Annotated in this window: 28 protein-coding genes, 1 tRNA gene and 2 pseudogenes; 13 read left to right on the top strand and 18 right to left on the bottom strand. The window is 38.1% G+C overall.

Features of this window, described 5'->3' with window-relative positions; translation table 11 throughout:
- The first annotated feature begins 274 nt into the window (after positions 1–274).
- The 6 genes from BUC12_RS18960 (at position 275) to BUC12_RS18935 (ending at position 9,268) form a co-directional block, all read left to right on the top strand.
- Positions 275–1,384 (top strand): hypothetical protein, encoded by a 1,110-nt coding sequence (locus BUC12_RS18960; RefSeq protein WP_062184502.1) that lies wholly within the window; start codon positions 275–277, stop codon positions 1,382–1,384.
- Positions 1,385–1,513: 129 nt separating this feature from the next.
- Complete coding sequence (locus BUC12_RS18955) at positions 1,514–1,885, top strand: hypothetical protein (RefSeq protein WP_062184504.1); 372 nt, start codon at positions 1,514–1,516, stop codon at positions 1,883–1,885.
- 431 nt (positions 1,886–2,316) lie between these two features.
- Complete coding sequence (locus tag BUC12_RS18950) at positions 2,317–5,286, top strand: type I restriction endonuclease subunit R (RefSeq protein WP_062184508.1); 2,970 nt, start codon at positions 2,317–2,319, stop codon at positions 5,284–5,286.
- Between the two features lie 9 nt (positions 5,287–5,295).
- Positions 5,296–6,441: an AAA family ATPase gene (locus BUC12_RS18945; RefSeq protein ID WP_062184511.1), complete on the top strand. Its 1,146-nt coding sequence runs from the start codon at positions 5,296–5,298 to the stop codon at positions 6,439–6,441.
- Entirely contained in the window at positions 6,438–8,063 is a 1,626-nt protein-coding gene (locus tag BUC12_RS18940; RefSeq protein WP_062184514.1) for a type I restriction-modification system subunit M, read from the top strand. The genes BUC12_RS18945 and BUC12_RS18940 overlap by 4 nt, the downstream gene beginning before the upstream one ends.
- Positions 8,064–8,119: 56 nt before the next feature.
- Positions 8,120–9,268: a restriction endonuclease subunit S gene (locus BUC12_RS18935; RefSeq protein ID WP_062184518.1), complete on the top strand. Its 1,149-nt coding sequence runs from the start codon at positions 8,120–8,122 to the stop codon at positions 9,266–9,268.
- Here BUC12_RS18935 and BUC12_RS18930 read toward each other — a convergent pair.
- The gene (locus BUC12_RS18930; protein WP_262485554.1) at positions 9,261–9,680 is read right to left on the bottom strand and encodes a restriction endonuclease subunit S; all 420 of its coding nucleotides are present in this window, start codon (positions 9,678–9,680) and stop codon (positions 9,261–9,263) included. The two genes, BUC12_RS18935 and BUC12_RS18930, sit on opposite strands and share 8 nt — an antisense overlap.
- Positions 9,681–9,819: 139 nt before the next feature.
- On the opposite strand from BUC12_RS18930, the gene BUC12_RS18925 reads away from it, so the two are divergent.
- Entirely contained in the window at positions 9,820–10,446 is a 627-nt protein-coding gene (locus tag BUC12_RS18925; protein WP_062184524.1) for a restriction endonuclease subunit S, read from the top strand.
- 2 nt (positions 10,447–10,448) lie between these two features.
- On the opposite strand, the pseudogene BUC12_RS18920 reads toward BUC12_RS18925, so the two are convergent.
- Positions 10,449–11,549, bottom strand: a pseudogene (locus BUC12_RS18920) (restriction endonuclease subunit S); the annotation flags it as partial.
- A gap of 112 nt (positions 11,550–11,661) precedes the next feature.
- Between BUC12_RS18920 and BUC12_RS18915 the strand changes: the two are divergent.
- Entirely contained in the window at positions 11,662–12,588 is a 927-nt protein-coding gene (locus tag BUC12_RS18915) for a tyrosine-type recombinase/integrase (RefSeq protein WP_062184530.1), read from the top strand.
- Positions 12,589–13,013: 425 nt separating this feature from the next.
- On the opposite strand, the gene BUC12_RS20495 is transcribed toward BUC12_RS18915, so the two are convergent.
- From BUC12_RS20495 to BUC12_RS18900, 3 genes are all read right to left on the bottom strand, one after another.
- Complete coding sequence (locus tag BUC12_RS20495) at positions 13,014–13,316, bottom strand: tyrosine-type recombinase/integrase (protein ID WP_394333938.1); 303 nt, start codon at positions 13,314–13,316, stop codon at positions 13,014–13,016.
- Between the two features lie 313 nt (positions 13,317–13,629).
- Complete coding sequence (locus BUC12_RS18905) at positions 13,630–14,871, bottom strand: site-specific integrase (protein ID WP_062184532.1); 1,242 nt, start codon at positions 14,869–14,871, stop codon at positions 13,630–13,632.
- A gap of 271 nt (positions 14,872–15,142) precedes the next feature.
- Positions 15,143–15,229 (bottom strand) — tRNA-Ser (locus BUC12_RS18900).
- 131 nt (positions 15,230–15,360) lie between these two features.
- Between BUC12_RS18900 and mltG the strand changes: the two genes are divergently transcribed.
- Positions 15,361–16,392: an endolytic transglycosylase MltG gene (mltG, locus tag BUC12_RS18895; RefSeq protein WP_062184535.1), complete on the top strand. Its 1,032-nt coding sequence runs from the start codon at positions 15,361–15,363 to the stop codon at positions 16,390–16,392.
- A 3-nt stretch (positions 16,393–16,395) separates the two neighbouring features.
- Here the strand turns inward: mltG and BUC12_RS18890 are convergent, their stop codons facing one another.
- From BUC12_RS18890 to BUC12_RS18845, 10 genes and pseudogenes are all read right to left on the bottom strand, one after another.
- Positions 16,396–17,793, bottom strand: a complete 1,398-nt coding sequence (locus BUC12_RS18890) for an undecaprenyl-phosphate glucose phosphotransferase (RefSeq protein ID WP_062184538.1) — start codon at positions 17,791–17,793, stop codon at positions 16,396–16,398.
- A gap of 49 nt (positions 17,794–17,842) precedes the next feature.
- Positions 17,843–18,733, bottom strand: a complete 891-nt coding sequence (locus BUC12_RS18885) for a CPBP family intramembrane glutamic endopeptidase (RefSeq protein ID WP_062184541.1) — start codon at positions 18,731–18,733, stop codon at positions 17,843–17,845.
- Entirely contained in the window at positions 18,733–19,593 is an 861-nt protein-coding gene (locus BUC12_RS18880) for an N-acetylmuramoyl-L-alanine amidase-like domain-containing protein (RefSeq protein WP_062184544.1), read from the bottom strand. The genes BUC12_RS18885 and BUC12_RS18880 overlap by 1 nt, the downstream gene beginning before the upstream one ends.
- Before the next feature lie 23 nt (positions 19,594–19,616).
- Entirely contained in the window at positions 19,617–21,284 is a 1,668-nt protein-coding gene (locus tag BUC12_RS18875; RefSeq protein WP_062184547.1) for a formate--tetrahydrofolate ligase, read from the bottom strand.
- Positions 21,285–21,707: 423 nt separating this feature from the next.
- The gene (locus BUC12_RS18870) at positions 21,708–22,541 is read right to left on the bottom strand and encodes an MBL fold metallo-hydrolase (protein ID WP_062184551.1); all 834 of its coding nucleotides are present in this window, start codon (positions 22,539–22,541) and stop codon (positions 21,708–21,710) included.
- Between the two features lie 100 nt (positions 22,542–22,641).
- A complete protein-coding gene (locus BUC12_RS18865; protein WP_062184554.1) occupies positions 22,642–23,517 on the bottom strand; it encodes a helix-turn-helix domain-containing protein in 876 nt (291 codons plus the stop codon).
- A gap of 445 nt (positions 23,518–23,962) precedes the next feature.
- Entirely contained in the window at positions 23,963–25,588 is a 1,626-nt protein-coding gene (locus tag BUC12_RS18860; RefSeq protein ID WP_062184558.1) for a glycoside hydrolase, read from the bottom strand.
- Between the two features lie 97 nt (positions 25,589–25,685).
- Positions 25,686–27,264: pseudogene (locus BUC12_RS18855) on the bottom strand (RagB/SusD family nutrient uptake outer membrane protein).
- 13 nt (positions 27,265–27,277) lie between these two features.
- Positions 27,278–30,349 carry a SusC/RagA family TonB-linked outer membrane protein gene (locus BUC12_RS18850; RefSeq protein WP_062184560.1) on the bottom strand — a complete coding sequence of 1,024 codons (3,072 nt, stop codon included), beginning with the start codon at positions 30,347–30,349 and terminating at the stop codon, positions 27,278–27,280.
- A gap of 102 nt (positions 30,350–30,451) precedes the next feature.
- Positions 30,452–31,921 (bottom strand): hypothetical protein, encoded by a 1,470-nt coding sequence (locus BUC12_RS18845; protein ID WP_062184563.1) that lies wholly within the window; start codon positions 31,919–31,921, stop codon positions 30,452–30,454.
- 469 nt (positions 31,922–32,390) lie between these two features.
- On the opposite strand from BUC12_RS18845, the gene BUC12_RS18840 reads away from it, so the two are divergent.
- The 4 genes from BUC12_RS18840 (at position 32,391) to BUC12_RS18825 (ending at position 41,565) form a co-directional block, all read left to right on the top strand.
- Entirely contained in the window at positions 32,391–36,446 is a 4,056-nt protein-coding gene (locus tag BUC12_RS18840; protein WP_062184566.1) for a hybrid sensor histidine kinase/response regulator transcription factor, read from the top strand.
- 108 nt (positions 36,447–36,554) lie between these two features.
- The gene (locus BUC12_RS18835) at positions 36,555–39,053 is read left to right on the top strand and encodes a sugar-binding domain-containing protein (RefSeq protein ID WP_062184570.1); all 2,499 of its coding nucleotides are present in this window, start codon (positions 36,555–36,557) and stop codon (positions 39,051–39,053) included.
- A 349-nt stretch (positions 39,054–39,402) separates the two neighbouring features.
- Positions 39,403–39,972: a DNA-3-methyladenine glycosylase I gene (locus BUC12_RS18830; RefSeq protein ID WP_062184573.1), complete on the top strand. Its 570-nt coding sequence runs from the start codon at positions 39,403–39,405 to the stop codon at positions 39,970–39,972.
- Between the two features lie 120 nt (positions 39,973–40,092).
- A complete protein-coding gene (locus BUC12_RS18825) occupies positions 40,093–41,565 on the top strand; it encodes a glycoside hydrolase family 10 protein (RefSeq protein ID WP_062184576.1) in 1,473 nt (490 codons plus the stop codon).
- A gap of 73 nt (positions 41,566–41,638) precedes the next feature.
- Here the strand turns inward: BUC12_RS18825 and trpS are convergent, their stop codons facing one another.
- The 3 genes from trpS to BUC12_RS18810 all read right to left on the bottom strand — a co-directional run bounded on the left by trpS (position 41,639) and on the right by BUC12_RS18810 (position 45,496).
- On the bottom strand, positions 41,639–42,718 hold the full coding sequence (trpS, locus tag BUC12_RS18820; protein WP_062184579.1) for a tryptophan--tRNA ligase: 1,080 nt from the start codon (positions 42,716–42,718) through the stop codon (positions 41,639–41,641).
- 61 nt (positions 42,719–42,779) lie between these two features.
- The gene (locus BUC12_RS18815) at positions 42,780–43,904 is read right to left on the bottom strand and encodes a CapA family protein (protein ID WP_062184582.1); all 1,125 of its coding nucleotides are present in this window, start codon (positions 43,902–43,904) and stop codon (positions 42,780–42,782) included.
- A gap of 137 nt (positions 43,905–44,041) precedes the next feature.
- The gene (locus tag BUC12_RS18810; protein ID WP_062184585.1) at positions 44,042–45,496 is read right to left on the bottom strand and encodes a TrkH family potassium uptake protein; all 1,455 of its coding nucleotides are present in this window, start codon (positions 45,494–45,496) and stop codon (positions 44,042–44,044) included.
- Positions 45,497–45,810 lie beyond the last annotated feature (314 nt).

The raw sequence follows: 45,810 nt of genomic DNA, 5'->3' as shown, positions 1-45,810 counted from the left end.
AGTATGTCATTTTCGATTACAAATATAGGAGTAAATTTGATATAACAAAAAAGGACTGATAAAAAAGTTTCTTTTTTCTTCTCGTAAAATGTTAAAATATAGTTGTAGCTTGTTTGTAATAAGGCTTTTATCTGTTTATGTATTAAGGATAAAAACATAGAAAGGGCACAGTGAAAACGATAGACCGGAGGTAAACCGAAAAAAAAACATTCACATTTTAAACAATATTGTATTTTCCGTTGTTGAAAAATGGAATTAATTCAATACTCAAACTATGATACGGAAATATTTCTTCATTGGAGCCCTTTTTCTAATGATAACCAACACTCTAAAGGCCCAAGTCGGAGTTAACACAACAAACCCTGTGGCAACGCTTGATGTAACAGCATGGAAAACAGATGGATCGACAGCCGAGGGTATTATTGCCCCACGTCTGGACCGGAAAGCATTGAACGATAAAGAATCCATGTATGGAGCAGTTCAGACCGGAGCTATTGTATACGTAAGTAATGTATCAACAGGAGCAGCTACCGGGCAGTCAGTCAATGTATCAACAGTGGGATATTATTACTTTGACGGGCAATTATGGCAAATATTCAAAGATGAGCCATGGAACCTTAGCGGAACAACTGTACAGGCCACCTCAAATACCCAAAACATTTATCAAATGGCTAAAGTTGGCATAGGGATAAACGCACCTACTACAGCTTTAGACATTGTAAGTAATAATCAGGATGACTATTATGATGATATTAATATCAGAACTTTTACAAATAATACTTATACTCCTTCCATATTTTTAAAGAAAAGCAGAGGGACACTCGCTTCTCCTCAAAATTTACAATCAGGGGATATTATCGGGGGATTATCCTTTAGTGGAATGCATAACAATTCGATAAGTGATTTTTCCACAGCCATTACCGCCACATACAGGGGGGATGGTACTACCAACTTGTCCAATGTCTATTTTTACACTTCCGGTATCAATAGAATGGAAATTGACGAAAACGGAAATGTTGGTATAGGAAATTTTCCGGACAACCCCAGTAGTAAGTTGGAAGTGGACGGAGCATATACCAATAGAACCGCATATAATGCAGGTGCAACAAGCGCACCTTATCTGATTGACTTTACAGTAAGCAATTTAGCCTATACATCGGGAAATGCTTCCGGTAACTTTTACCTTCAAGGATTGAAAGATGGCGGTAAATATGTTCTTGCCGTACAAGGAGCTCCAAGTGGAACAGCAGCTTTTACAGTAGTTTCTCCTTTAACGGTAAGAATCGCCAATAACCAGGCAACCGTGGCAAATACCCATACACTATATAATATTATCGTAATGGGGACCATAGTGTATATTTATCCTGTAGTAGGTTTTGATTAAGACGAATACATTTTCAATATAATAACAGAACAACATTAATTATAACATTCATACCTTAATGCAAATAATCGATATCTATAATGATCTGTTTTCTATTCTTTTGACTCTGCAACTTTACATTATGTGATTATGGATAAAATATTCTTGACCGAAACAGAGAAACACATTATCCTTATACTGATAGAACAGGATGATTATGAAACTGAAAGAAAAACATTCTGTATTAAAAGAAAGGATTTCAACGAAAGCTTGGAAACTTTACAGTTCAAAGGCTTGGTGAAAGGGCTATGCGAAACAAAAGATTCAGGGTATTTAGCCTGCCAACTGACAAGTAGGGGTCTTTTTTATTATCAATTCAACCCGAATCTGGAAAATCCCAAAAGAATGAAGATATTACAACCTGAAGGACGATCTGAAAAGCGGAAAGGTTATGTCCGTCAGATAATTAGATGCTATCGGTGTTATTATCTCCTTTTTATCAGGTCATTTTATAAGCGATAAAGCTCGTATTAAGGCTATATATGTTTTATATTTGGAGACGATATCCCAGTTAAATGAAGAATATGTTTTCTTCAGAAAAAGATGTAAATGATTGGAACACTCTATTTAAAATGAACGGATACAGGATATCAGCGGTGTCTTCTATGAGAAAAAACTATAAAGGACTACAGCTAACATCTGGCTGGCAAAATAGCTGATCAAGTACAATACTTAACTTTGATATATTTCCTCCGATGAGTGTGTTCCACGTTATCTTTTTATTTTGTAAATTAGCAATATAAGGAAGTAATTGAGTTGACAAGATAATAGGTAGAAGTCAATAACCTGAAAATTTGTTGATTTCAATATGAGAACTTATTTTTACTGATTATTTAGGATTATTCGCTAACTTTGGAATTCCAAACTAATTCATTTTAGGAATATTAGCATCTATGATAAGGGAAGCACAAATAGAAGAATTGTTTATAAAAAAGTTACAAGAACTAAAATATACATACCGCGATGATATTCGCGATAAGAATTCTCTTGAGAGTAATTTCCGAGAGAAATTTGAGACTCTGAATAGAGTGAGATTGACAGAGAGCGAATTTGAGCGCTTAAAAGCGGAAATTATAACTCCTGATGTATTTGCTGCTTCAAAATTATTGCGAGACAGGAACTATTTTCAGCGTGAAGATGGGACTCCTCTTCATTATACATTGGTAAATATAAAAGACTGGTGCAAAAATGAGTATGAGGTTATTAATCAATTGAGAATAAATACAGAAAATAGCAATCAGAGATATGATGTAATTATTCTTATCAATGGTATCCCAGTGGTTCAGATTGAATTGAAAACTCTAGAGATTTCTCCTCGAAAAGCGATGCAACAAATCGTTGATTATAAAAATGATCAGGGAAATGGTTACAATAATACGTTGCTTTGCTTTATGCAACTGTTTATTGTTAGTAATAGGAGTAACACCTATTATTTTTCAAATAATAAGAATCAACATTTTAGCTTTAATGCCGATGAGCAGTTCTTGCCTGTTTACCAGTTTGCTGATGAGCAGAATAAAAAGATTACTCATTTAGATTCTTTTGCTGAAAAGTTTTTACCCAAATGTACATTGGGTGAAATGATCAGTAAATATATGGTTTTGGTGGAAAGTGAACAGAAGCTATTGGTAATGCGTCCGTATCAAATTTATGCAGTAAAAGCTATTGTAAACTGTATTCATCAGAATCGAGGCAATGGCTATATCTGGCATACAACAGGAAGTGGAAAAACACTTACCTCTTTTAAAACCTCAACATTATTGAAAGACAATCCGGATGTAGAAAAATGTCTTTTTGTCGTGGATCGTAAAGACTTGGATAGACAAACTCGCGAAGAATTCAATAAGTTTCAAGAGGGAAGTGTTGAAGAAAATACTAATACAGAAACTTTAGTAAGACGCTTATTATCTACTGATTATACAGACAAAGTAATTGTAACGACCATTCAGAAATTAGGGTTGGCCTTGGATGGAAATAACAAAAGGAATTACAAAGAGCGACTAGAACCGCTGAGTAAAAAGCGAATTGTTTTTATTTTTGATGAATGTCATCGTTCGCAATTTGGTGAAAATCATAAGGCGATTAAAGAATTCTTTCCTAATGCTCAACTCTTTGGTTTCACAGGAACACCTATTTTCGATGAAAATTCAACTCAAAGTATAAGGGAAGGAGAATATGCCTCCAACAAAACAACCAAAGATATTTTTGAAAAGGAACTTCATGCCTATACTATTACGAATGCGATAGATGACAGAAATGTACTTCGGTTTCATATAGATTATTTTGAAGGGCAAGGTAATATAAAACCTAAAGTTGGAGAAATAATTACCCAACAAGCTATTGTGGAAACTATTATAGAAAAACATAATGCTGCAACTAACTCTAAGCGTTTTAATGCTGTTTTAGCAACAGCCTCTATCAATAATGCGATAGAATACTACAATCTCTTTAAAGAGATTCAGAGACAAAAACAAAAAACAGACAAAGATTTCATCCCACTAAACGTGGCTTGTGTTTTCTCTCCTCCTGCAGAAGGCAATAAAGACATTCAGCAAATTCAGGAAGATTTGGAACAAGAAAAAGAAGATAATAAGCAAAATCCTGATGAAAAAAAAGCAGCTTTAAAAAGTATAATTAAAGATTATAACAAGCAATATGGTACGAATCATAGTATTTATGAATTTGATTTGTATTATCAAGATATACAAAAGCGTATAAAAGATCATAAATATAGCAATTCGGATTATTATCATAAAAATAAGATTGATATTGTAATTGTGGTAGATATGCTACTCACTGGATTTGATTCTAAATATCTAAATGCACTTTATGTAGATAAGAATCTAAAATATCATGGACTGATACAAGCTTTTTCGAGAACTAATCGTGTGCTCAACGATACTAAGCCGTATGGAAATATTTTAGATTTTCGACATCAAGAAACATCCGTAAATGAAGCCATTGCATTATTTTCCGGAGAAAAATCAGATGAAGAGGCTAAGAAAATTTGGCTAGTAGATCCTGCACCGGTAGTAATTGCAAAATACAAAGAAGCTGTGATTGCTTTGGGGGATTTTATGGCGCAAAATAATTTAGTCTGTGAACCGCAAGCGGTATATAATCTAAAAGGGGATGCAGCCCGAATAGCTTTTGTTAAGAACTTCAAGGAAGTCCAACGTTTAAAAACTCAACTTGATCAATACACAGATTTGGACGAGGACCAAAAAACTGTAATTGAATCAATATTACCAGAAGAAAACCTTCGATCATTCAGAAGTTCATATATAGAAACGGCTAAGCAGTTTAGGGAGATACAGCAAAAACAAGGGGATCAAACTCCTGTCGAAGTGCAACAACTTGACTTTGAGTTCGTGCTCTTTGCATCTGCAGTGATTGACTATGATTATATCATGGAATTAATTGCTGATAGTACCCAAAAGAAACCAACCAAGCAAAAAATGACTAAAGGTCAAATTATAAGTTTGCTTAGTTCTAATTCTAATCTGATGGATGAGCAGGAAGATTTGACGGAATATATCAATAGTTTAGATTGGAATAGTGGACAAGATGTAAATTCATTACGAGAAGGTTACGACACGTTCAAAATAGAAAAAAATGAGAAGGAGATAGCAGAGATTGCAAATAGGCACGGGTTGCCGCCATCAATCTTAAAAGATTTTATAGATAAAATTCTGCGTCGGATGATTTTTGACGGAGAGAAACTGACTGATTTATTGGAACCTTTAGATTTAAGTTGGAAAGAACGTCGAACAAAAGAACTCGCATTGATGATAGACTTAGTTCCTCATTTGAGAAAACAAGCTCAGGGACGTGAAATATCTGGGTTAGCAGCATACGAATAAGAAAGACAAATGAATCAATCCTGTAAAATATATGAATACAAAACACTTCCTAATCTTGTTACAAGGTTACGAGATGACTTAAATAATTCAGATTTTGTATTACTTTATGCTTACAATGGAACTGGTAAAACTCGGCTATCTATGGACTTCAAAGAAAAAGGGAAAGTAAAAAAGAAAGGACAGTCTGATACACTATATTTTAACGCTTTTACGGAAGACCTTTTTTCATGGGATAATGATTTGGAAAACGATACAAATCGTGTTCTCAAAATAAATGCAAGATCAAACTTTTTTAGCGGATTTAGAGAGTTAGCACTGGAAGAGAAAATATTTGCTTATTTGGAGAGATATGCTGAATTTGATTTCAAAATTGACTATGAAAAATGGGAGGTCTCTTTTAGCAAAGTAATTAAAAATCCCATACATAAATCGAATTCAGAAGTACCTGAGTATATCGTTCAGAATAATATAAAAATTTCTCGTGGTGAAGAGAATATATTTATATGGTGTGTTTTTCTTGCTATTTGCGAACTGACTATTGATGGGCAAGAATCTTATAATTGGGTTAAATATATTTATATTGATGATCCAATTTCTTCATTAGATGATAACAATGCGATTGCTGTAGCAAGTGATTTGTCAAAGTTAGTAAGAAGTGGAATTAACAAAGTTAAAACAGTTATTGCTTCTCATCACAACCTCTTTTTTAACGTGATGTGTAATGAGTTAAAGAAAAATAGATGTAAACGTTATTTTCTGCATAAAAATGGAACTGATGGACATACTTTGCGAGCAACGGATGATGCTCCATTCTTCCACCATGTTGCACTGTTAAGCGAGTTGAAAGGTGCGGTTGATTCAGATAAGATCAATACTTATCATTTCAATATGTTACGCAGTATTATGGAAAAAACATCTACATTCTTTGGTTATGATGATTTTTCGAAATGTATCTATGGAGTGGATGATGAAACTCTGTATGCACGTTCATTAAACTTGTTAAGTCATGGAAAATATTCCATTTACGAACCAATAGAAATGGGTACAGACAACAAAGAACTTTTTAAAAACATACTACAAGCATTTCTCGAAAAATATGAATTTTATCTTCCTGAAATACTTGTTGAAGAAACAAAACAATCCAGTCTATTATGACATTACAAGATCAAAAGCAATTGGGTAAAACCCTTTGGGATATAGCAGATCAGCTGCGGGGAGCGATGAATGCGGATGATTTCCGTGATTATATGTTGTCATTTCTATTTCTCCGATACTTGTCTGATAACTACGAAGAAGCAGCCAAGAAAGAATTGGGTAGAGATTATCCACAAGTAGGTGAAGAGGATAAACATACTGCTTTAGGAATATGGTATAAAAATAATGACGCAGACATACTAGATTTTGAAAGACAGATGCGTCGGAAAGTTCATTATGTTATAAAACCAGAATTTTTATGGAGTAATATTGCGGAAATGGCTCGGACTCAAAATGGAGAGTTGTTAGAGACGCTTGAAAATGGTTTTAGATATATTGAAAATGAATCATTTGAAAGTGCTTTTCAAGGTTTATTTTCAGAAATCAATTTGAACTCAGAAAAGCTAGGCAAAATACCTTCTGAAAGAAATAAAAAGCTTTGTAGCATTATTCAGAAAATAGCAGAAGGAATAGCTAAGTTTTCTACCGATACAGATATTTTAGGTGACGCATATGAATATCTTATTGGACAATTTGCTGCTGGTTCAGGAAAAAAAGCAGGAGAATTTTATACGCCTCAACAGTTATCTACTATTTTATCTAAAATTGTCATTTTGGATAGCCAAAATCCGGCATTAGGCGAAAAGAATAAATTAGATAAGGTGTTAGATTTTGCCTGTGGATCAGGTTCTTTATTACTGAACGTCCGCAGACAGATGAGCGACAGTAATGGAAGCATAGGCAAAATATATGGACAAGAGAAAAATATCACGACATATAATCTTGCCCGAATGAATATGCTCCTACATGGACTTAAGGATACTGAGTTTGAAATTCATCATGGAGACACGTTATTAAATGACTGGGATATTCTGAATGAGATGAACCCCGCAAAGAAAATGGAATTTGATGCAATTGTTGCTAATCCTCCATTTAGCTTAAAATGGGAGCCTAATGATACATTGGCAGAAGATTTTCGATTTAAAAGTTATGGCATTGCACCAAAATCTGCAGCTGACTTTGCATTTTTATTACACGGTTTTCATTTTCTCTCAGGAGAGGGTACAATGGCGATAATATTGCCACATGGAGTTTTATTCCGCAGTGGAGCTGAAGAACGTATTCGTACAAAATTACTGAAAGATAATAACATAGATACAGTTATCGGTTTACCTTCTAATTTATTTTTTTCAACAGGTATTCCGGTTTGTATCTTGATATTGAAAAAGTGTAAAAAGTTTGAAGATGTCCTTTTCATTAACGCCAGTGAGCATTTTGAGAAGGAGAAAAGACAGAATCGTTTACGAGAAGGTGAAGATGGAAAACCTAATGATATTCAGAAAATAATTGAAACCTACCAATTCAGGAAAGAGGAGGATCGCTACTCTCGAAGAGTTTCATTAGATGAGATTGAGGAGAATGGTTATAATCTAAATATCTCTCGGTATGTGAGTACCTTTGTGGAAGAAGAACCAGTTGATATTCATGCTGTAATGGCTGAGATCAAAGACCTTGAAGCTAAACGTGCAGAACTTGATAAAGAAATTGAACTTTATCTCAAAGAATTGGGATTAGTTCCTTAATTTTTTTGCTTTTCTGAAATCCTTAATGCTACAGATTAAGAAAATAAATGTCAACAATGAAAGAAGAAAATAAAAAAAAAGGCAATGTTCCAAATTTGAGATTCCCTCAGTTTACTGGGGAATGGGAAGAGAAAATGCTAGGAGATATTTCAGTCGTTTCCTCAGGAGGCACACCTAATCGATCTAAATTAGAATATTGGGGAGGAAATATACCTTGGGTTTCCACTTCTTTGATTGATTTTAATACAATCTATCAGACTGAAGAAAAAATAACAGAAGAAGGATTACAATATTCGTCTGCCAAAATTTGTCCAAAGGGTACTTTGTTGATGGCTATGTATGGTCAAGGTAAAACTAGAGGGAAAGTCGCAATGTTAGGAATAGATGCATCAATCAATCAAGCGTGTGCGTCAATACAGACTGATAAACGCATTTTAAACTCATCATTTCTATTCCAAAACTTGTCAAAGAGGTACTTGGAAATTAGAAACCTAAGTAACCAAGGAGGACAAGAGAATCTAAGTGGAACAATTATTAAAAGTATAAATGTCTCCTATCCCTCTCTTTCAGAACAAGAAAAAATTGTTTCATTTTTTATACTTATTGATCAGCGTATAGAAGCCCAAAACAAAATAATAGAGCAATATAAATCTCTAATTAAAGGAATTTATACCTATCTTTTAGGAAAGTCTGATAAATACAGAAAATTAGGGGAATTTTGTCAAATAAAAAAAGGAGAGCAGATAAACAGGACTGAATTATTGGATGATGATAAATATTATGTAATGAATGGTGGAATTACTCCTTCGGGCTTTTATCATTCATATAATACTAAGGCGAATACAATATCTATCAGTGAAGGAGGTAATTCTTGTGGATATGTACAGTATAATGATGTCCCTTTTTGGAGCGGGGGACATTGTTATACATTAGAAGATATTGACAAAGATATAGATGGAAGGTATCTTTTTCACTATCTGAAAGCTAATGAACCTCAGATAATGGCATTGCGCATCGGTAGCGGACTTCCTAATATACAAAAGAAAGATTTATCTCATTTCTGCATTCTTATGCCATCATTGTTGAATCAAAAAGAAATTTCAGATACGCTCGACAAAATAATGTTAAAGATAGAATTAGAGAAATCCGCAATCTTAGTGTATCAGAAACAAAAAATCTATCTATTACAGAACCTCTTTATATAAGCATATTTTTTAGTAAATACTGTTTCTGCAAGGAATAGGCATCTAACAAAATTTGCTCTAAATCAATCTTTTTTTCCACTTGCCAAAGTATTCGGGCTATTTTATTCTGCTCCTTGATAGATGGGCAGTAGATCAATTCGTTACCATAGTCTTTGAAATAGATGTGAGGTATACCGGAACCTACTTTGTATTTATCAAAATTAAAATAACTTAAAAGATAGTAGATGTATTTGAGCGAAAAACCACTCTTGGTTGTCAAATAATTGAGAGTGCCTATTGCTGAATATTTTCCCGTAACATATTGCACTCTTCCTACGCTGGCCCCATCTTTAATAATCAAAATAGAATTTTCATCCACCGCGTATTGAGACGAATATGCTATAATACCTGTTGCTCCATATACTGGATGCAGCCCATTTATCCCCTCAAATTCACTTTCTGTTAGTGTTGAAGAATTGCAAGCAACACAATCCTTTAATCTGATATTAGCTCGTTTCCCGTTTAATACAAAGTGAGTTAGAAATCCTTTAATTAGAGATTATATTTCACTCTTGAGTACGATAAGCGAGAAGCTATTTAACAGACAATTACGATTTGAAAAACTGGATGGAGACATATCTTCTGATTGGAGAATTCAGAAATTGGGTGATTTTATGACCATTCCAGACAAAATTCTGACACCTAAAATTGATAAGAACAAATTGCTCACAGTCAAATTACATTTAAAAGGGATAATGAAGAATGATAGTACAGAGTCATTATCTACCCAGGGGACTGTTTATTATGTCCGTCGGAAAGGACAATTTATTTATGGTAAACAAAATCTATTTAATGGGGCATTTGGGATAATCCCAGATGAATACGACGGCTTCCTTTCATCAAATGATGTCCCAACATTCAATATAAACTGCGATAAGATAAACCCTTTTTATTTGCTATACTATATTGGACGCAAGAACTATTATGTGCCTTTAGAAAGTTTGGCGATAGGCTCTGGAAGCAAGCGCATACATGAATCTACAGTCTTGAATTTGGAAATAGCTATTCCAACATTGGAAGAACAATCAATTATCGTATCTGCAATTTGTTCTATAGACAAGAAGATAGAGATCGAAACATTTGTATTGAAAGGGCTTAATTCCCAGAAACAATATCTACTCTCCAATCTCCTTGCGTAGTTTTATATGAAAAGCTGAGACAATAGGTATTGCTTTTGTGCAATCAACAAATTGTAATGATGAGATTCTAAAACAATCTTCTCATCCAATACGGAGAATAGGTTTGAAAATATATTCTGCATCTCAACTTCAGGAACATATATTGGCATAGACTCTACTTCAGAAATGTAATGACGTTTATGGTCGTTTGATGTCAGATCAAGAAAAGAGAGGTATTCAAAAATATATTTGAGATTTACGTTGGACTTCGAAGTCAATATTTTTATCGCTGACGACTTAACCTTAAATGGAAAATTAACATACTTCAAATCCATAGTGAAGTCATCAAATATTATGCAATCTCCTTTATCATAAATACTATAGTCCTCAGAGGTATAACCTAATACAAAAGCTTTATTGGCTGTTAATACTGGGATTAAGGATACATCGTTTTGGTAATCTACATTTTCCACTATATACTTAGTTGGTTGCTCATAATCAAGAATATATTTTATTCGTTTTGCTTTATGACTAGACTTGTCAATTTGCGTAAATAGAGTATGTCTTATCGTACTCTTTAACAATTTCAAATCCTCTATTATTTTGTTTTGGGTCTCGATTCGCTCATCAATTAAGGAGAGGAATTTACCTATTTTTTCTTGCTCTTTAAGCTTTGGAACACTGATAATAAAGCTTTCTATATCTTTTGTACTAACATTAGCCTGATTACCAGTCCCTCCTGCAGAAGATTGGAAAAATTGTTCAAGAAAACAGCTTGTCTTTATTAAGTATGAAAGAAAATATGAGTCATATTTTGCTCTAATTAAAGCACAGCGTTGATTTAATAATAAATTATCTTCACTTTTGAATAAATGTGAATAGCCATAGTCTCGTTTGTTGTTAGTTCCCGTTAAAGTTATTGCAATGTCATTTTTCTTTAGTAAAAATGAGCATTGCCTATTATCAATTATATCAATAAATGATGGTGTCCTGTCTAAATTTAATTGATTTTGATATAAATTCCCCATTTTGACTATTTGATATTTTCTTCTTTCAGAAGATAGTGTTTTTGCATCAAAAGCAAACCCACCCTTAATAGTCGCAATATCACCAAACAACAAGGATTTCCACTCTTCTGTAAACTGAGGGAATCTCGAATTTGGAACATTAACCTTATTTTATACTCAAATCCTTTTGTGTATATTATTGTGATTAATAATATAAAATCAGATTAATATGGTAGAAAAAACAAAAATTAGTACAGTTATCAACCTATGGAAAGAAGACAAAAAGCATTATGTAAAAAAATCCAGTTATTCGGCTTATATGCTTCTAATTGAGAATCATTTATTGCCAACTTTTGGACATAAGCATGAAGTGTATGAAGCAGATGTTCAGGAGTTTGTCTTTACTAAGTTAGATGAGGGATTAAGTCAAAAAACGATTAAGGATATCTTGATTGTACTGAAGATGATCCTAAAGTTTGGTATGAAGAATAAAGTCTTCGAGTATCAGCAATTTGATATCCAGTTTCCAACAGAAAGAGAAAATAATGGAATTGAGGTGCTTAGTAAAAGTAACCAAAGGAAAATAATGAATCATGTACAAGAGCATTTTACATTCAAAAACTTAGGAATTTATATTTGTTTGAGTGCAGGAATACGTATTGGCGAAATTTGTGCTTTGACATGGGACGAAATTGATACGGGTATTGGTGTTATCCACATTCGAAAAACAATACAGCGGATCTATATCATCGAGGATTCTGACAGGCATACAGAACTTATTCTCGATAGCCCTAAAACCAAGAACTCTATTCGAGATATTCCAATGAGCCGAGACCTTTTGAAAATGCTAAAACCGATAAAGAGAATAGTGAACAACTCCTTTTACGTTTTAACCAATGATATGAAACCTACCGAACCACGTACTTATAGAAATTATTACAAACGATTGATGAAAGAGTTGGATATGCCAGAACTGAAATTTCATGGATTGCGTCATAGCTTTGCAACAAGGTGCATAGAGAGTAATTGCGATTATAAAACTGTTAGTGTAATTCTAGGGCACTCGAATATTACTACAACGTTGAATTTATACGTTCATCCTAATATGGAACAAAAAAAGAAGTGTATTGACCAAATGTTTAAAGGATTGAGATAATATCATTTACAAAGAGGGTATTAAATATTAAAAATATCCGAATATACCCTCTTTGTTTGTCACATCGGCAATAATTTATTAATTATTTATTTGCCAGTCGAGAAAATACAAGGTCATGTCGTATTTTGACAGGAATTTGCAAATGAACAGAAATATTCTTTTATCTTTGTCATAAGCTATTCAATCTGCTCAATGCGGAGCAAAGCATAGAAGTTATTTCGTTACTTATCTGTTACCTATTCTGAATTAATCCAACTTCAAAATGTTGACTCATAAAGGAATAGCTCAAAGGTATAGGCTTGTCTCCAAATCATTACCTGTGGACGGGAATTATTTTATAATATACTGTATTTTAGTGAACTATAAATTGGGTTTTGTCTTAAGCAATGAAAGGTTATTTTCTTCCTTATCCTAGCTTGTTTGATCTATTTCTTCAAGGGATGTTGAATCATTGACCGTTGTAAATCTTTGAAGATCTTGCCCGTTTTTCTTGTTCCATATAATCCTAAAGATTCATCACTGATGGGGAGAGTAGCTTCCGTTTCAGTCTTTTCTGTTCGTATCTGGATACAATAGCCATCTTTAGAAGCAGGGTGAATATTCTTCCATTTTAGAGCAAGAACATCACTAATGCGAAGCCCTGTTAGGCAAGAGAATAAAGAAGCTGTTTTCAATGCCGGAATTTTACAAGGGGTTGAAGCCAGTTTCAGAAGCTCATCTTGGGTCAGATACCCTTTTCTGACATCTTCATATTTTATTCAAATAGTCATTTATATTTTCACGGATCATTTTCTTTTGTGGACAGTCTTGAGTATTGTCCTAAATGTAGAAAAATATCCTGCTATGGTATTCCTACTTATTTTCTCTGTTGGGTGTTTTAATTACTTAGTGGTTAATAAATAATTCAAAATGAGAGAGAGGTGCTATAGCACCTCTCTCTCATTTTGGATGTTTGCTAAGCGATTCTAGAATTTGCTTTTTCTTCCACGTTAGCTAATTTTGTTAGGCTCAGGTGTATTTCATTTAATTCTGCTCCAATACTTATCTTGTTTTGGGTAATTCTAAGGTGTTTATTCTTAGCTTAGTGGAAAGTGAATTCATTTCGTTACTTATTAGGTTTTCTGTAACCCTAGCATAGATTTGCGTAGTACGGATGTTAGTATGCCCTAACATTTTAGATACAGCTTCTATAGAAACACCTTTTGCTAAGGTTGTTGTAGAAGCGAATGTGTGTCTTGCGAGATGGAAACTGAGACGCTTCTCAATTCTGCACAAATCACCGATCTCCTTCAGATAAGAGTTCATTTTTTGATTGCTTAATGTCGGCAATACTTTATCATTATCTTGCTTCCCTCTATACTTCTCTATTATTGCTAAAGGAACATCGAGTAATGGAACAGTCACGATTGTATCTGTTTTTGCTCGTTTAGTAATAATCCAAAGTTTACCATCCACACCTGTCTGTATATTATCATATGTAAGTTTATAAGTATCCACATACGCCAACCCCGTATAGCAAGCAAACACAAAAATATCCCTTACTTTCTCAAGACGTTCTATCCCAAATTGTTTCTTCTTGATAATTTCGAGTTCCTGATCTGTCAGATAACCTCTATCTACTTTCTTAAAATGTATCTTATAATTAGCAAATGGATTGTGTTGCATCCATCCATTATTCTGAGCAATAAGAATCACCCGTTTGAAGAATTGAATAAACTTTGCTGTTGTGTTAGGACTACAATTTGCTTGTGTTCTCAGATATATTTCAAAATCGGAAATGAACTGATATTTTATCTCCTTCACATTTATATCAGAAATATTATACTTGAATTTCATAAATTCGGATAGCCTCGTGTAGGTAACCTTATATTTTTGTAAGGTTGCTTTTGCCTTAGTGATATTTACCAAAGCTTCTATATCTTTTATCAAGTTTCTAAACAAAAGGAGTAGCATCGTATTGTCAATTGATATGCCCAAATAAGAATTTTTCAATTTTTCGGCAGTCACATAATTGTCTTTCTCAAATATATCTCGGTACATGTTGTGTAAGATAGTATGACAAGCGTCTAAGGTTTGATTCACTTCAATGGATTCCCTTGATTTACCTCGAGCCTTGTGATTCTCCATATCCCAAAGCTCGGCTCTGATATCTTTGTGGATATTAAAACTGACTGCTTCACCTGCAATAGTTATCCTACAAAAGATAGGGGTGAACGAATCTTTCTTCATTTTATCCTTTCTTAAGTAGAAAGTGATAGCAAACGTGCTTTTTGATGTTCTCATAACTCCTTTTTTTTTAAGCGTTAAAATTAATTTTAATCGATTGTTTTCAAGGAAAATAAGCACTACCAATATTGGACAGTAAACTACCAATTTGCGACACATTAAGGGTGAACGAATAAAATTGCAGGGGTGAACACTTTGGCAACAGATTGTTGTCTCTAAGTGGCTTTTTTATGTCTTCCGGAGGAAAGATGAAAATAAAAAAAATCCTACAATTCGTTGATATTGTAGGATTTGTCTAAGCTTTGTCGCTTTTTGTCTTTTCTTAAAGCGGAAGCGGGGGGATTCGAACCCCCGGTACAGTTACCCGTACGTCAGTTTAGCAAACTGGTGGTTTCAGCCACTCACCCACACTTCCTTTACAAATAGGATACTTAAATCCAATTGCGATGCAAATATAGTTGTTTGTTTTGATTTAACAAGGAGGACGGTGATTTTTTCGGAATAATATTTATACTTTTGCCGCATTATTATTAATAAAATAACCCGATGGCTTTGTCAAAGCGTTCAGTCTTAGGAACTATCGTATGTATAGTTATTTTAGCTCTTGTTGGAGCCTTTTTGTATGTGGAATCAATCATTGCTACAAAGTTTAATATTGATAAAACTGTCTATATATATGTAGATGCGAATAAGGATTATCAAAGTATCCTGACCCAACTTGATACAACTGCACATGTCGGTAATATGACTAAGTTGAAGATGGTAGCCGATTATTATAACTATAAGGATAATATCCGGACCGGGCGTTATGCAATAACTCCCGATATGAATGTCAAGGAAGTTATAACTATGCTGAAAGGTGGGCATCAATCTCCGGTACAGCTTAAGTTTAATAATATACGGACGAAGGAAGATCTGGCTGTCCGTCTCTCTAATCAACTGATGCTATCGAAGGATGAACTGATGGTTGCCCTGAATGATTCGGCGAGATGTGCTCAGTTGGGCTTTACTACAGAGACCGTCGATTGTATGTTTATCCCCAATACATACGAAGTATATTGGGATATAAGCTTTGATAATTTATTCAAAAGAATGGATACTGAGTATAACCGCTTTTGGACAGAAGAGAGAAGAGCCAAAGCAAAACAGCAGGGACTCACTCCTGTTGAGGTATCGATCCTTGCGGCAATAGTGGAAGAGGAATGTTATTTCTCGGACGAATATCCTGTTGTTGCCGGATTGTATTTGAATAGATTAAGATCCGGGCAATTGCTGCAAGCCGATCCGACTGTAAAATACGCTGTCGGGGACTTCTCATTGAAGCGTATCCTCTTTGTCCATTTACAAGCAGATTCGCCATACAATACTTATAAATACGAAGGTTTGCCTCCCGGACCTATTCGTGTACCATCTATCAAAGGTATTGATTCGGTTCTGAATGCGGCCCGGCATAATTATTTGTATATGTGTGCGAAAGAAGACTTTTCTGGACGGCACAATTTCGCCGTAACCCATGCCGAGCATGTACGAAATGCGAATCGTTATAGAGCGGCTCTTAATACCAGAGGTATTAAATAAAATTTAGAATACGTTTTCATCTCCTTTTAGTACCTGATATATTGTCACGGCAATTATTTTGATATCCAAAGTAAAAGACCAGTTTTCGATATACCAGACATCCCGTTTGAAGCGGCTTTCCATTTGCTCTACAGTACGTGTTTCCCCTCTGTATCCTGATATTTGTGCCCAGCCAGTTATTCCGGGTTTTATCAGATGACGGATCATGAATTTATCGATCAACTGCTGGTATATGTCGGTCTGCTTCACCATATGCGGACGTGGACCTACTACGGACATATTGCCCATCAGAACATTAAAGAACTGAGGAAGTTCGTCGATGCTGGTTCTTCTCATAAATGCTCCGAGCCTGGTGATTCGCGGATCGGATTTTGAGGTTGTCGAAGTATTATCTCCTTCGTTGATAATCATTGTGCGGAACTTGTAGCAAGTAAAAGCTTTACCTTGTAATCCTGTTCTTTCTTGTTTAAACAATACCGGGCCTTTAGATGTCAGTTTAATCAATAATCCGAATATAAGATATACTATAGGTAAAACCGTCACCATAACGATGGTGGAGAATAGTATATCGAAAGTACGTTTTATTATACGGTTATATCCCTTTTGTAAAGGTTCGGGGCGTATTGCAATTACCGGTATTGACTGTAATGAACTCAGTACTAATTTGCGTTTGATATAGCCGTAAAAGTCAGGAATGAGGAAGAACCGGATCATATTCCGTTCAGAAAAATTGACAAGGCGTATAACTTCTGTTTCCTGATTATTGGGTAAGGTACAATATATCTCATCTATCTGATTTTCGATGCAATATCTCTCGATGTCGTTTATTGTTCCCAGATAATTAAGGCCGTCACAGGCCATTTTAGGATTATTTCCGAATAAGCCCAGAACTTTGTAGCCGTATACACTGGACTTTAGTTCGTGGTATATGCTTATAGCATTGTTGCTATCTCCGACAATAACTACCCGTTTATAGTTATAGCCTTTGCGCCTGTACCATTTGAGGAAGCTGCGGAAGGTTATGTGCCAAATCAAATAAATCAGAGCTAAAACCAGATAACAGGTCAGCCAATTAGAAAGATCGAAATTCTCTATTCGGAAAAGGAGTATCCCCGCAGAGAAAATAATATAATAGAGGGTGATGAAAGCAAGGCTCCGTTGTATAATCTTATCGAAGAATATAATGTTGTTCTCCAGATAAATGGGGGTTAGGGCAGCTGCAACAAAATAGGCAAGGTTTATAAGCAGAAAAGTTTCGAGAGCCTGTTCGTTTCTATAAAGATCAACAGGTATGAGAATATGCAGGATAAAGAAAGCCAGATTGATAGAGATAATATCTCCCAGCCTGATTATCCATTTAATTAGATAGCCTAAACCTCCTTTATTTTTCCCTAATTCCATACTCAGAGTGCAAGTGTTACGAAGAGTTCCCGGAACCCTTTATTATCTGTCAGATAGTAAACTCTTCGGGATTGTTTCTGGGGTATTCCCGTGATAGTAAATAAAACAGGATACCCGAAACGATTACACTGGCGATTGTAGCCCAAACAGTACTACCTGTACCAAAGCTTTCCAACTGATCGTATGCTGGCGTCCCATGGAATTTATAGTAAATGGTAACACTCATAGCATTATTCAGGATATGTACTATAACGGGTATCCAAAGGTTACCCGACCAAAGGAATATGTAGCCTAACAGTGCACCCAATAACATACGGGGAATGAACCCGTAGAACTGGAAGTGAATAAAGCTGAATATAAAAGCTGTGATCCAGACTGCCAGATGCCTGTTGTGACAAACCTTCTTGACCAGTTGTTGTAAAGACCCTCTGAAAAAGAATTCTTCGGTGATACCTGCGACAACTGCTATAATGAAAACGTTAAATATGATAATATGTACAGACCGGTCGGCAAGAAGATTCTCGAGTAGCGCTGCCGCGGTATCTTCCATAGCTTGCATGGCTTGTTCCAAAGCTGTAAAGGATTCGGGTAAGGTAATCATGCGGTTGTAGTATCCCGTAAAAGATATAAGAGGCTGAATAGTAATGATCAGTAAAACCGAATAGATTAATACTTTCAGGTTAATGATCTTATTTATTTTCAGGTATTCTTTTGCATTTTCATTAAATAGAAAAGCACATAAAATTGCAGGTACCAGAAACAGGAATATTGATTGAATTAGCTGAGATACCCGCATAAAGTTCATCGACTGCATGCCTCCCATTACAGGAGCGAATGCGAAAACAAACAAAGTACCCACAATAAGCCCTCCGAAACAGAAGAGTAATAAGAAAAACAGTTGAGACCAACTGCTCATTCGCAGAAATATTTCTTTATTCATTATTTTCCTTTTAATTCGTTGAGACGTAGAACTGTGATGCCTGTGCCTTTTGTCGATTTTTCACAATATGCAGCTAGTGTATTACTCTCCACGGTTACTTTAGCAGCCTTACTGGATGCATGGATAAATGTAAGTTGTCCGTTATTGTGGTAAGCAATGCCGATATGTGTATAGTCCAACCCTTCGATACTGGTTGCGAAGATGATTATATCACCGTCCTTAATATTGTCTTTTAAGTAATTGATGTTTTGTTTCAGTACTACATAATGTCCGCCACGTTTATTCATAGTCTGTTCCATGTTGGTTATTTTTTGCAACATGGCTTTGTCTGTCCTTAAAATCCGGTACGAATTGATATGTGCCGACATATAATTGATCTTCCTGTCATCCAGGATTCCGCCAAGGTTTTGGCTCTCGTTTTTGAAAATACCGTGCTTTTGGTTCTCATAAGTCCAGTCGGTCATATAATGAAGGCGCGATGCATAATCTTGGATCACACCATTCCGGTAGCGGATAGATTGTAGTTGCTTACAAAAAGCAGCGAAAGTCAGATTACCCGATTTTAAGGTACGGCTTAAAGCGATACAACTTTCGACAAAAGTGGTACAATCGAATTCGCGGAGATTTATTCCTAATTGCTCTCCTTCGGTCTTTTCAAGAGTATGGGATACATATGGAGTGTCCTGAAAATATAAAGCGGTTTTTACTACAAGTTCGTTTATCGGCAGATTGGCGTTTGGCCTTTGCGTGGCGATATACTTTTCGAATATAAGTGAATCTTGTTTGGTATAACTCACCTGAGCATTCATATAAGATGCTGATACGCAAAGTAGAAATATAATGTAAAACGCTTTTTTCATAACTTGTCTTTTAGAATGTTTCTTTAGCTAAGACCTTCAATCAAACCATCTGCCAGATCGATATGATTGGCTTGTGGAACCTTTGGTAATCCCGGCATACGCATAATAGGCCCGGCTACTATAACAACAAACTCGGCTCCATTGTTGATAACTATATCGTTTACGGTCAAGCTGAAATCTTTCGCTACACCATATGCTTTAGGATCGTCCGAAAAGGAATATTGGGTTTTGGCAATACAGATAGGATAATGTTCTATCTCTGTCCCTTCTATCAGTTTCAGCATTTTGCGGGCTGTAGCGCTATATTCGACGGATGCTGCTCCGTATATACGTTTTGCAACCTTTTCTACCTTGGTTTCGATACTGTCGGTGTTGTTGTATGTAAAAGAAAGTTCGTCAGACGGTCTGGCTTCTATAGTATCTACTACCAGATTGGCCAGTTCGACAGCACCTTCTCCTCCGTCGGAGTATGCTTTGTTTACAGCTATGCCAATGCCCTGCGACTTGCAGTGATTGATTACAAAGTCGGTTTCGGACGGGGTATCGGTTCCGTATTTATTGAATGCTACAATAACGGTCTGACCGAATGATTGCATATTCAGAATATGTTTGTCGAGATTAGCTAATCCGTTTTTCAGCCCTTCCAGATTTTCTTTCTTGATATCTTCTTGTGCTACACCTCCGTGCATTTTCAGGCCTTGTGCAGATGCTACAATAATAGTGAGCTTAGGAGCCAGACCCGATTTACGGCACTTGATATTGAAGAATTTCTCCGCACCCAGATCTGCGCCGAATCCGGCTTCAGTCACTACATAATCGGCATGGCTCATCGCCAGTTTCGTCGCAATGATGGAGTTGCATCCGTGTGCTATATTAGCGAACGGCCCACCATGTACGATTGCTGGATTATGTTCGGTTGTTTGAACCAGGTTCGGATTGATCGCATCCTTCAACAATACAACTATAGAGCCCGCGATACCCAGATCTTTGACAGTGAAAGGCTCGTTTTCGTATGTATAACCGAGAATGATCTTTTCGATACGGCGGCGCAGGTCTTCAATGTTTTTCGACAGGCAAAGAATAGCCATAATTTCGGATGCCGGAGTTATATCGAATCCTGTTTCGGTAGGGATGCCGTTTGCATTGCCCCGGAGACCCGATACAATATAACGCAAACTGCGGTCATTAATATCGAGAACCCTTTTCCAGAGTATTTCTTTCAAGCCTTTACCCTCGCTTCTGTTCTGATACAGATAGTTGTCGAGTAAAGCCGATATCATATTGTGAGCAGAAGTAATTGCATGGAAGTCACCGGTAAAGTGCAGGTTGATATCCTCCATCGGAAGTACCTGTGCATATCCTCCTCCGGCTGCGCCTCCCTTCATCCCGAAACAAGGGCCTAATGATGGTTCACGCAGTGCCACTACCGCTTTTTTGCCTATTTTGTTCAATCCTAAAGTAAGTCCTATCGAAACAGTTGTTTTACCTATTCCGGCTTTTGTCGGGGTAATAGCTGTTACCAGTATCAAGTTGCTTTGCGCTACTTTTTGTTCGTCGATAAGCGAGTAGGGGACTTTGGCCATGAATTTGCCATAGTTGTGGATGTGGTCATCCGTGATACCTATTTGTGCTGCGATGTTTGTAATCTTATCTAACTCAATACTTCTGGCAATTGCGATGTCTGTTTTCATATAAGTATAAGGGACTTTCTTATTGTTTTAGTTTTGCAAAGATAATGTAAAACTTTTATTGAGGTTTTAGTTATCGTTACTAATCTGTATGGCTTAAGAGGTTACGGCAAAAGAATTTTTACAGACGTGACACTCAAGTGACAAACTAAACATAAATCGTGTACGGATATGTTACTTTTGTGAATATTTTGTCACTTTTATGAATGCTTTATTATCAGAATTTTAAATCTAATAAAGTGACAAAGGTGACAAAAGTGACACCTTTTTTGATATTTTTTATTTTCCTTGATTCAGAGGCATTGCCGGAGGGGCTGTGTTCAGGTTTATCAATACCGTTAAAGATCGCTTCATAGTATAGATAAATATAAGAAGACCCGGTAAAATCAATTTAATTTCACCGGGTCTTTCGTCTTTGGATGTTTCTTATAGGTTTATTGTTTCTCCGTCATTGGGTATTAGTAGTTTATCGGAGCCTATATTGTATTCTTTGGCTTTCTTCTTCAAAACTTCTCTGGTAGTGAGGCAATGGTCTACTGCATCCATATGTACACCTATTACTTTCGCTTTTCCGCTTTCCTGAATCAGGCTCATAGTCTGGTCTGCATCCATAATGATCGGTGTCGCATCGAAATTAGGCATTAAAGCACCTCCCGAATTAACTACGATATAATCGGGCTGATACTTCTTGATATTCTGATATATTTCTTCTGTCCAGACAGCATCGCCGACTAAATAGATGGTTGGCTGACCGGGTGCTGTGAATACGAATCCCGAAGCATCTCCCATCTGTTCCAATACTTTACCTGTGCCGTGTTGCGCATATGTACGGGTGATTGTTATCCCGTTCCATACGATACTGTTGTCTACAGTTGTTGTATTTCGAAAATCCGTACCTTTAAAATACTCCTTATCGGCAGGTTGATTGAAAAGAGGGATTGATTTGTCGAGTGCTTTTTTTGCGGCATCATCAAAATGGTCTATATGAGTATGTGTTACTAATACTAAGTCCAGATTTTTTGTAATGTCTTCGATGGGAATGATGAGGTCGACTAAAGGAGTTTGCCGTTCGCCCCGGATAGAGCCGAATGCACCTTTTGGTGATAACATAGGGTCGATCAGTATTTTTTGTCCGTTGTAATTAAGTACCAGCGTAGCATGTCTTATTAGTTGAATGCTGGGTTGCTGGGTATTGCCGACTTGTGCAAAAGAAAATGCACAGACCAAGGCTAATGTGATAGTTAAGAATGTTTTTTTCATATTCGAAATCAAATGAAATAAATAGTTATTATGTTTTAGTTTTTCTATTCGGAATCTTTATGCAAAAATAGTTTGTCATTTATTCTCCGCTACTACCAAATCAGGTCGAAGAGGTACCATTTTGATAATCTGATATGAATTCGGATGTGGTTATTCCCGTTTGTGTCTTGAAAAACCTCATCAGGTGGTTGGGTTCCGAAAAGTTAAGTTTGTCTGCTATCTGAGCGATGGTGAGATCGGAGTATATCAGTTCGTTTTTTATTTCGAATAACAATCTTTGCTTCAGTAAGTGGCTGGCTGTTACATTAAATTGGGCTTGTATTGCTTTGTTCAGGGTTATCCGGCTTATACCCAGCATGGAGGTATAGTCTTCGATACGTTGTTTGGCACATACGTGCATATCGAGCAGCTTTCTGTATTGGTAAGCATAATTATTATTGGGCTTCTCCAGCGGAATGTGGTATTCCTGAGCATATTGCCTGTTAAGCTTCAGCAGCAAGTAATAGAGTAATGACCGGATTATGTGTTCACTATCGAATTTCGAATGCTTAAGTTCTGTTTTTATTTCGGCTAATGCTTGTGTGATTTTAGCGATTTCATCATCCGTAACAGTCAGGGCTAACGGATAGTCGAGTTGATAAAAGTAGAGTAACTTGTATGTGAATAGTTTGTCGGCAAAGAAGTCATTTAAAAAATCTTCCTGAAAGAACAGGAATGAAAAGTCCTGGCCTTCTGATTCCAGTTTCCATTCCCTTCTTTGGAATTTCGAAATAAAGACAATTGTGTTATCCTTTATCTCTATCTTTTTTTGGTTCAGGATGAGGCTTCCTTTGCCTTTCCTGAAAAAGAGGATTTCGAACCAATCGGAATTATAAGTTTCAGGATTTAGGTACAGATGTTTTAAATCCATACCTAATCCTACATTTAATAATACTTCAACTCCGCATTCGGTTTTTATGAATTTGAGCGTTTTCAACCTTATGTATTTAATTTATTTGAACCGGTAGTTGAAAAACGTTCTTAATTTTTCTACTATTTACTAACGCGCCTAAAGGCTTGTTCTTCATTTTGCCTTGATGCAAAACGATACAAAAAATCAAGACTGCGCCTGCAAGCCCGACCCGTTACGTGTTCGAAAGCGAAGACAACTAAAATACGTTTAATACAACTGCTATTTGTCTTTTAACGCTTTCTTCTCACAACGGGTATCCCGTGCTTTACGCCGATGTCAGAGCCTGACGGACGCAACAAAGTGCCAATAAGTTTTTGCCTTCTTTTTGCATCAAGGCCAAAAGAATGGATAAGCAATCTCTGATTGCGCGCAGGAATAGGTATTATAATTAAGAACATCTAAGTTAATTACCGATTCTATTTAATTATCCAATTACAAATTAAATAATAATGATTGAAAAATCTCCTTTCTATTTCAAGTTATATACTACTGTCAAAACCGAATTGGATGTAACAAAAATTGCGTTACCGGTATCTTTAACAGACGTTTCTTCCAGATTCTGTGTTTCGCTGGTGGTATAGGTTTTAATTGATTCTATTTCAGCGTTATCACCTAAATCTGCTCTTACATCGTAACGGTTAGAAGACAGATTGGTATACACTGCTACCAGCTTTTTCCCGTCGGGAGAAATATAAGCACTGCCGAATAACTCTTTGGATGTATTAGCCATTTGGAGTTCTACACGTTTGTACTCAGGGCGAATGAAAAGGCTGTAATTACCCAATACCCATAACGTTTTGGTCGCTTCGTGCGTACCGCTTTGGGTGATATCGCCGTAAACACCTCCCGCAGGGGTAACTTTGATCAGCAGAAACCGGTTCTTATGATCCCATCGTTCCAGGTCTAGACTTGTCCAATACGACCATGAAGCAACATTGGCATACACAAGGTCGCAATGTATTACCTTCGACATATACAATGCTATATCCATATACGAAGCCTTGTCATAACCCACAAATTCACTACTGCTATATCCATCGCCCAACATACTCCATTCTGTTTGATAAACTTTCAATCCGGCGGCAGAAGCATTAGAGGCTACACCGCTCCTTACATTAACAAGGGTTTGCCAGTCTCCGTCAGTCCAGTAACTGTGTCCTGCAATGATAGGTGCTACGTGTTTCAGGTCTCCCACATAATTTTCGGAGGCAGCATTAAACAGGTTATTTATTACATCTTTTCTACCGCTGTCTCCGTCTGTCTCATAGAGATATTTCCAATTGGCCGTTTCAGCCAATAATATTTTTGTATCCAGTCCCTTTTCCTCGATGGCTGTATTTATCTCGGTAGTCAGTCTTTTTATCTCGCTGTTCTGCCATCCACTACCTTCCTGTGCCGGGTCGTTCCAGTTATATTGAGGCTCATTTACAGGGCTTATATAATCGAAACTGATCCCTTTGTTGGTTTTGAAATAATCTAGTGCCGATACAATATATTCAGCAAAATCGTCGTACGAATCGTCTTTCAGATTGGAATAGGCTCCCATAGCAGAATACCCTTTGCCATTTTGGGTAAGATATACAGGTGGTGTATTGCTGAACATTACAAATTGTTCGCAACCATAACTTTTCGCTTTATCGAGAAAATATTGCTGCCCGGCTTGTTTTGTCCAGTCCAATGTTCCGTCGGCAGGATTCATAAATGATTCGGCACGGCGTGCAGCGTCTTCGATGCCGCTGGCATCACCCTGTTGGGCTGTACCGCCTCCTAAATTGAAGCGCCATCCCGAAAGTCCGATCCCTTCGGGTTTACCTTCTGCGATATCAGAAGAGAATAACAGCTTGGCAATACTTTCTTTTTCGTTTTCAGACCAATATGTGCCTATATAGTTCGGCGCCCAGCAATCGGAAGCAGCAAAGCTCTCAATGGTCTGGTATGTCTTGCTTAGGTCTATAACAACGTTTTCATTTCCTTCCTCAGTTTCATTTCCGGGATCGGTGCCCGTACCCGGTGCTATTGTAGGATCAGGGTCATCGTTACATGCAACGAAGGAAAAGAGAATGCATGCGGATAATATCAGTTTTATTGTTTTCATAAGGTTATATAATTAATGGGAAAAGAATAATAGTGTGTCCATCAATTTAATATATGAACACACTATTTTCTGTTTTAATGATTAATTATTTTTTTAGTTAGAAGTTCGGATTCTGAGCAATGCTGCCTCCTGATAATAATACTTCGGTATTAGGTATCGGGAACAGTAAATCTCTGTTTTCCTGGAAAGTAATGCCTTTGTTGCTATTCTCTCCCTGATTGGTCAATTCGTACTCGTCTGTCGATTGATACAGGTTATATTGTACGAACGACCCGTTTTCGCCCATAACATTACACAAAGCCTTTTTGCCATTGCTGTCTGTCCAGCGGCGAAGGTCGTAAAGGCGTTGGTTTTCCAGAGCCAGTTCCAGTCTCCGTTCCAACCGGATAGCACTCTTTAATTGTGTACCCGAAGATGTAACTTCCGGCAAGCCTACACGGTCTCTCACTCTTTTCAATGCACGGCGTGCGTCTGTGTCCTGTCCTAACTCATTGGCAGCTTCGGCGTACATCAGTAATACATCGGCAAAACGAAGTAGTCTGTGATTCAGTGGATTGTGATTTTCGTCATATCTTGCAGGTCTCAGGTCATGAGGAATATAATATTTTCTGTTGATACGTGCCGATTTATGCTTACTTGGTGTAATTACATAGTTTTGACCTTCGTCCGTATCATCTCCCGGAACATTGTCTCCATGTTTTACAATTGTCCATTTTAGCCTTTCAGTATCGCCTGCATCAAGAAAAGCCTTTTCCAGATTGCTGGTGGGTAATCCCCACGACCATCCGGAGTCGTCGCGCGATCCTGTGAATACAGGTAAGCGTCCTCCCAGACTATAGCTAAGGTCGGAATTGAACTGAACTTCGAATAATGATTCTATATTGTTGTTGTTCTCTACAGACCATACATCTTTAAACTCGGGGCACAAATCATATTCCTGAGTATCTATAAGATCGCCGAGAATCTCTTCGGCCTCTTTGTATTTTTCCTGATACAAATATGCTTTGCCTAGGAATCCCATGGCTGCACCTTTTGTCGCACGTCCAAGATCGCTCGCGCTATATTCGCTTTTGGTCGGAAGATCGGCAATTGCATCTTTCAGGTCTTGTTCTATCAACTCGTAGGTTTCGGCTATTGTACTGCGTTGTATTCCTTCTACATCGCTGGGTTGCGCCATCTGAAGGACAATAGGTAATCCTCCGAAGTTTTTAACAAGATCGAAATAGTAAAATGCCCGAAGGAATTTAGCTTCGGCTACCATTCTTTTTTTCAGGGTTTCGTTATACTATAGGAGCATCCGGTACATTATTGATTACGATGTTACATCTCAGGATTCCTTTATAACGGTATTGCCAGAAGTTAGATAGTGGCCCGTCTGCTTTCGGGTTACCATAGTGAGCCATTCTCATCCAGTCGCTTTGAGACTGTGTCGTATTACCCATCCAAAGGTCATCTGTAGCCATATCGAATCCCACATAGGGAGCCTGAATCTGCCACCAGTCTTCGAAAAATAAAGCTTGATAGCATCCTGCCACTTGTTTCAGACATTCTTCTTCTGTCTGGAAATAAGTATCCAGATTTTCTTGTCCTAGTACAGGTCTGTCCAGAAAATCGGAACAACTTGCCAGGGAGAGACAGAGCGCTCCGCTTATCATTATTTTCAATATATTTTTCATTGTCAGTTACTGATTAAAAATTAATATTAATGCCGAATAAGAATGTGCGTGGGTTAGGATACGCAATGTTATCTATTCCCGATTCAAGAACGTTGTAAGTTCCATCGTCTTTAGTGGCACTGATAGATGCCCTCTCGGGATCCATTCCCGAATAACTGGTGATGGTAAACAGATTTTGTGCCGAAGCGGATAAACGGATGTCTACGTCTTTCGTGAATTTCTTAGGCAGAGTATATCCTATTTGCAACAGTTTACATCTGAAGTACGATCCGTCTTCTACAAAGAATGAAGATACCGTACGGTAGTTCAGGTTTGCATCTGCATAAGACAGGCGTGGATAATAGTTACTTGTACCTTCGCCATGCCATGCTTTATCATATGCGTCGGCAAATACGTTCTGTCCGTCGGTTCCGGCATAAAGTCCACCTTTGGCGCTGTTGTAAATGTCATTACCAAAAGTTCCGTAGAAGTTAGATACCAGATCGAAGTTCTTGTAACCGAAACGCAGGTTCAAGCCAACCATCAGGTCGGGGAATGCATTACCGATGTAAGTTTTGTCATTAGCATCGATAACCCCATCATTGTTAAGGTCTTTGAATCGGATGTCACCCGGTTGTGCATTCGGTTGAAGAATGTCTCCGTTATTACTCGTATGGCTGTTTATCTCGGTTTGGTTCTGGAATATTCCATCGGCAATGTAGCCATAGAAACGGCTGATCTCACCTCCCGGTACATTCTTTATAATGTAGTCATTGAAGAAACCTCCTGTCAGTATTTCAGAAGTAGTACCAAAGTTTTTGGCTACGTTTTTCACGCTTGAAAGGTTTAGTCCCACTTCGTACTTAAAATCGCGAACCTTGTCTCTCCAGTTAAGGGATACTTCCCATCCTTTGGCTTCCATGCTACCTATATTAGTCCACAATTGCCCGTTCCACATAGGGTAACCCAATATCATCAGGTTTTCTTTCTGGATCAGCATGTCATTCGATTTCTTCCGGTAGATATCGGCTGTCACATCCAGGCGGTTATCGAGGAAACTCACATCTACACCGAGGTTCAGGTCTTCTACAATTTCCCATTTAAGGTTATTGTTACCTATCTGGCCGATAGCGGTTCCTATGTAGCGGTCGCCGTTATATACATAATCTGCTGCACTTATAAGGTTAAGGTATGCGCTTCTTGATATTTGTGCATTACCCACACGTCCCCAACCTGCGCGTATTTTCAGGTTCGAAACAATATCCTGCTCTTTCATGAAAGCTTCTTCCGATACTCTCCATGCTAACGAAGCAGAGGGGAATGTGGCATATCTGTTTGCTGCCGGAAATTTGGAAGAACCGTCCGAACGGATAGATGCTGTTACATAATAACGGTTGTCGTAATTATACATCACACGTCCGAGATAAGAAACGTAAGAATCGTATTCGTTGGTTCCTTTAATTACCATTTGTTCTCCGGTCGCAGCGCTCACATACTGAAGATCTTTCAGGTTACTGGGCACTCCGTCCCTGGAACCTTCGAGCCAATATTTCGCAAACTGTTCCATTGTGAAGCCAGCCATTACATTCAGGTTATGTTTCTCATTGAATGTACGGGTATAGTTCAGCGTGTTTGCCCAGTTCCAGTCTACCCAATGGTCTGAGTTTCTTTTCGCTTTAGCCGACTCATTTTTTTCAAGATTGTCGATGTAAAATTCAGGTGTAAATTCGTCTGTCATTCTGAATCGTGCATTAACCCCGAACTGGGTGCGGAAGATTAATCCTTTTATAGGTTCTATATTGACAAACGGGTTCATTATCATACCATATTCATCGCTGTGCTTGTTCTGACGGGCAACACTTCCCATCGGATTCCATTCCTGATTGTGGTACGAACGCTGGTAATTGTTGTAAGGGTTGCTTACAGACCAGTCTTCTTGAGCTCTGTATACAGGCGTAGAAGGATCCATTTTCATCACTGCCCCAAAAAGATTGGGAGTATCATCCCAGTTTTCGTAACGGGGTGCAAAGTCTATACCGGCTTTTACAATATCGTTGAATTTATATTCGGTGTTGAAACGTCCTGTAATACGTTCCCAGTAGCCGACATCGAATTGTGAGTTCTGGCGGTAATAACCGATACTTCCACTGAAAGTAAACTTGTCGCTACCTCCTTGAAATCCGAGGTTGTAAGATTGAGTATATGCAGCTTTATTAATGGTCTGATCCCACCAATCGGTATCAGAGAAAGAGCTTACTCCTTCAACTGCCCAGTTATCCAACGCTTGTTGTTCATTACCATCGTTGATATAACGCTGTTTGAAAACTTTCTCGTAGGTAGCGGCATTGGCCATATTAGGCTTACTTATAGTCTGTACACCTAAAGATGCATTAAACTGGAACTGGGTTTTACCCTTCGATCCCTTTTTGGTTGTGATCAGTATAACTCCGTTAGAGGCTCTGGTTCCGTATATTGCCGAGGCAGAAGCATCTTTGAGTACTTCCATGCTTTCTATGTCATTTTGATTTAGAAAGTTGATGTTTGTTCCGCTTGACATGGGCACTCCGTCTACAACATATAATGGATCAGAACCGTTGATGGTGGTTACCCCACGGATTATAATGCGTGGATTGTCTCCGGGACCGCCCGAACCGGTAACCTGTACACCGTTGGCTTTTCCCTGCATCGAATAAAGGGCATTACCGGAGGTTATCGATTTTAGGTCGTCGCCTTTTACGGTGGTTATCGAACTGGTAAGGTCGCTCTTCTTCACAACACCGTAACCAATCACTACAACATCTTCCAGCATTTTACTGTCATCCTCTAAAAGAACGTTTATCACAGTATTGGCTCCCACTTTTATTTCTTTTGTGGTAAATCCGATCATCGAGAAGCTGAGTGTACTTCCAACTGTAACATTAGACAAAGTGTAGTTACCGTCGATGTCTGATATTGTACCATTGGTGCCGCCTTTTTCGATGATGGTCACTCCGGTGAGAGGTTCGTTTCCATTTGCCTCTGATACTTTTCCTGTAATGGTAACCTTATTTTGAGCTGCCAAGAAAACAGGTATGATCAGCAATAAGAATATTAAATATTTTCTCATGTTAGATATTTATTTATATTTTTAATTCATATTTTTAATTCATATTTTTAATTCATATTTTTAATTCATATTTTTAATTCATATTTTTAATTCATATTCACTTTACTCACGCACAAGTTTTCCTCTACCGAGGTGAGCATCAAAGTATAATTTGTAAGAGCCTGTTTGCTTAACGGTCGGTTTCGCCCAGTTGTCGAGGGTTGTGTTAGGCTTGGTCCACAGTGGATTTTTAAAATTACCATAGTAGCCAAATGTCTCCGGTTCGTCCGAATCATCTACACGCCATGTGCAATAGTTCCACCAACCATCTGAGTGCCAGTTGTGAATTATGAAATTCATTTTCTCTCCTGCTTCCAATGCCAAAGGAGCTGACAGAGAGTACAGGTGCGGATTGGTAGCATCTTGTTTGAACTTCACTACTTCTTTCGGACTTGAAGTCATATAACCGAAATAGAATTCCTGAAGCCAGCTTCCTCCATCGCCCCATGTATCGAGGCTGACAGAACCGAACTTGTGAGGTACAGGGTCAATCGCATCGGCTATGCTATATGTTTTGATGTTATAAGCGGCAGTTTGTACATTAAATGTAATTTCGTAATATACATTAGCCTGAGTCAGTACAATAGGTTGTGCAATGCTGGGGTCGTCGGTCAGTTTTGTATTATCAACAGGGTCGAGTCCGAAACAAATCGGGGTAAAATCGCTCTTCTGAGGTAAGAAGAAGATTTCGGTACCTGCCTTTTCGTTATAATAATTTGCTTTATATTCATATGCAGCTGTACGCTCTATACGCATCGGCACGCCGAACACATCACTATTCAATTCTTCAACAGTTGCTACATCAGCCAAATACATTTTAGGGAAGTCGGGCATTTCAGAAACAGTAATTATACTATTCTTTACTGTTTCATGTCCCGCTTTATCTACTGCACGTATCTCCAGATTATAAGTCGCCAGTTTGGAAGGCAAAGTCAGAGGATCGTCATATACAAGGGCTTTACCCGAATTGGTAAAGGTGGTAACTTCTTGCGAGTAATCTAATTCGGGAATATTGATATAAACAATACTCAGGGCTTTATCGTCTTCCACAGTAAATTTAATATTCAGGCGGGTTTCCGATTTCAACAGTACGGTGATGTCATTATCCGGAGCAAGAGTAAACACAGGGCTTGTAAAGTCTCCGTCCATTGTTACTGTTATGGTCTCGGTAGTGGTACGTCCGCCGAGGTCGGTAGTCGTAATTTCGAGAGGGAAGTTATCTCCTTCGAGGGTTTTTGCCGTTTTGAATTTGTAACTGAGATCGAATGAATATACAATACTATCTAATGTCAGGTCGATTGTTTTGTCTAATTGAAAAGCAGCATTCTTAAGATTAATAGAGCGAAGTCCGTCTTTATCTTCGATCTTGGCTTCGATAAGAAATTCGCGGCCGGGTTCGGTCTGGATGGTCGATGACGCCAATGAGATAGTGGGGGGCAACCCGTCTACATCAGAATAATCATCATCATCGCTACATCCACTCAATAGGTATAGAAGGATCAGCAATAAGCTAAAACATTTTGTTGTTTTCATGAAATTCAGATTTTAGTTTATAAAATTTAGGTATTTATATTAGATCTATTTTATGTACTTACCCGTGTTCTGTATATACTATGGATATATACAATAATGCGGAAAGCTTATCTGCATCCGGTAACTCTTTTGGTGGATGTAAATAAACTTGCGTGTTATCGGTTATAAGGATAACTTTTGATAAGGATTGTATTGTGACGAACTCTTTTTTGCAAAGAATAAATTGATAGGAAATAATGATTTTTTATTCATGGTATTAATAAAATAAGTTGCAGGTCTATAGGCTAATTATCCAGAGAAGCTTTAACTACAGAGGGCATGGTTAGATTTATGAAGCAAATATATACATTGCGCAGAGACGCATGGATACTCAAAATAATCATTAATGAGAGTTAAATCGGTCAATGATGAAATAGAGGTTCTATATTCTTAAAATAATATTATATTTGATTCTAAATAACATCCAACCATGAAATTAGTTCTCAGTTTAATCTTGTTGACCCTGTCTCTGGCGCCTATTTTTTCTCAGCAATACAACATAAAAAAGCTTAATATGGAGAATGGTATCTCCAGCAATTATGTCATAAGTATTACTCAGGATAAAAAGGGCTTTATATGGTTTGCGACCGAGTCGGGTCTCAACAGGTTCGATGGTAACAGGTTTAAGGTATATAAAAAAAACAACAACCCCGGGAACAATAGTATAAGCGGGAATGAACTCAATAAAGTATATGCCGATACCCATAGCAATACAATATGGATTGCTACTCAACGCGAGGGGCTCGATATGTTCAATTACGAAACGGAGACTTTCACGCATTACAAGCACGATTCGAAAAATCCGCAGGGTATCATAACCAACGATATTACAGATATAACTAATGCTAAAGACGGGAATATCTGGCTTTCGACTTACTATCGGGGCGTCGAGTATTTCGATAAGCAAAAAGAGGTATTTGTACATTACAACCAATCTACTGTTCCCGAAATGGTCAGCGACAATGTATGGTCAGTGACAGAGGACAACAAAGGCTTTTTGTATATAGGGCATGTTTCTTCCGGGCTAAGTGTCTTGTCTCTCAAGGATAAGAAGATAAAGAACTTCAGGTATGACCCCAATAATAAGGAAAGCCTTCCCGGTGATGAGGTAAGGACAATATATGTCGATAAAAACGACAATGTGTGGGTGGGTACAAATAACGGTCTGGCTTTATTTAATACCGAAAAGGGTTCGTTTGTTGTATTCAGGCATGACCCTTTAAATAGCAAGTCGCTTATATCCAACTATGTTTATTCCATAAGCCAAATGGCTGACGGAACGCTTTGGATCGGGACTGAAAAAGGAGGAGTAAGTGTGCTTGATATAAAACAAAGCATGTTTCTGACCTCTCAAAGCGTCTCTTTCCGGAACATTACTTACAGCGACGATAACAGTGGTCTTTCCAATTCCACAATAAGAAGTATTTTTCAGGATTCGTTCAGCAATTTATGGCTTGGAACCTATGGGGGAGGCGTAAATTTTATAAGTAACCATATGCCATATTTCAATACATGGATATACTCTCCCGTATCAAGATCAAACAATATCCTGAACAATTCTATCGCATGGGGTATATCTGCGGATGATGACAACAGGATTTGGGTAGGGACTGATGGCGGGGGTATCAACTTATTCGAAAAAGGAGAAAGAATCCGGATATTTGATAAGAAATCGGATAATATTTCGGATGACGCTATTCTGGCAGCTATTAAAGACTCCGAAAACAACCTGTGGTTCGGTACATTCCGGGGAGGAATAAATATATATGACTACCGAAAGCAAGCATTCTCAATATTCCCTATCGATAATAATAGCCGTGAGATCCGCTGCTTTTATGAAGATAAGGAGAAAAATATGTGGATCGGCTGCAATAATGGTTTGTATCGTTACAATCTGGAGACGAAAGAGGGTAAACTGTTCTCGACAGACAACTCCGATCTGCCCAATAATCTGGTAAGGGCAATATCCAAGGATGAAAAAGGTAATATCTGGATCGGTTTCTTTGGTGAAGGATTGGCTATATTGGATAAGAACCTGAAAGTAGTTAAAACATTTAAAACCGAAGCCGGCTTTCCGTCTAATACGGTTGACCATATATATAAGGATAAAAAAGGACAAATATGGGTTGCGACCGGCGAAGGGCTTGTTTGTTTTCATTCTTCCGGCGATTTAGACCATTATAGTGTCTATAATAAAAACAATGGCTTTGCCGACAGTCATGTACGGGCTATTACCGAAGATAAAGATGGTAATATATGGTTCAGTACCAATGGCGGTATCTGTCGTTTTATTCCCGGTCAAAACCGTTTCTATACTTACGACCATTATAATGGGATACCATTGGGCGATTTTATGAGCGGCTCGGTAACAAGGGATTCGAAAGGCGTAATATACTTTGGGTCTCAGAATGGCCTCTGTTACTTTAATCCCGAACTTGTACCTACTAAAATAGAACTGCCTCCTACAATTATCACCGAATTCAAGATATACGGCAATCAGCAAAACTTATCAGAGAACGAAATAAATATCCCTGTTTCTTCGGATATTGAATTGGCTTATGACCAGAATACATTTAATGTTTCTTTCAATGTTCTGGATTATTCACTCAATCATCAGGTCGATTATACATATATGTTTAAGGGGCTCGAAGATATATGGTATAATACACAGGGCGAAAATTCCGTGACATTCCGTAATATCCCTCCCGGAACATACGAACTGCTGGTAAAATCGAGAGTGAAGAATCAGGAATGGTCAAATAATGTTACAACACTCAAAATTGTGGTGCATCCTCCATTTTGGCTTACGTGGTGGGCAAAGGGTCTGTACTTTATAATTTCCCTTACTATAGCATACTTTATATTGCGCTTTTATAAACGTAAGCTTAATCTCGAAAACTCTTTGGTTCTCGAGAAGAAAAACCGTTTGCAGGAATTGGAACTGAATAACGAAAGGCTCCGCTTTTTCACCAACATTACCCATGAACTGCGTACCCCGCTGACATTGATACTCGGCCCATTGGAAGATATGCAGGAAGACCCCGGACTGGGCGAGAAGTATTCTTCCAAAATATCGGTTATACACAGAAGTGCAACACGGTTATTGAGCCTTATAAATCAGATACTGGAGTTTAGGAAAACCGAAACCCAAAACAAAAAGCTGTGTGTATATAAGGATGATATATCGAAACTGATACAGGAAGTAGGGCTGAGGTATAAAGAGCTGAACACGAATAAACGTATTTTATTTAGTGTATCGGTTGAAACTCAGAATACCGTTCTGTATTACGATCCCGATATTGTTGTTACTGTTTTGGAAAACCTGTTGTCCAATGCCTTCAAATATACGGTAAAGGGTCAAATCACTCTTGTGTTGAGAGATATAACCGAAAATGACACTAATTATACCGAGATTGAGGTAAAAGATACCGGAAGAGGTATTCCTGCCGATTCCGTAGATAAGATATTCGACCGGTATTATCAGGCGGAGAAAGAAAAACAGATATCGGGTACAGGTATCGGTCTGGCTCTTGTGCACAACCTTGTATCCATACATCAGGGACAGATATATGTCGATAGTATGCAGGGGGAGGGAACATCTTTCCGCTTCAGGATAATAACGGATAATACATATCCCGAAGCCTTACATATGGAATCGGGCACTACCACAGTGCCGTCAGAGTATACCGAAAAAGAGAATACCGATACTAAAGATTCTAAACAAATAATACTGGTTGTAGAAGACAATGCCGATATCAGGGAATATATATATAACTCTTTGTCGGAACAGTATAAGATTTATACGGCCGAGAACGGAAAAAAAGGGCTAAAAGAAGCCCTCACTTATATCCCCGATATTATTATAAGTGATATTATGATGCCCGAGATGGACGGGTTTGAGCTGAGTAAAATACTGAAAGAAGATGTGCGGACAAGCCATATCCCGATTATCCTGCTTACAGCCAAAGATTCGATACATGACCGGACCGAAGGTTATAATATCGGAGTAGATTCATATATAACCAAGCCTTTCAGTACAAGTTTATTGGATAGCCGTATCACGAATATTCTGGAGTCGAGACGGAAAATAGCAGAGCAGATTACTAAGAATTCGATAGATAAAAATGCTATCATGATAGATTCGCTCAGTAAAATAGATAACGAATTTATAGGCAAAGTGACTTCTATAATAGAAGAGAATCTGGATTCGGATAAGATTGATGTAACATTCATTGCCGAAAAGATGAATATGAGCCATTCTACCTTATACCGGAAGATCAAAGCTCTTTCCGGTATGTCGGCCAATGAATTTATCCGAAAGGTAAGGATACGTAATGCCGAACAATTATTGCTGACCGGAAAGTATACCATCTCGGAAATATCTTATATAGTAGGGATTAACAGTATAACTTATTTCCGCCAATGTTTTAAGGAAGAATTTGGCTTGACACCTTCCGAATACATAAAGCATATAATGAAAAAATAATACATGTGACGGATTTAACTACCTAACTTGCCCAATTTAATGGCTGTTGTATTGTAGCATATAGCTTATTTTTGTTTTCGTGAAAAACAATCAAACCAGAAATATATCATGAAAATTACGAAATTATTATTACTTTCGGTGTTATCCCTTCTCGCCTTGCCGCTGATGGCACAGGTGTCCTTTGGGCAACCCGAGAAAATCAATTCTTCATGGAAGTTTTCCCTGTCAGATAACTCCGAGTTCGGATCGCCTCAATACGACGATTCTAAATGGAAAACAGTGGAGCTTCCTCACGACTGGAGTGTAAAAGGGCAACTCAGCCCGACTCTTGCCAGTGCCACAGGATATCTGCCCGGCGGAATAGGATGGTATCGAAAAACGATTAATATTCCGAAAGAAAAACAGAATGAAAAGCTGTATATCTATTTTGAAGGAGTATATAACCGTAGCGAAGTATTCGTAAACGGGCAGTCGGTCGGAAAACGTCCTAACGGATATATATCTTTCATGTACGATATCACATCATATATCAAGTATGGAGAGGATAATACTATAGCTGTGCGTGTAGACCATAGCCAATCGGCTGATTCGAGATGGTATACAGGTTCGGGTATTTATAGGGATGTATGGTTAGTGTATGCTAATCCGGTACATATAGCCCAATGGGGTGTATATGCGTATCCGGAAATGGATAAAAATAACGGAACATTGAATCTGGAAGTGGATGTTGAAAACAATTCAGATGCTAATTCCAGCTTGACAATCATACATGATCTGATAGCGCCCGGAAATAAATCGGTAGCCAAAAGTTCTAACAAACTGAGTGTTGCAGCAAATCAGAAGGCTAAATCGACAACAAGCCTGAAAGTGAAAAATCCACTTTTATGGAGTTTGGACAATCCGCAGCAATACATCCTTAAGACTACGGTGCTGAAGGACAATAAAATAATAGACTCGACCACTACATATACAGGTTTCCGTACTCTGACATTCGACCCTAACAAGGGTTTCGCTCTAAATGGCGAATGGATGAAGGTAAAAGGTGTATGTATTCACCACGATGCAGGAGTATTAGGATCGGCAGTTCCCCGCGATGTATGGAGAAGAAGATTGCTGACACTGAAAGAGGTTGGATGTAACGCAATCCGTACAAGCCATAACCCGCAAGCTCCCGAACTGTATGAATTATGCGACGAACTGGGGCTTTTGGTTCTGAATGAGGCGTATGACGAATGGGAGTTTCCTAAACGCAAATGGCTTGAAGGCTGGAATGTAGGAACACCCGGATTTCAGGGGGCTTTTGATTTCTTTGAAGAGTGGGGCGAAAAAGATTTGGCCGATTTGGTACTTCGCGACCGCAATCATATTTCAATATTCGCATGGAGCATAGGTAATGAAGTGGACTACCCTAACGATCCTTATTCGCATCCCGTATTAGACGGAGGAAAAAATACAGGCTTTACTCAGGCAATGTTTGGAGGATATAAGAAAAGTGCTCCCGATGCAATGCGTCTCGGAGATATCGCTAAACGTTTGGTTGCTGTAGTTAAAAAATATGACAAATCACGTCCTACAACAGCCGGACTTGCTGGTGTAGCTATGTCGAATGAAACCGAATATCCGGGGGCATTGGATATAGCAGGGTATAATTATACCGAGAACAGATATACAACCGATCACCAAAAGTATCCTAACAGAGTGATCTATGGTAGTGAAAACAGGCACGATCTTGAAGCTTGGCTTGCAGTGAGGGATAACGAGCATATATTCGGACAATTCCTTTGGACGGGTATCGATTACCTTGGCGAGTCGGGAAGATGGCCGTCAAGAGGATTTTATTCAGGCTTACTCGATTTTGGAGGGTTTATCAAACCTCGCGGATATTTCCGCCAGTCTTTATGGTCGGATAAACCGATGGCTTATCTGGGAACTTATCCGACACCGGGTAAAGGAAGCAAGAGTCAGATGAAAGATGTATGGTCTCAACTCGATGCTGAAAATGAAGGTAACAGTTATGTGGAAAAAACTCCGTCGATGGACGCATGGCCTATCTGGAATTACGAGGAAGGACAATCGATACGTGTAGTATGTTATACGAATGCAGCTAAGGCGAAACTGATGCTAGATGGAAAAGAAGTAGGACAAACCAAAGACTATGATCAGGCTACAGGGATTATCTATTGGGATATTCCTTACCAAAGCGGGAAGTTGGAAGTTATCGGTTTAGGTAAAAATAATGAAGAAGTATCCCGCTATTCGATTCAATCGTCGACACGCCCGTTTGCGATCAAAGTATTGTCTGCCGAAAAAGTAATATCAAAAAATGACGGGCTCGCACAAATTGTATTACAGGTAGTAGATGAAAACGGTATACCTGTAATGCTATCCGACAATGAAATTACATGCCGTATTGCGGGGCCTGCGAGACTACTGGGCATGGAAGCCAGTAATAATGAAGACATGAGCGATTATACCGATAATGCACACCGGGTTTATCATGGACGTATTCTTACTTACATCAAGTCGACTGGAAAGGAAGGACAGATTAAAGTTCGTTTCTCATCCCCTTGGTTGAAACCGGTTGAAACGGTTATAGATGTGAAATAAATGACCGTTATCCGAAGTTAAAAAAAGTCCCTTATTTTCTTAACATATTAAAGTGCCTGCTCCGAATTAGAGATAATTTAGGGCGGGCATTTTTTTATGTAGTAAGTTTCGTAGTATATTTATCGTCGAATTCAAAAAAATAAGAACCTGTTTAAATTTTATAGCACATCTTTTTTATAGGTACTTTTAGATGGATTTTGTTATTTTTACTAGCAGGTTTAGCCTGCTAAACCCAAAGAAAAAAAGAGCAAAAGACACTAAAAAGAGCATAAAAAAGGGGCTAAGGATATTTATCAGATTCTATCATAGTAATATTTTTCGCTAAAATTTAAATAGTTTCTAATTCTTTATGGCAGAATCTAATGTTGTGCGCTGCGGTTGGTGCGGCACAGATACCCTTTATATAAAATATCACGACGAAGAGTGGGGAAAACTTGTAACAGACGATAATACCTTATTCGAGTTTCTTGTACTCGAAAGCGCTCAGGCCGGCTTGAGCTGGATAACAATACTACGGAGAAGGGAAGGATACCGGAAAGCTTTTGCCGGTTTTGATTTCCGGAAAATAGCCCAATTCAAAGAAAAAGATGTCGAACGCCTTATGTCGGATGAAGGAATTATTCGTAATCGGTTGAAGATACAGTCAACTATTACCAACGCTCAAGCGTTTATACAAATACTGAACGATTTCGGGAGCTTTAGTGATTACCTGTTTTCCTATTTTCCGGACAGAAAACCTGTTGTAAATCATTGGAAAAGCTTAGATGAGGCTCCTGTATCCACACCTATATCGGATGCTATAAGCAAGGATATGAAGAAACGGGGATTCAAATTTTTCGGTACAACCATCTGTTATGCTTATCTGCAGGCTACAGGTTATGTTGACGACCATTTGGTGGATTGTATCTGCAGAAAATAAGTTTTTTTTGTTCCTGCTAAGCAAAAGGGAATATTTAATGTAGTATATTATGGTTATAACTAACAGTGATAGTTATGCTTAGGTGGATAATGAATAGTTCCGTGAACTTAATTTTTTTATATGAAGTTTGTTAAATATCTACTGTCTTTAATTTTTCTTAGTTTACTATTTAATCCGTCAAAAGCTCAGGATAAAGCACAGGAGGTACGTGCGGTATGGTTTACCACTAACTGGAACCTCGATTGGCCTTCTCCCGGAAAAAGTGCCGAAGATCAAAAAAAAGAACTGTGTCGTTTACTTGATGAGTTACAGCGGTCTAATATCAATACGATATTCTTTCAGGCACGTATAAGGGGCGATGTTTTTTATAAATCGGATATAGAACCGTGGAGCCCTTACTTTAAAAAAGATATAACCGTCGGATCATATGCTCCGTACGATCCGTTGGCATATGCGATACAGGAAGCCCATAAGCGGGGCATAGAGTGTCATGCATGGGTAGTGACCTTCCCTTTGGGTACACCTAAGCAGGTAAAAGCGCAGGGACGCCAGTCGGTAGTTGCAAAATATCCCAAGATGACAAAACTGCATCAGGGCGAATGGTATCTCGATCCCGGAAACCCCGACACACGCACTTATTTGCTAAGGATAGTAAACGAGATAGTCAGTAATTACGATATAGACGGTATCCAGTTCGATTATATCCGTTATCCCGAATCGGCTACTAAATTTCCGGATAAAGATACTTTTGCCAAATACGGAGGAAGCAAATCTCTGAAAGAGTGGCGGCGGAATAATATTACGGCACTTGTAACCGATATACATGACCTTGTGAAAAAGAAAAAGCCCTGGGTACAGATAAGCTGTAGCCCGATAGGGCGTTACCGGAACTTAGACCCGATGCGCGGTCGTTGGACAGCTTACGAAAGTGTGCATCAGGATGCAGGATTATGGTTACAGAAAGGGCTGATGGATGCTGTTTATCCTATGTTATACTACAACGAACCAGATTTTGATAAACATGTCGATGACTGGATAAGTATGAGCGAAGGACGGATGGTTGTGCCCGGGCTCGGAGTTTACCGGCTCTTGCCATCGGAAGGAGATTGGAAAATTCAGGATATAACTTCACAGATAGATTATACACGCAAGAGTGAGAGTAGGGGACAGGCTTTTTACCGTGCAGCTAATGTTCTCGATAACCTAAAAGGTATCCGCGAAGCATTGAAAGGATATTACAAGTATCCGGCTAAACTACCTCCGATGACATGGTTGGATAACGAAGCACCTAATTCACCATTGGATATGCAGGTTTACAGAGATTCGAACGGATATACTGCTATCGAATGGAAATCGTCGAACGAATCGGAAGGGCAGACATATACGGTTTACGAAACATCCACTGAGGATTGTGACATTAATAATGCTGCTTCTGTCGTGATGACAGGTATCAGGGGGAATAAAATCTATCTGGATACGGAAGATGCCGAACGGGGTGTTTATTATACAGTTACAGCATCAGATCGTTTTCATAACGAGAGTGTGCCTTGCTTTCCTGTATTTTATATCTTATCGAAGAATTTGGAAAAATAATATTGTAAGAAGAAATATCAAGGGACGAAAGATTCTATCTTTCGTCCCTTGTTTTATTCTGGTATATCGAAACTTACTTCTTGTTAACGAACAAGTCTCTGTATGATTCTCCTTCAAAATAGTTAATACCTATAGCAGCTTTCACTTCAGCCAGAGTTTGATTGGTGTATTCAATCGCAGCCTTTGTTCCGTCTTCGATCATTTGGAATACTTCGGGTTTCCGTTGCTCGTAATCTTCACGGCGTGTTCTGATAGGTAAGAGAACTTCCTGCATGATTTCGTTCAGTACTCGTTTGATTTTTACATCTCCCAGGCCACCACGGCGATAATGGTCTTTCATCTCATCGAGAGTGGCGTAATCGGTACAATGTTTTTTGAATAATTCTTCGGTCGAGAATACATCTAAATATGTGAATACAGGATTTCCTTCTACTTTTCCCGGATCTTCCACTCGCAGGTGGTTAGGATCGGTAAACATACCCATTACTTTTTTCTTTATCACATCTTCTTTGTCCTTCAGATAGATACAATTACCTAATGACTTGCTCATTTTGGCATTCCCGTCTGTTCCTACCAAACGTTGAGCAGTAACATTGTCAGGTAATATAGCTTCCGGCTCAACAAGTACTTCTTTGTATGTACGGTTGAATGACGATACTATATCGCGTGTTTGCTCGATCATCGGCAGCTGATCGTTCCCTACAGGTACATAATGAGCTTTGAATGCCGTAATATCGGCAGCCTGACTGATGGGGTAAGTCATGAATCCGACAGGAATATCCCGTTGAAAGTTTCTCAATTGAATTTCGGTCTTGATAGTTGGGTTACGTTCCAGACGAGCCATTGTTACCAGATTCGAATAATACATCGGTAATTCGAACAATGCAGGAATACATGATTGTATCAGGAATGTAGTTTTGTCGGGCTCAAGACCTACAGCCAGATAATCCAATACAACCTCCATGATGTTTTCACGGATTTTTTCCGGATTTTCGGCATTATCGGTAAGTGCTTGTAAGTCGGCTATCAATATAAACTGTTTGTATAGTCCGGTGTTTTGCAGCTCAACTCTTTTCTTTAGCGAGCCTACATAGTGCCCGAGGTGCAATGGGCCTGTCGGCCTGTCTCCTGTCAGGATTATTTTTTTTTCCATCTAAGTGTTTAAGTATATTTTGATTTTTTGTTTCCTAGTTAAAACTTAACTACAAAGTTAATCAATTTTTTGCTGACAACGAATCTGTCTGTAATATTGTCGGTTCGGATTTAATCCATAGGCTTTCGATCGCTTTACGGGCAGTTTTTGCGAAAGTAGCCATTCGCAGGTAATTGGTTTTACCTAGTTTTTCTTCGCCTTCGGCATTCTCGTATTCCTCTACAGGTAATAGTTGAAATTGAGTTTTTCCATCTTCCAGAGGTTTATATACCCATACCAGCGAATAAGTACAATTGTTGATATGTATCTGGTTATTATTGTCTTTACTAATCTCTATTTTTACCATCATACCTCCGTCGGTATTTACGGCTTTCATTCCTGATATGAGGTTTCCTAAAGAATATACGATGATATTCTCTATCGAATCGCCTTTCTGCCGGATATCTATCGGTTGCACCACATGCGGATGCGATCCTATAACGAGCCGTACGCCGTTCTTAATAAGAAAATCGGCAAGGGATTTTTGTTCTGCATTGTGCTTTAGTTTGTATTCGTATCCCCAATGCATATTTGCAATGATAATATCGGGTTGCATCCGTTTCAGGGTATTAATATCCGTGAGTATTTGTTTTTTATCGGTATAGTTTACAATGTTGGGCGATTGCACCTCTATTCCGTTCGTATCATAAGTATAGTTAAGCAGTCCGATACGGATACCGTTCTTTACAACCACCATAGGGTAGAGCAGGTCTCTTTTCTCCTTATCTGCATAAGTCCCCAGATGCCTCACCTGCATTGAGTCGAGCATCATAATAGTGCGTTCAACACCCTTTTTCCCTTTATCTAAAGAATGATTGTTCGCCGTAAGGAAAATATTGAATCCGGCATCTTTCAAAGCATATGCAAAGGCATCAGGCGAGCCGAAACTTGGATATCCTGTATAAGCCCGTCCCGGCAGGGTTGTTTCAAAATTAACAATGGCTATATCTACTGAATCTATTTGAGGTTTTATTTGAGCAAAGTATTTCGAATAGTCGTATCCGTCTTTCGTTTTTGCTGCATCCAACTGCGACTTATGCTGCATGGCATCCCCGGCAAAAAGTAAACTAACCTTTTTATTTGTTTGTCCGTTTATATTACAGAGAAACAGTAGAGCTGTGAATAAAGTGGAGATAAAATATTTCATATGATCCGAGAGTGAGTAATATGTTGAGTTGAACACTGTTTATCGGGTCGTAAGATATAAAAAAGAATTTAATGTTATCTTAACCAAGACTGCACTTGTGATGTTTACGGGAGAAAATAGAGAGATGGTTTGTATTCTTATTTTCGCCAGAATGCAGGCATAAACAGAGATAATACAGTAAATAATTCGAGACGTCCGGTAAGCATCAGAAACGATAAGTACCATTTGGCAACGTCCGAAATATTAGCAAAATGCCCGCTTTCGCTAAGGCTTCCCAGTCCGACATTTCCCATACATGATACAGATGCGGTAATAGCATCTTCGAATCCGATACCGGTTAATGATAATACAAGGAAACTGATAAATAGTATGAGTAAGTATAGAAATATAAATGCGAGTATCTTTGTCACCACATCTACAGGCAATACCTGATTGTTGATTCGTACCGGAAGTACAGCATTCGGATGCACTTGCAGCTTGAATTCGTTGATGGCATTCTTAAACAATACAACTACGCGGATTACTTTTATTCCCCCCGAAGTAGAACCTGCGCAGGCGCAGATCATCATCAGTAAATAAATCAGGAACATATAGAAAGGCCCCCAGCTCGTAAAATCGGCGGTCGAAAATCCGGTAGTTGTGATGGCTGATGTTACTTGGAAAAGCGATGTCCGGAAGGCATTTTCGGCAATATTTATCTGTCCCGAAAGAATCAAACCGACGGTGATTATTATGGTGAAAGAGAGGTAAATGCCGAAATACCAGCGTACTTCTTCGTCTTGAAGCAATCTTTTGGGTTTTCCTCTTAAAAGAAAGTATAATAAGGAAAAGTTGATGCCGCCCACGACCATAAAAATACTGATTACGTATTCCACATACGGTGAGTTCCAATAAGCGATACTGGCCTGTTTGGTAGAAAAACCTCCGGTCGAAGCAGTAGATAAGGCGTGACAAATTGCATCGAATGCATTCATCGGGCCTAGCCAAAGCAAAAAGGCGATCAGGGCGGTTATAAATATATAAGTAAACAATAGCCTTTTTGCGATTTGTGTAATACGTGGCTGAAAACGTTCCCTCACAATTCCGGTAGTTTCGGCATCGAACAAAAATGAAGCATTTCCACCGATAATCGGTAGTACAGCCAATGCAAAAACAACAATTCCGAGACCTCCTACCCATTGAGTCAGGCATCGCCAGAATAGTAGTCCTAACGGGATTACATCCACATCCGGAATTATAGTTGAACCGGTAGTTGTGAATCCAGACATGGTCTCGAAGTATGCATCGCTGATTTTAGGTATAACTCCGCTTATATAAAAAGGTAGCATACCGAAGGCTGATAATATGACCCACGATATAGACACTACCAGGAAACCTTCGCGTTTACCAATAATCTTTTCCCGGGTTTCAACACCTAATAGGCGAAGCATCACACCAATGACTATTGTTATGGATGCACTAATAAGAAAGGCATCGCCGCTTAGCTCATGATAATAAAACGAGATGGCAGCCGATAGCATTAGTAGTAGGGATTCTATAATGAGCAGGAACCCGATCGTTTTAAATATGAATCGAAAATTAAAATTTTCCATTTTAGCGTACCTATTACTAGCCGTTCTCGTTATAACTGGATTTGTTTTTGCAAAGATAGTATAAAAGAAATTTGAACTACATAAATATAAAATATGTAATTAAAGGAAAGGCTTATTTTGTTTGTAATTCTAGATATCTATGAATATGGAGATTTCTTTTGTAAAAAAGAGTTAAGCTATTTGCTAGATATTCTACTAGTTACGATATCGTTACGATTTTCTCTTAAAAAAACCTCATAAAATATTTGGAATGGAAGGGTAAGTGTATTACTTTTGCACTCGCTTTAAAACCGAGAGTGGTAATAAAGAAAAGA

Origin of the sequence: Indolivaga macrotermitis (assembly GCF_900128985.1) — a bacterium.
Classification (GTDB): Bacteria; Bacteroidota; Bacteroidia; order Bacteroidales; family Dysgonomonadaceae; genus Dysgonomonas_A; species Dysgonomonas_A macrotermitis.
Note: the sequence above shows the minus strand (reverse complement) of the source record. Positions and strands in the feature narration are given on the sequence as shown.

Coding starts and splice junctions, on each gene's coding strand:
- BUC12_RS18960 (WP_062184502.1), top strand. CDS start 275: ATGATACGGAAATATTTCTTCATTGGAGCCCTTTTTCTAATGATAACC.
- BUC12_RS18955 (WP_062184504.1), top strand. CDS start 1,514: ATGGATAAAATATTCTTGACCGAAACAGAGAAACACATTATCCTTATA.
- BUC12_RS18950 (WP_062184508.1), top strand. CDS start 2,317: ATGATAAGGGAAGCACAAATAGAAGAATTGTTTATAAAAAAGTTACAA.
- BUC12_RS18945 (WP_062184511.1), top strand. CDS start 5,296: ATGAATCAATCCTGTAAAATATATGAATACAAAACACTTCCTAATCTT.
- BUC12_RS18940 (WP_062184514.1), top strand. CDS start 6,438: ATGACATTACAAGATCAAAAGCAATTGGGTAAAACCCTTTGGGATATA.
- BUC12_RS18935 (WP_062184518.1), top strand. CDS start 8,120: ATGAAAGAAGAAAATAAAAAAAAAGGCAATGTTCCAAATTTGAGATTC.
- BUC12_RS18915 (WP_062184530.1), top strand. CDS start 11,662: ATGGTAGAAAAAACAAAAATTAGTACAGTTATCAACCTATGGAAAGAA.
- BUC12_RS18905 (WP_062184532.1), bottom strand. CDS start 14,871: ATGAGAACATCAAAAAGCACGTTTGCTATCACTTTCTACTTAAGAAAG.
- mltG (WP_062184535.1), top strand. CDS start 15,361: ATGGCTTTGTCAAAGCGTTCAGTCTTAGGAACTATCGTATGTATAGTT.
- BUC12_RS18890 (WP_062184538.1), bottom strand. CDS start 17,793: ATGGAATTAGGGAAAAATAAAGGAGGTTTAGGCTATCTAATTAAATGG.
- BUC12_RS18885 (WP_062184541.1), bottom strand. CDS start 18,733: ATGAATAAAGAAATATTTCTGCGAATGAGCAGTTGGTCTCAACTGTTT.
- BUC12_RS18880 (WP_062184544.1), bottom strand. CDS start 19,593: ATGAAAAAAGCGTTTTACATTATATTTCTACTTTGCGTATCAGCATCT.
- BUC12_RS18875 (WP_062184547.1), bottom strand. CDS start 21,284: ATGAAAACAGACATCGCAATTGCCAGAAGTATTGAGTTAGATAAGATT.
- BUC12_RS18870 (WP_062184551.1), bottom strand. CDS start 22,541: ATGAAAAAAACATTCTTAACTATCACATTAGCCTTGGTCTGTGCATTT.
- BUC12_RS18860 (WP_062184558.1), bottom strand. CDS start 25,588: ATGAAAACAATAAAACTGATATTATCCGCATGCATTCTCTTTTCCTTC.
- BUC12_RS18850 (WP_062184560.1), bottom strand. CDS start 30,349: ATGAGAAAATATTTAATATTCTTATTGCTGATCATACCTGTTTTCTTG.
- BUC12_RS18845 (WP_062184563.1), bottom strand. CDS start 31,921: ATGAAAACAACAAAATGTTTTAGCTTATTGCTGATCCTTCTATACCTA.
- BUC12_RS18840 (WP_062184566.1), top strand. CDS start 32,391: ATGAAATTAGTTCTCAGTTTAATCTTGTTGACCCTGTCTCTGGCGCCT.
- BUC12_RS18835 (WP_062184570.1), top strand. CDS start 36,555: ATGAAAATTACGAAATTATTATTACTTTCGGTGTTATCCCTTCTCGCC.
- BUC12_RS18830 (WP_062184573.1), top strand. CDS start 39,403: ATGGCAGAATCTAATGTTGTGCGCTGCGGTTGGTGCGGCACAGATACC.
- BUC12_RS18825 (WP_062184576.1), top strand. CDS start 40,093: ATGAAGTTTGTTAAATATCTACTGTCTTTAATTTTTCTTAGTTTACTA.
- trpS (WP_062184579.1), bottom strand. CDS start 42,718: ATGGAAAAAAAAATAATCCTGACAGGAGACAGGCCGACAGGCCCATTG.
- BUC12_RS18815 (WP_062184582.1), bottom strand. CDS start 43,904: ATGAAATATTTTATCTCCACTTTATTCACAGCTCTACTGTTTCTCTGT.
- BUC12_RS18810 (WP_062184585.1), bottom strand. CDS start 45,496: ATGGAAAATTTTAATTTTCGATTCATATTTAAAACGATCGGGTTCCTG.